Origin of the sequence: Silvimonas amylolytica, assembly GCF_014645555.1 — a bacterium.
GTDB classification, from domain to species: Bacteria; Pseudomonadota; Gammaproteobacteria; order Burkholderiales; family Chitinibacteraceae; genus Silvimonas; species Silvimonas amylolytica.
This window is the reverse complement of the sequence record NZ_BMLY01000005.1, coordinates 172,336-229,177: the sequence shown is the minus strand read 5'-3', so window position 1 is coordinate 229,177 and position 56,842 is coordinate 172,336. Positions and strand designations below refer to the sequence as shown.

Below are 56,842 nucleotides of genomic sequence, written 5' to 3'. Positions count from 1 at the left end.
CTGCGTAACAACCCGGGCGGCTTGTTGACGTCGGCGGTAGGTGTTTCCGCAGCATTCCTGCCCAAGGGTGACCTCGTGGTCTACACCGAAGGCCGCACGGCAGACTCCAAGGTGCGTCTGACGGCAGATCGTGGCAATTACATGCGTGAAGATGCCAAAGCCGATTACTTCCAGAATCTGCCCAAGGAAGTGAAGAACGTGCCGATGGTGATCCTCATCAACGGCGGCACAGCTTCGGCGTCAGAAATCGTTTCCGGCGCACTGCAGGATCACAAGCGCGCGCTGGTCGTCGGTACGCAATCGTTCGGCAAGGGCTCTGTGCAAACCGTGCTGCCGATTGACGCGACCTCGGCCCTGAAGATCACCACCGCTCGTTACTTCACGCCGAATGGCCGCTCCATCCAGGCCAAGGGTATTACGCCGGATATCGAAGTCGCGGAAGCCACTGTGGCGGGTCGTGGCGATTTCAGCGCCCTGGAAGTGCATGAGTCGGATCTGGAACATCATCTGGATAACCCGACCGACAAGGATGCCGGCAAAGCCAAGCCGAAAGACCCGGCAACAACGCCTGCGATCAAGCTGAACGATGCACCGCAAATCAAGCCGCAAAAGATCAATGCCAGCGATGCCGATGCGGATAACAATCCGCGCCAACTGGTCAGCAAATACGACTACCAGTTGCAACAGGGTCTGAATGTCCTCAAGGTGCAGCAATTGCTGCAGAACAAGGCAGCGGCACCTGTAGCACCCGCGGCGTCCGCTCCCGTTGCAGCAAAGTGACACTGGCCAGACCGCAAGACCCACAAAACCCCGCTTCTGGCGGGGTTTTTCTTTGAAAGCGGTCTAAGCATATGCCGTTTACACCGTCACCCATGCAAAGCATTGATCAGACGCCTATGCTTGATGCATGAGGATCGCCATGGAACGTTAGCAATGCCGTCCGCCCACATCCCGTCAGAACGTCACAAAACGCACGAGATCGTCTTCAACGCCCTGCCCGTTGATCAGGCCGTGCAAGCTGCACGCATGCTCGGTCGACTGCCTGGTGTCGTCGTACAACCCCATGCAGCTGAACGCCGCGTGACGGTGCATTACGACGTGATGGAACATACGCTCATTGAGCTGGAAACCTGGTTGCAAAACGGTGGTTTTCACCTGGATGGCAGCATTCTGCAGAAGATCAAACGCGCACTGATCCATTACACCGAGGACGTTCAGCGCGATAATATGGAAATCCCGGAACACCCGATCAAATCACGCGAGGTGTACGTCAAAGCATGGGACCACCATCTGCATGGTGATCATGACGACACACCTGAAGAGTTGCGACGGTATCTCTAGCGCCTGTGCGCCAGACTGACTTCACCACCAACGGGGCTTGTGCCCCGTTTTTTGATTGCCCATGACGACCATCCGCCCCACCACTACCCCTGCCGATCTGAACGACGAACAATTGCTGCGCTACAGTCGGCATATCCTGCTTGATGATATTGGCGTTGAAGGTCAGGCGCGTATTGCCTCGGCCCGCGTGTTGATCATTGGCGCTGGCGGGCTGGGCGCCCCGGCTGCGTTGTATCTCGCTGCGGCCGGCGTCGGCACGCTCACGATTGCAGATGCCGACACGGTCGATCTGACCAATTTACAGCGGCAAATCGTGCACGACCAGAGCCGCATTGGCGTCAATAAAGCGCAATCAGCCGCGCAAACGCTGACCGCGATCAATCCCGAAATCAACATCGAGGCACTTGAGGAGCGGCTGGCCGGAGAACGCTTGCATGCATTGGTCACCGTAGCGGATGTTGTTCTTGATTGCTCCGACAACTTTGCCACGCGCCATGCCATCAATCGGGCCTGTGTGGCTGCACGCGTGCCCCTGGTTTCTGGTGCTGCGGTGAGTTTTGACGGCCAATTAACCACCTTTGACACGCGTGATGACACCGCCCCTTGCTATCACTGCCTGTTCGGTGAAGAAGGCGATGCCAGCGACAGCCCCTGCGCCACCTTTGGCGTATTCGCGCCGCTGACCGGCATGATTGGTACGGCGCAAGCAGCCGAAGCGCTCAAGCTCATCGCGGGGATCGGTACGCCACTGGTCGGACGCTTGTTGTTACTGGATGCACGCAAGCTTGCCTGGCGCGAGATGCGCTACCGCAAGGATCCAGCCTGCCCGGTCTGCAGCCAGCAGCACCCGCTCAGCACGGCGCAGTGAAAAATACTGCTTGGCAAATGTTTTTGATCCAGGGCATAGTGTCCGCATGAATACGCAATCCACGCACCTTTCTGTTGCACGATTTTATTGGTGGTATCGCACTTAACCGGCGGCCACCCGTATTCACTCGACTATACGAAGCCGCCGATTCAGGCGGCTTTGGTCATTCTGAGGGTTCCCCTCACCGTTTCCTGAATCGGCGCTTCAAAACAACGCGGCACCCCAGCCGCCCAGGAGCGCACCAAAATGACGGTTATTCCACCCAACCAGATTCTGCTGACAGGCGACAAGGCAACCGGCCCGCTGGGTTTGGGTCATTACGTGCGCAATCTGCGGCATCGCCTTGCCTGGCAAGACAAGCATCGTCAGTTTGTGATGCTGGCTGATGCCCAGACTGGCGACGCGCACGTGCTGGATGTTGCGCTGGATTACCTTGCCATTGGCATTGATCCGCAACGCAGTACGATCTTTGTGCAGTCACAAGTGCCGGAATTGAAAGAACTGGCTGATTGCTACGCCCGTTTCTGTGCCAAAACACTGCAACTGAATGAACACACTGCGGCTCATGGCGTCGCCGACATTACCGCGCTGAAAACACGTCTGGTCCCCACGGCAGACCCACGGCAAGCTGCGCTGGTTGAGCAAGGCAATGCGTTGGTGCGATCCATCAATCAGCGCGCGGGTGCACAGGTTCTGGTCGAAGCACTACCGGTGCTGGCCGCGCAAGCCCGCAACCGCGTCGCGCTGGACTCCATCGCCCATGCGCTGCCGCTTGCAGCAGGCCCCGATGCCATTCATGGCGCAGTGCAGGCCCTGATCACCGACCCCAAACGTGCCGGTACACGCGCACCAGGCGATGTGGACCACAACGAAGTGTTTTTCTTTCTGGATGCCTTTGAAACAGACATCCATTTTCTGGATGATCTGAAGTCCAAATACCGTCGTGGCGGACTGTCTGATGTGGTGATCCGCCATCATCTGGAAGCCTGCTTGCAAGATGCGCTGGAACCGATCCGTGAACGCCGCAATGCACTGGCCAGCAAGCCGGAAGAGGTGCGCGATCTGCTGCGTCAGGGCAGCGAACGCGCGCGCGCAGTGGTCGCAGAGACATTGAGCGAAGTACGCCGCACGTTGAGCGTGTGAATGCGTGAGATCTGATGCTCAACCGCATCAGCTCATCGCTGCGCAGCCTCAACCAGACGCGGCAGCACAGTCAGTGTATTGGCAACGGTGGCGCGAGCAATGTTGTCGATGCTGTCCTCACGCAAATCGGCCAGCACTTGCTGATAGCTGGACATCTGTACGGGCTCATTACGTCCACCGTCCAGCCACGCAGGCGGGATATCCGGCGCATCTGTTTCCAGAACAATGGCTTCAAGCGGCAACTCTGCCGCCAGCTTGCGGATGCGCAGCGAGCCTGAGTACGTCATTGCGCCGCCAAAACCCAGCTTGAATCCGAGTTTGAGAAACTCATCCGCCTGCTGACGACTCCCATTGAAGGCATGTGCAATGCCCCCACGCACTTTCCATTTGCGCAGATACTTGAGCACCTGATCCTGTGATCGGCGGATATGCACAATCACGGGCAAATCAAAATCCCGTGCCAGTTTCAGTTGTGCTTCAAACACCGCCACCTGTCGTGCGGCGTCCAGACCTTCTACAAAGAAGTCGAGGCCAATTTCGCCCACCGCAACGGGTTGCTCGCGCGCCAGCCAGGTTGCCAGTTCTGCAATGTGCTCGTCACGATGCTGGTCGATATAGATAGGGTGCAGGCCATACGCCACGCTCACGCCGTCGTAACGCAGCATGTCGCGCGTTTTGGCAAAGGTATCGACTGTAATCCCTGGCACCACCCAGCGTGTGGTACCCGCAGCGCGTGAACGGGCCACGACGTCGTCGCGGTCAGCATCAAACTCTGGTGCATCCAGATGAATATGACTATCAATCAGCATGGAACTATTGTGGTTAGCAAGTATCTGTCGATGGCGACAGCGTGACCGCTGTCCAGACTCAAAACAATACAGTACAAACAGCCCAACCGCAGGGGAGTTCTTTGTGAGCGATTTATTCAACTGGGGTGTCTTCGCCGTCGTGGTGGTCGCCCTCCTGGTGTTTGATCTTGGCGTGCTGCACAAGCACGACAAAGAAATCACCATCCGCGACAGTCTGAAACTGTCCGCCTTCTATATCTGCGCCGGGCTCTTGTTCGGTTGTTGGGTGTGGTACTCACGCGGCCCCAAAGACGGCATGGACTTCTTCACCGGGTTTCTGGTCGAGAAATCGCTCTCCATGGACAACGTGTTTGTTATTTCCATGATCTTTACCAGTCTGGCGATTCCGCGCCTCTACCAGCATCGTGTGCTGTTCTGGGGCATTCTGGGAGCGCTGGTCATGCGGGCGATCATGATTGGTCTGGGTGCCGCGCTGGTCCACGAATTTGCCTGGCTACTGCTGTTCTTTGGCCTGTTTCTGGTGTTCACCGGTTTTAAAATGCTGTTTGCCAAAGAGAAGGAAGAAACACTGGAAGACAGCAAACTGTTCCGGTACCTCAAGACCCATCTCAGGCTCACACCGCGGCTGTACGACAATCACTTTGTCATTGAGGGCAGCAAACATGGCCTGACGGCCGGCCGCTGGGCTACGCCGCTGTTGCTGGCCCTGCTGATGGTGGAAGGCGCCGATCTGATCTTCGCGGTGGATAGCATCCCGGCGATCTTCGCCATCACGCAAGACCCGTTCGTGGTGTACACGTCCAATATCTTTGCCATTCTGGGTTTGCGCGCGCTGTACTTTGCGCTGGCAGGCATGGTGCACCGTTTTGTATACCTGAAGTATGCGCTGGCACTGGTGCTGATCTTTATCGGCGTGAAGATCGGGCTGGTGTATGCCGGGGTGAAGGTCCCGTCCGTGTTGTCACTCTGCGTGACGTTTGGCTTGCTGGTGGCGGGAGTGCTGTTCTCCATGTTCAAGACAAGCCGCCCGGTGTCCTGAGCGGCCCAGCGCAGATCAGCGACGGATGATCACACAGGTCGCCGTCGCGTGCGCGAGCAACACGCCTTCGGCATTGCGGATACTGCCTTCCGATACCGCAATCGTGCGCGAGACATGCAGTACACGGCCTTCTGCAACCAGTGTCTCGTTGCGCGGTACCGGTTTGACCATCTTCACGTTCAGATCAACCGTACTGTAGCCAACGCCGGCTTCCAGCGTCGTGTGCACGGCGCAAGCAGTCACGGAATCGAGAACCGTCGCAGCAAAACCTCCGTGGACACCCCCTAGCGGGTTCAGGTGACGTTCATCCGCGTGCGCAGTGAACTTCACGTACCCTTCTGCCGCTTCTGCCATCGACATCGGCATGGTCTGGGTAATGGATGGTGCCGGCAACTTGCCCGCAGCCATGGCTTGCAGGATTTCGAGGCCGGTCAATTCAGCAATGGATTTGCTCATGGTGTACTCGTAAAGGGTAGATAGAACAAAGGCCGGTACAGGACCGGCCTTGATATGAGAAACGCGCTGTTCAGCTATCGTTTTTCTTCAGTTCTTCCACCAGCGCCACGTACTGGGTCATGGCTTCATCGCCGGTCAGGCCCTTAAGCTTGGCCCAGGCGTCGTACTTGGCTTGTGCCACAAAGTTGATGGCGGACGGACGATCGCCACTGACGTCACCATCGGCCGCTTGCTTATACAGCGCATACAGCTTCAGTTTGGTCTGGACATCCGGCGCGTCGTTGAGTTGAACGACTTCTTCCTGTGCGGTTTTGAACTGCTCGGCCAAAGTAGACATGCTGACTCCCTGCAAATCCAGGTTTTAAATGGTTTTAAACGATTGTTTGAATCTCCAGCGCCGAGTATAGCCCCGCCTCGCAGGCCGGGCTATCCATCAAACAGTGGCACCGGGGAAAACCACTACAAACGCGACAGTTCGTCTCGCATCGCCCCGCTTAGTACGCGCCGTGGCCACCTGTGACACTGCGAATCGTCTTGCAGATAATGGCGATGTCGTACCAGAGGTTCCAGTTCTTCACGTACCAGGCATCCAGCGCCACACGCTCATCATAGGTGGTGTCGTTGCGACCGGATACTTGCCACAAGCCAGTCAGACCCGGGCGCGCTTCCAGATAAAAGTCCACCTTGTCACCATACCGCTCCAGCTCTTCATCAATGATGGGACGTGGCCCCACAAGGCTCATCTCGCCCTTGATGACGTTCCACAACTGTGGAATTTCATCCAGGCTGGTGCGGCGCAGGAAGTGGCCAATCCGCGTAATGCGTGGATCATTCTTGAGCTTGAAATCTTTGTCCCACTCCGCCCGCGCTTGCGGGTCAGTCGCCAGCAGGTGTTCCAGCACTTCCTGGCTGTTGTGCACCATGGTCCGGAACTTCCAGCATTTGAACAGCTTGCCGTTCATGCCCACCCGCATGTGGCCAAAAAACACACTACCCGGCCCGCCCTGGCGCTTGACCTGCCACATCAGATACAGCAACACCGGCGAAAGCAGCAGCAAACCAATCAGAGCACCGGTCAGATCAAAAATCCGCTTCATCCACATCAGCGTGCGGACGGTCAGATTATTGCGCACCCGTAGCAGCAGTACTTCGTGGCTGAAAAAGTGATACGGCACCACACCGAACAATGGCAAACCTGCCACTGGCGGGATGATGTGGATATCTTTGTAGCGCAGCGTCAGTTGTTCGATCTGGTTAGAGAGCGCCTTGAGTTCTTCTTCATCCACCGCCACCACGACATGGGGCCGTTCGTTGGCATTCAGCCAGTTCATCAAGCCTTCGCGCTCAATGGTGATGACAGGCAAGGTCTCGCCGTTAAGTCCGATCGTATCCGGGCCGTTCTGGCTCACCGACAAAAAAGCTTCGATCCGGAATCCTAACTGGCGTTCGCTCTTCATGGCGCAATAGGCTGCAGTCGCATTCTCGCCCGTCCCGACGATCACCGTGGGCATTTGCCAGATATTGAGCTTGAGGAGCAAGCCCTTGGCCGCGCCGCGAAACCAGGGCAGTAGCAACATGGCCACGCCCCATGACACCGGCCACAGAAAACGGGACACCGTGAACTTGCCCAGCAGAACCAGCATGCCGTTCAACAGCCCCGCGAGCAGCAAGGCGCGCAAGATATCGAGCAACTGATCCCAGAATGGCAGGCGCAAGCTGTAGTGCCCACGCCACCAGAAGTTAGTCACTGTCAGCAGCGCCAGCAGCAAAAACGCCATGCCCTGTTGCCGGCCTTCCCACGCCCACCACAGGTCAAAACTGGCACTGATGCGCTCATAGCGGAAGATCCACAGCAGCAACATGGCCACACCAAATGCAATCGCCAAAGCCAGGAAGTCAGCTAGCGCCAGCCAGATTTTGGCGCGCTCAGGCCTTTCGTGTTTAAGCGCCATAAGTCGAGGGATTCTCCGTCTCTGCCGCGGGTGCAATGCCATACGCTTTGTAAAGCGCGGTCATCATCACATCCAGCGAATAGTTTTCTTGAACAAATTGCCGCGCACGCCCCCCCAGCGCCACGCGAGCATGCTTATCCTGGGCCAGTAACGCCAGCCTTGCTGTGAAGTCCGTGGCGGAGCTGGCCAGATAACCGTTGTCGCCATCTTTCACCAGATCACGGTTGCCGATCACATTGGTGGCAATCACTGGCAAACCGGCGCCCATGGCCTCCAGCACAGCGACGGGCATCCCTTCCCAGCGCGATGTCTGGATATAAATGTCCAGTTCGGCCATACGGGCCAGCGCGCTCTTGCGATCAACCCAACCCGTCACCGCGACATGCGCATCGCGCAAGGCCATTTCGCCAGATTCATCACCCCCGCCAATCCAGACAAACTCAATCTCACCCGGTTTGCCCAACGCAGCGGCAATCTCTGCGAACAGCTCTGGATTACGCGCAAGCGTAACGCGCCCGACCGTGCCGATGCGGACGACACCGTGATTGCCCGGTGCCGGTGTGATCGCGCCCAGATCCACCGCGTTATGTACTTCCTGCACATTGCTGGAAAGATGCGTGCGAATCTCTTTGGCTTCACCCGGCGAACAAGCAATAAACGTGACCGGAGACCCCGCCAGCAGCTTTTCGATCACCAAAAAAATGGTGTTCTTCAACCGGCCCTCGGCACGCTGCAAAAATGACAAGCCATGGGGCGAGAAGAACCAGCGAGGCCCACGGTATATCCAGCTCAGAATGCGGCCCAATGCACCGGCTTTGCTCGAATGCAGATGAACAACATCCGGCTGGAGTGCCTTGAGCGTGTTATGCAACATGCGGCCAGCCTTGAAATCGGCCAGCGGCGAAATAGCACGGGTCATTGGCAGTTGTATCAGCTCGATCCCGTCTGCAAACAGCTCGCGCCAGTTGGCGGGTGTTTCTTCACGCACGCTGTGAATCACCGTGACCTGGTGGTGATCAGCGATCTGGCGGTTTGCCATGGCGGTCACCATCGACAAGGTGCCAGCGCCAAAAGATTCAACGACGTGGGCAATATGGCTCATGTGGCCTTCCCTCGCCGCAGTTGTGATTTGAGTTTGAAAATCAGCTGGTAAGGCAGCACGAGTAACACCGCAGAACGCGCCATGCCAAGCCATGCGGCCGGGCTGGCGTCTTTGTGCTGCCATTGCAACGCCAACCGGCTTTTGATCTGACGTTGACGTTTCGATAGCGAAATCCCGTCAGGATCCAGCTCATAGTGGATGATCACATCCGGCAAATTGGCAACTTCAAAATGCTGTACGAAGGACCAGAACAAGGCGTAGTCCTCAGCCGCCGGCGCATTCAGCGGGTAATGTCCGGTGCGCGCCAGTGCTGCCGCACGGAACATCACGGCCGGATGGATAAACGCCGAGTTGCGGCGCATGGCGCGGACGATTTCGGCGTGCGCGGCTGGATGCCGCAGCACAAACTGTTCTGCGCCAGACTGATCCACCATGCTCGCCGCGCCCCCCAGCAACATCACTTGCGGGTGCGCATCCAGATAGGCGACCTGGCGGGCAATGCGATCAGGCACATTGGTATCACCACAATCCAGACGGGCGATCAGTTCATAGCCGCGTGATTCAATCCAGGACAAACCACTGTTAAGCGCATGTTCAATGCCACGGTTTTGCGGCAGATGCAAAAAGCGCAATGCACCCTGGGCGACAAACGCGTCGCGGGCGGCACGTTCATCAATGGGTGCGCGCGTGCTGCCGTCGTCGACGACCAGCACATCTACCTGCTCATCACGGCCAAACGAGGCGAGAGAGCGCACCACCCCATCCGGGTTGTTGTAGTGCGGAATCAGGCATACGGCGCGGTTCTGGTTTTGATCCATCTTCAATTACAAGTCTGTTATGAGTGTCCAGGTCGCCGCGTCGGCTATGCCTGGTTTCTTTACGATTGTCGTCAACCGGTTTTGTTCACTGCAACATCACCCTGTCGGCACCAAGTGGTCTCATGACCAGCTTTTTACCCCTAGCCATTGCTTTACCTGGCGTGCCACGCCAAACGGCACCACCAGCCATACGAGGGGTTTAAGCAACATCAGCCAGGAGCGTGGCGAGGCGTCGACGTACCGCAACAGCACCTTGAACCGTGACCACTGCTGGCGTCGCCGACGACTGAGCGAAATCCCCGCCGTGGTGTATTCGGTGCGGACCAGCACATCCGGCAGATTGGCCGTACGGTAACGCGCGACAAATTTCCAGAAATAGGCAAAGTCTTCCGCCGCCTTGCAATCGACCGGATAGTCACCCAACGCATCAATTCCTGTCATGCGGAACATGACCGCCGGATGCGTAAACGCATTGTCGACGTGCATCTGGCGCACGATCTCTTCATGCGTTTGCGGCTGGCGCAGCGTGAAACGGTCACCTGTTTCGTCAAAAAACACGACGGCGCTGCCGAGCAGATAAATCTCCGGATGGGCATCCAGATACGCAGCCTGACGCGTGCAACGATCCGGCACATTCAGATCAGCGCAATCCAGACGTGCCACGTAATCGTAATGACCCGCAGCACGGATCCCTGCCAGACCAGCGTTCAGTGCATATTCAATGCCCTGGTTTTGCGGCAAGTACACAAAGTACACTTCACCTTGTGCTCGCCATGCCGCACGACAAGCGGCTTCGTCCAGCTTCTGCCGCACACTGCCGTCATCGACAATCCAGGCATCAACCTGTTCTTGCTCACCCACAGAGGCCAGCGATTCGCACATGCCTTGTGGATTATTGAAATGCGGAATCAGCAGCGCAGTACGGTTGCGCCGTGTCACGTCTGAGTTCACCGATTCTGCTCCTGGCCCATCGCGTGTCGTGCCGGAATGGTGACCGGGCTGCCCAGCAGCGCAGCCCAACGATCCAGCAGCGTGTTTTTGTCATAATCGTAGGCACGCAGGCGCAACTGGCCTGCCAACGCAGGGTGGCGTGGCATCTGCGTCAGAATGCGATCTGCCAGCGCGGCGCCGGTTGCCTCGGTCGATACATAATCGGCGGCGTACTCGCCAAACAATTCCACCACCCCGCCCGCTGGTGTCGTCACCACCGGCAGGCCGGCTTTCATCGCCTCCAGCACTACCAATGGACATCCCTCAAACCAGGACGTCAGTAACAGAAAATCCGCCCGATGCATGAAATCGGCGACGTCGTGCCGGGTGCCCATGAATTCGATCAAGCCCGCCAGACCGCGTTGCTCTGCCTGAGATTGCAAGTGCGCACGCAAAGGCCCGTCACCCAGCACGGTCAGCTTGGCCAGTTGCCCGCGCGTGACCAACGCCGCGAGTGTATCGAGCCACAGCACGGGTTGTTTTTCGACGTCGATACGCCCTACAAACAACAGACGCACCGGATTGCCCGGATAGCGTGGCGGGCGCGGCTCAATGTTCTCGACAAAATTGGGGATGACCTCCCAGCCCTTGCCAATGGGTTCGTCCAGCCACTTGCTCATGGATTCACGCGCGTGTTTCGATACAAACACGGCCTCGCCGATGCGACGATAAATGCTTTGGCATGCCAGACGATGGATGGGGTTCATGTGTGCGCTGGCATCCACATCAGCCAGCGGACCGTGCACCCAGGCCAGCACGCGTTTGCGCAGCCCGCGTGTAGCTGCCCAGGTCATGTACAACGGCATGAGGAAGGTCGCCGCGACGACGATATCTGCTTCGCGCGCCAGTTGCCGTGTTGCGCGCCAGCCAGCCAGCCAGGTCCACGGTTTGCGGGAGTTCCAGATTTGCGACAGGTCGACCACCTTGACGCGACGTGTACGCTCTTGCCACAAGTTGGTCGCATCGCCCAGGGTCACCAGTGTGACATCAAAACCGCGTTCGGCCAGGCCCTCGCCCACCAGCGCGGCGCAACGCTCGACACCGCCCAGACCCAATCCACGCAAGAAAAAAGTGATTTTCATGTTCTACCCGTCAGCCGTCGCAGCACACCCAGCAATCCGCGCCCAAGACGGTGTTTGAACCATTGTTTTCGATAAAGCGCCGCATACCCTTCCGGTACCGGCAACACGGCCTTGAGCCGAGCGGCAACGGACAGCGTGCGTGCAGACGCTTCTGTACGTTGCCAGCCTTCCAGCCATGCCAGCCCCAGCACACTGACGCCACCGGGATGTGCGGTGTGGATCGCCAGCAGCATGTCGGCATACGTGGCGAACTCTGCGGCGGTTAGTGTACGGCCTGGCTCTGCATACTCGGCAAACAACCCGGCCCGCGTCTGCAAATGCTCAGGCAGTAACGAGGGTGCATAATCCGCACGGATGCGTTGCGCGGTCTGGCGTAGTGCTTCACGCCTTGTTTGTGTGATCTGCCCGGCGTGACAGCGGTAAAGCAGCAACGGTTGCGCGACATTGACAAAACGTGCGCCGCGCGCGGCCAGTGCACACCACAACGCATAGTCTTCTGCATGTGTGGCGGTGGCATCGTATGGCACCTGCCGCAGGATCTCGGTCCGCGCCATCACGCTAGGGTGAGCAAAGGCCACATTAAACAGCAATTGGAGCTTGATGGCGGCGTCGTCCAGCGGCGTTTGCCATACGCCGGACCGCTCGCCGAAAAACTGTACCCAGGTGCCGCAGACATCTGCACCAGTCTGTGTCAGGACATCCAGCTGGATTTGCAGACGTTGTGGTTCCGCAAGGTCATCCGCATCCATACGCGCCAGCCAGGGAGCCCGCGCCATGGCGATCCCTTCATTCAGGGTGGCAATCAGGCCCCGATTTTCCCGGCTGACAAGGTGAAAACGCGGATCACGCACGGCATGCGCCTGCAAGACCGCCAAGGTGTGATCCGTCGACCCATCGTCAATGGCGATGCATTCGAAATCACCCAGGGTTTGCGCAGAGAGCGAATCGAGGGTTTCCCGCAAAAATGTCGCGCTGTTGTAGCAGGGCAAAATAATGCTGATCAGGGGCGAAGTCATGCGCTGGCCTCTTTAAGCACGCGGCGGGCTCGCCACCAGAACGCCACCACAATCCAGGTTTCGACCAGCAGCACCACTTGCGCCGCGCGTACGGCACCGTGACCGGGCAAAAACAACAGCAGACCTGCCACGTTGATCACACCGGCCACGATCAGCACGCGGCTGAAATAGCGCTCCTGACCAAACGGCAGTAACGATTGCATGCCGAAGACGTAACTAAACGCACTCAACAAGACAATGGGCGCCAACCACATCATGACCGGACTGGCCGCAGCCAGATCGTGGCCAGCCAGGAATGGCATCAACCATGGCGCACCCACCAGCAAAACCAGCGTCAGCACAACGCCCGCGCCACCCTGCACCAGCATAGCCTTGCGGATCATGCGTACGGCAGCAGGTTTGTCGTTATGGGCCAGTTGCGCAATACGCGGATAGGTTGCTTGTACCAGCAACGAAATCAGCCCCTGTACGTTCACCAGCAATTTGTTGGCTGCCGCAAAATACCCCACTTGCAACACGCCAGCGTACAAGCCAACCAGGGTGGTGGTCGCTGTGGTGTAAAGACTGGTCGACAGTGCCGACAGGAAAAACGGCCAGCTATTCACCAGTGACACACGGATATCCGCTTTGCCTGGTTTGACCCAGGCCGGACGCGGCAAACCCCATTGGCTAAACCACCAGAACATGCCGGCCAGGATCATCGGTGCGGCTTGCAAAACCACGGCCAGATTCACATCGGCCGGACTTTTCACCAACAACAGCAGGAATCCAAGCAACAACGCGCGCGCCAGCACACTGATGATCGAGGCGATACGCAGCTCTTCCATGCCCTGGAAATACCAGGTTGGAAACGCGACCGAAGCAATCACGTTGGTCAAGGAAAACAGGAAGACCGGGGCAAGCGCCCGCCAGTCGGGCACGAAGGCGGTCGCGGCGGCGAGGAGGCCAATGGAAATCAGCATCAGTACGCTTTTGGCCACCATCGTTCGCCAGAAAATGGCGGCAATTTTTGCAGGATCATCGCGTGAGACGGCGATCTCTCGGGTGGCGGAAAGATCAAAGCCGAAGTCAGTGAACAAAATACCGTACTGGACCACAGACGCGGCGTAGTTCATGGCACCGAATGCCTGTGCCTGCAACACATGGGTCAGAAACGGAAAGGTGACGAAGGAGATCAGATACTGCAGCCCCTTCACCACGTAGAGCGCCAGGATATTGGACGCCAGTTTGCGATCCATCAGGGCTTGATCCCCACCGGCACGGGATGCGCGAAAACGTTGTCGCCGTAACTGCGCAAGATTTCTGCAATCACCACGTGATAGCCCTGATACCAGGTCTGGTAGTTCTGTTTGGCCGTGATGTGATCAGGGTGCTTCATCAATCGTTGCAGACCTTCCATGCTGTGCCAGTAGTACACCACGCAAGTCTGGCCTTTGGCTGTGTTTTCCCAAGTGTCCTGCCCGGCGAAGTCCGGATCAGCGGCAGCCGCCTGCATGATCGCCGCATCAAGACGGTCGAACTCGGCGTCGTACTGCTTTTTGGCAAAGATAAACGTGGCTGAATACATAGGTCGCGCGGTAATGGTATGGCCCATAAGCAACAACCCGCGTTATCCGACGCGGGTTGTTCGTAAAACAGGCCCATTGTATTTGATAAGGCCAACCAGGGCTGTAACGGTTTTACGGTTCAGGCAAACCCGTTCGGGTTATTGCTTTGCCAGCGCCAGCTATCGGCACACATGTCTTCGAGCGACTTCCGGGCTGTCCAGCCCAACTGGGCCTGGGCTGACGCCGGGTCTGCGTAGCAAGCGGCGATATCACCGGGGCGACGATCAACCAACTGGTAAGCAATGGTTTTGCCGCTGGCTTTTTCAAACGCCTTGATCATGTCCAGCACCGAGTAGCCCAAGCCAGTACCCAGGTTCACCGTGACCGTACCCGGGCCCTGCGCGAGCTTTTGCAACGCCTTGACGTGCCCCACCGCCAGATCCACGACGTGAATGTAATCACGCACACCCGTACCATCCGGCGTCGGATAATCATGGCCAAATACGGAGAGCTTCTCGCGCTTGCCCACGGCCACCTGTGCCACAAACGGGATCAGGTTATTGGGGATGCCCTGAGGATCTTCGCCAATCAGGCCGGACTCATGAGCGCCAGCGGGGTTGAAGTAACGCAGCAACGCCAGATGCCATGACTGATCAGCACGATACAGATCACGCAGCATGTCTTCGATCATCAGCTTGGATCGACCATACGGATTGGTGGCCGACAACGGGAAGTCTTCCTTGATCGGCACCGCATGCGGATCGCCATACACTGTGGCCGAGGACGAAAACACGAGTTGCTTCACGCCGGCAGCCTTCATGGCTTCCAGCAAACGGACCGTGCCGACAAAATTATTGTCGTAGTACTCCACGGGTTTCTGTACCGATTCACCCACGGCCTTGAGCCCGGCAAAGTGCACCACGGCGCCGATGGGCCAGCGGGCAAACGCGTCATCCAGCGCTTTGCGATCACGAATATCCCCCTCAACCCAGGCCACCGGCTGACCGGTAATGGATTCAAGGCGCTTGATGACTTCCGGCTTGGCGTTGCAGAAGTTGTCGAAGATAACCGGTGTAAAACCGGCCGCCAACAGTTCGATATAGGTATGCGAGCCGATATAACCGGCGCCACCAGTCAGCAGTACGTGCATGCGGTTTCCGTTATACAAAGTTGAGGTTCATTCACGCCAATGCAAAAACAGCGTGCAGGCTCGGGGACGCACGCTGCTTCACATTAACGCCGCTCCTGCCGCCACAACATGACAAGAGCAATACAGAGGAAAAACAAGGTCGGTATCGATACCACCACCGCCGGCGGCCAGCTTCGCAACTCGCCGAGGTAAACCACGACCTGATTAAGAAAGTGGAACGCCAGCCCCACCAGAATGCCGGCGAATAAACGCACACCCACGTTGCCGCTACGGCGCTGCGTTTGCGCGAAGGGCAACGCAATCACAATCATCGACAAACAGGCCAGCGGGTAGAACAACTTGCCCCACAAGGCAAGTTCATAGCGTGATGTTTTCTGGTTGTTGCGGCGCAAGTGATCAATGTAGCTATAGAGCGAACGGCCAGACATCTGCGACGGTTCAACCAGCAGCACAGCCAGCATTTCCGGGGTGATTGAGGTCTCCCAGACTCCGGTCGCACTGCGCTTCATGGTCACGCCGGCTTCATCCGGCGCAAATTTCGTCTCGGCAGCGCTTTCAAGCTCCCACTCACCATGGCCTTTGTACTTGCCCTGGGTGCCATCCAGAATCCGGTTGAGCACCATCTTGTCGCCGAATTCGTAAATCCGGATACCCAGAATGGTCAGGTCAGGCAGCATTTCTGAGATGTTGACGATCTGGTGACCATCTTTGACCCACACGCCCGAGCGGAACTCGCCGACCAGCATGGCTTTTGTCGCAGCCAGGCGATGCTGGTTGGCGGCCTGCTTGGCGACCGGCGCGACGTATTCGCCCAGAAGCAACGTGGCAGCGCCATACAACACACCAATACTCAGCAGCCAGAACAACAACCGTTTAACCGAAACGCCTGCCGCACGCATGACTGTCAGCTCAGCATTACCAGCCAGCGTAGACAGCGCAAAGATGCCGCCGATCAGCACGGCAATCGGCATGAGGTTATAGGCGTTGGAAGGCGTTTGGAGGAACACATAGATCAGCGCATCAGTCAGCGTGTAGCCGCCTTTGCCCAGATCACCCAGTTCCCCAATCAAATCAAAGAAGTTGTACAAGCCCAACAGACCGATCAACGTAAACAGAATGAATACGGTCAATTGCTTGAAGAGATAGCGCGCCAGAATTTTCATCATGACACGCTCCGGCTGTTGCTACGCCAGACATACAGCCCGAACACACAGACAGCCGCAAAGACGTGCAGTGGCCACATATTGATCCACATCGGCACTTTGCCGTCGGCCACCCAGGCCTGCATGATGTTGACCATGCTGTAGTACACAAAGTACAGAAAGACTGCGACCACCAGGTTCAACGCCCGACCACCGCGCGGGTTGAAGAACGCCAGAGGGATGGCTGCCAAAGTAAGAATCAGTGCCGACAACGGCAAAGACAGGCGCCATGCTATTTCTGCGTTTTTCTCGGCGCTATCGGTGCCGAGCAAATCCAGAGTGGATGTGGCTTGTGTGTTGGGGCTGGTTGCCGGGCGGTCAGCCGTCTCGATACGCAGTTGGGCGTGATCAAACGTCACCGAGTCATATTCGATCTTGCCCGGTTCGCCCTGGTAAGAACGGCCCTTGCCCAGCCACAGCCAGCGCTCGCCGTTTGCATCCAGAAACATCCCGCCTTTTTCAGCCATGATGATCGAGATGTTTTTGTCTTTTTTCATCTGCACAAAGACGTTGTTGCCCGCGTTGGTCTGGTTGGTGAAGTTCTCGACAAAATACACGCGGTCGGCAGAAGGCGACTCACGGAACACGCCCGGCGCCACTTGGGTGACCTCCTGGCGCGACATGGATTTCTCCCGGAATTCATTGCCTTTTTTCAGTGCCCACGGTGAAACCACCAGAGAGAGCACGGCGATGAGCGCGACCACCGGCAAGGAAAACTCCAGCACCGGCGCGATGAAATTGCGGATAGAGCGGCCGCTGGCAAACCAGATCACCATCTCGTTGTCGCGCCATAACCGCGTCATGGACGCCAGCACGGACACGAACAACATCAGCGACATGAGAATAGGCAGGTAGCGCACCGCCGCAAAGCCCATCATGGCCCACACGGCGGATGAGGCCAGCGCGCCGATGGCGGCCTGGCCCAACAAGCGCACGACCTGGGTGGTCATGACAAGGAGCAGCAACACGGCGAAAACCGCCATGGCTACCCACGTCATTTCCTGAATCAGGGTCTTGCGAAAGAGCATGCGTTTTTGACTTATAAGGGGGGACAGGAAATAATCACGCGAGCCTTTAGCAAACAATCCGCGCTCTGGTCATGCATTCTGCATGCAAATGCGGTTGCTCACCAACAAACTCAAGCCCCATAAGGGCTCGCACCAACAATAGATAAGTTGCACATATCAGCGCAACGGAGGCCGGTACCATGGAATATATCATTAATCTCACCCCCCCCGAAAAAGACACAGCCCAAACCCTGATTCTGCCGGTATCCGGCAAGAAGCTGGCAAACGGCCTCGCCAAGCTCGACAACGCCGCTGGCGGCGTGTTGTCTGCCCTGGTGACTGCGGGCGAAGTGGGCGAGAAAGCAGGCAGCGTTGCCAGCACACATGCGAGCATCGACGGCCAACTGCGCCGCGTCATCCTGGTGCAAACCGGTGACAACCCGGACCAAACCGCTTTCCGTACTGCCGCTGCTGCCGCCGCCAAGGCCGCCGTCGCGGGCAAAAGCGCTAGCGCCAGCAATCACTTGCTGCTGGCTGTGGGCAAAGCGCTGGATATCCAGACCGCAGCTGCCGTCATTGCACAGGCTTCGGTTTTTGAAGGCTATCGCTTCGACCAGTTCAAATCCAGGCCAGAAGCTGTGAGTACGCTCACCAGCGTCTCCATCTCCGTCAGCAAGAAAGGCGATGTGGAAGACGCCCAGGCCGGTTTGAATCAAGGTCTGGCCATCGGCCACGGTGTGAACTTCACCCGTGATCTGGGCAACGCACCAGGCAACGTCTGCACGCCGACTTACCTGGCCGAACAAGCCCTCGCATTGGGCAAGGCCACCAAGATCAAAGTAGACGTTCTTGAAGCTGCCGACATGGAAAAGCTCGGCATGGGCTCCTTTCTGGCCGTTGCCAAGGGTTCTATCGAGCCGCCCAAGCTGATCACGCTGGAATACAAAGGTGGCAAGGGCAAGCCGGTGGTCCTGGTGGGCAAGGGCATTACGTTTGATTCCGGCGGTATCTCGCTCAAGCCGGGCGAGGGCATGGATGAAATGAAATACGATATGTGCGGTGCGGCTACCGTACTGGGCGTATTCAAGGCGCTGACTGCGCTCAAGCTACCGATCAACGTGGTGGGTGTGATCGCAACTTGCGAAAACATGCCGGCTGGCAACGCCTACAAACCGGGCGACATCCTGACCACGATGTCCGGTCAGACTGTTGAAGTGCTGAACACCGACGCGGAAGGCCGTCTGATTTTGTGCGACGCGTTGACCTACGCCGCCCGCTTCGAGCCAGAAACCATCATCGACATCGCCACGTTGACCGGCGCTTGCGTGATTGCACTCGGTCATATCGCGACCGGCCTTTATGCCAACGATGAAAAGCTGGCAGAACAACTGCTGGCCGCCGCCGGCACCACCGGTGACAAAGCCTGGCGTATGCCGCTGTGGGATGACTATCAAGAACAGTTGAAGTCCAACTTTGCGGATATGGCCAACATCGGTGGCCGTCCGGGTGGTTCGATCACGGCGGCTGTGTTCCTGTCCCGCTTTGTGAAAGACACCAACTGGGCGCACATGGATATCGCTGGTACAGCATGGAAGTCTGGCGCCGCCAAGGGTGCAACGGGTCGTCCGGTACCGCTGCTGGTTGAATTTTTGAGCCAGCGCGCTGCCAAGGCCGCCAAGAAGAAATAAGTCGTAGTTACGGTACACTAGCCGGTTGATCCAGAACCCAAAGCATTCATGGCCGAAGTCACTTTTTATTTCAATGTGAAAAACCGCGAGCAGGCTTTAGCCCAGCTTGTGGGTAAGGCCGTGGCGCAAAAATGCGCTGTCTCGGTCCTCACTGCCAGTGAGGCCGAGGTGGCGCATCTGGATCGTTTATTGTGGGATACCCCGCAGACCGGCTTTTTGCCACACTGCCGTGCCGGCGATGACATCGCGGCACAAACACCGGTTGTGCTTGATTGCCGCGCAGAACTGCTATCGCCTCGCCAGGTGCTGTTCAACTGGACGGGCGATGTCATCAGCGCGGTTGCCGAGCACGATCGGATTATCGAAATTGTCCCGCAGGACGAAGAACAACGACTGGCCGCCCGCGAACGCTGGCGCGGCTGGCAAGCCTTGGGCCTCAAGCCTGTGGCAATTGATATGCTGGAGCTGGCTCGCCAGCGCTCTGGCGGAGAAGCGGCGTGAGCCAGGAAGAAGAAAAAAGCCTCAGCCCGCTCTTTACCAAAATGGATGCGCTGCTGGCACGCCATCGTGGCCCCGGGCACAAGGACAATGAAGTCCTGCCCGTGCTGACCGATATCGCGGAAGAAGAAGCCCCCATCCCCGTGTTGACCGAGATGGCCAGCACCGCGCCAGCGGGCTCGCTGATGTTCGACCCACACGATTTTCTGGCACCGCCGCCGCCCGCGCCGCCCTCCCCGATACCGGTGGCAGACCCGCAGGCGCGCAAAAAGGATCCGGAGTTCCTGGATTTACCCTTGCTGGATCTTGAATCGCTGCTACGTGAGCGGGCGCCGTTCGGGCCTTCGCACGATCTCACGATTGAACCCTTTACTGACGACGCACCCGCCGCAGTAGATGCTTCAGCGGAACATGCGACCACCGTCGTGCCGGGCATGGATAGTGAAAGCGAAGCACTGGAACTGGCGCACGCGGCGGATGATATCCCTGAACTGCAGGTCACGATTGCAGACGCCGAGCCCACGACGGGCGACGTGGCTACCATGCATTGGGAAGAAACAGCTGATCCTTATGATCTGTACGTAGCCACTGCAGCCGACGCCGCGACACCACCTGATCAGGCCCCGGAGATTGAGGTAGAAGAAATCTCGGCAGCCGGCGTCGACAACGCAGCGGACTGGTCGACGGTTTCACCCTGGTGGTCAGAGCGGACTGAGGCTACCGCGGACGCAGAAACGCTGGCGGCATCCGCCGGGGCGGGTTTTGTCGAGGGTGCCGCAGAGCCGGCTCCGGAACACACGACTGAGCCGGAATACGCTCAGCCAGACATCGTGACGACGCCCGCAGCCCTGTTGCAAGAAGATGAGCACGCGGCGATCTCGCTGGACTGGCATGGCACGCAGGAACCACCGCTGGAATTGAATCTGGATGAATTTCGGGAAGAAGATTCTGCCGATGAAGCCCCGATGCCTGGTCTCCACGAACACATCGGGAATTCGGTCACCGAAATCGCCTTGCCTGCCGGCCCTGGCGACAGTGTGGTGGAGCCGGATCTCCCCGCCGTGCACGAACCCGTTGCCACAGCGGCCCCGCCCGCACCCATGCTGGATGAATCCGCCATCATTGAGATGACGGCCAGCGTTGCAGCGCATCTGGCCGTCGATATTTCGACGGAGGTGGAGCAACTGACCCGTCGTCACTTCGCCCACATGATGCAAACCTTGTACGGCGAAGCACTGACACAGTTGATTGATCAAGTCGGCACTGCCCTGGAAGAACGATTGGCGCCGCGTATCGACAAACTCGTTCGTGAAGAATTGAAGGCCCGAGGGCTCACCCTGCCACGCAGCGAAGACAATCAAACGCCATAAAACCCGACACCGGGCGCACCACACCCCGTCAAACGAAAAAACCGCCTCAGAGGGCGGTTTTTTTTAATCGGCGATCCTCTAGCGGTGGAGCCATTTGCGCAGCACTTTGGCAATACGCCAACCCGTCAATGCCATCGGCAGCACTTTGGCAATCCATGTCAGACGTCCTCTTGCCAACAAGACGGTCGCGATATCCGCAAAACCAGCGGGCCCGGTAAATGCACGCAGGATGCCCCGGGCAGCGCTGCCTTTATTGAATGGCGAACGCAGACGTTCCCAGTCCTCAGCCAGTTGCAGGCGAAACGCATCGGCCTGCAGTTGCAAAGTCACTTTCCTGAGTTCCCGCAATTCACGACGCGTAAGTTGACTCATGGCAGCAACTGCTCCCGATCTTTGCGTAATTGTTCCAGCGTCGCCGCAAACGGCTGCGGTGCCCGCAGAATGGTCCGCCAGGCGCCCCACATACACAACGCCCCACCAAGCAGATAAACCAGCGCCACAATCAATAGCGCCATCCACCGGTATGGCTCGCTAACCCACCAGACCACGGCCACCGACAACACGCCCAACCCCAACCAGAGCACCCCTGCGCCAACCAGCGCCAGGATAATCACCGTCAGCAGTCGCTCGCGCTCTTCTTCCAGCTCCAGCCCGAGCAATGACAAATGATTATGGGCCAGCCCGACCAGGTTGGATGCCAGTCGTTGGGCCAGCCCATGATGTGGCGGGCTTGCGGATGCTTGTTCTTCGCTCATGCCACTCCTGCCGGCTTAACGACGCGAAACCAGCATGCCCAGCAGGAACCCGATACCGGCAGCCACACCAATGGATTGCCACGGGTGATCATGCACGTATTCATCGGTTGCCTTGGCGGCTTCTTTGGCCTTGCCTGCGATCAGACGCTCGGTCTCACCCAGCTTGGCCTTGGCAGCCTGCAGGTTTTCCAGAATCCGGGTGCGCAATTCGCGAGCCTTGTCACCACTCTCGCCCACTGCATCACGCAGAAGGCTCTCGGTATCGGTCAGCACGGTTTGCAGATCATCGATCAATTGTTCTTCATTCGCCTTGACGGACATGGTTGTTTCTCCTGGATGCGTTGCAACAGGTTCCATTGTGGGACATTTCCTGCCAGAACCAAGCTCGAGTTTGCCGAAAAGTGCGTCGGACTTCATCCGACCGGCATAGGCGATCACCTTCTCTTGATCGATAACAGGGAAAACATCTGCCTGATCACGCGGGCTTCGACCCAGACGCTGTGGCCGTATGTGCCGCCAAAAACGTGCGGTTCAAGCCGTATCACCGCCAAAACAAGTATAATTCCCGGTTTTGCATCGCAACCCTGGTTCCTTCCCCCATGAGCACTGCACTCGAACAACTGGCCAAGAGCTTTGAGCCGGCCGCCATTGAGGCCAGCTGGTACCCGCGCTGGGAATCCGCCCAGTATTTCAGCCCCAGCATGGACGTGAACGCGCCATCGTTCTGTATCCAGCTGCCGCCACCGAACGTGACGGGGACGCTGCATATGGGCCACGCTTTCAATCAAACCATCATGGATGGCCTGACCCGCTATCACCGTATGAAAGGTGAAAACACGCTCTGGCTGCCGGGTACCGACCACGCCGGTATTGCGACGCAGATCGTGGTGGAACGCCAACTGGATGCACAAGGCGTATCGCGCCATGATCTGGGCCGCCCAGCCTTCATTGAGAAAGTATGGGAGTGGAAGAAACAGTCCGGCGACATCATCACCGGCCAGATGCGCCGCATGGGTGCGTCGGTGGACTGGAGCCGTGAGTACTTCACCATGGATGACAAGATGTCCTCCGTGGTGACCGAAGTATTCGTGCGCCTGTTTGAAGAAGGGTTGATCTATCGCGGCAAGCGCCTCGTGAACTGGGACCCGGTACTGGGCACCGCCGTGTCGAACCTCGAAGTCATCTCTGAAGAAGAAGACGGCAACCTTTGGCACATCCGCTATCCGCTGGTTGAGGCCGACACCAAGACGGGTCTGACCCACCTGACCGTGGCCACCACCCGCCCGGAAACCATGTTGGGCGACGTTGCCGTGATGGTTCACCCGGAAGACGAGCGCTATCAGCACCTGATCGGCAAGAGGGTCAAACTGCCGCTGTGCGACCGCGAGTTGCCGATCATTGCCGAAGATTACGTCGACAAGGAATTCGGCACTGGCGTGGTCAAGGTCACCCCGGCGCACGACTTCAACGACTACGCCGTCGGCCAGCGCCACAATCTGCCGCAGATTTCCATCCTCACGCTGGATGCGAAAATCAACGATGCCGCGCCCGCCGCCTATCAAGGCATGGAGCGCTTTGCGGCCCGCAAGCAAGTCGTCGCCGATCTGGATGCACAAGGCTTCCTGGTCGAAGTGAAGAAACACAAGCTGATGGTGCCGCGCGGCGATCGTACCGGCACGGTCATTGAGCCCATGCTGACCGACCAGTGGTTTGTCGCCATGAGCAAGCCGGACGCCCCTACCGGCAAGAGCATCACGCAAAAAGCGCTGGATGTGGTCGATAACGGCGAAGTGCAGTTTGTGCCGGGCGACTGGGTTAACACCTATCAAGCGTGGCTGAAGAACATTGAAGACTGGTGTATCAGCCGCCAGTTGTGGTGGGGTCATCAAATCCCCGCCTGGTACGATGCCGACGGCAAGGTGTACGTTGCCCGTACCGAAGCCGAAGCGCTGCAAAAGTCCGGCGGCAAACCGCTGACGCGCGACAACGACGTGCTGGATACCTGGTTCAGTTCTGGTCTCGTGCCGTTCTCGTCCCTGGGCTGGCCGAATGAAACCGCCGAGCTGAAGGCGTTTATGCCTTCGTCCGTGCTGGTGACCGGCTACGACATCATCTTCTTCTGGGTTGCCCGGATGATCATGTTCAGCACCCACCTGACCGGCAAAGTGCCGTTCAAACAGGTGTACGTGCATGGTCTGGTGCGTGACGGCGAAGGCAAGAAGATGTCCAAGTCCGAAGGTAACGTACTCGACCCGGTCGACTTGATTGATGGCATTGCACTGGAGCCGTTGCTGGAAAAGCGCACCTCTGGCCTGCGCCGTCCGGAAAAAGCCCCGCAAGTGGCCGCCAAGACCGAGAAAGAATTCCCGAACGGTATTCCGGCCTATGGCGTTGATGCCCTTCGCTTTACCTTTGCCAGCCTGGCCAGCCTGGGCCGCTCCATCAACTTTGACCAGAAGCGCTGCGAGGGTTATCGCAACTTCTGCAACAAGCTGTGGAACGCCACCCGCTTTGTGCTGATGAATGTCGAAGGCAAAGATTGCGGCCTGGAAGACAACGCAGAGCTGGATTTTGGCTTTGCCGACCGCTGGATCATCAGCAAGCTGCAAGAAGCCGAGAAGAACGTCACCCTGGCACTGGACACCCTGCGTTTCGACCTGGGTGCGCAAGCCATTTATGAGTTCGTCTGGAACGAGTACTGCGATTGGTACATCGAACTGGCCAAGGTTTCCGTACAGAACGGTACCGAGGCACAGCAACGCGCCACGCGCCGGACGCTGATCCGCGTGCTGGAAGTGATCCTGCGTCTGGCTCACCCGATCATGCCGTTCATTACGGAAGAGTTGTGGCAGACCGTGGCCCCGCTGGCTGGCCGCAAGACCACCGATTCGATCATGGTTGCCGCATGGCCGGTTGCCGACGAGAGCAAGATCGACGCAGCTGCCATTGCCGAAGTCGAAGAACTCAAGGCACTGGCTTTTGCCGCCCGTAACCTGCGCGGCGAAATGGGCTTGTCACCAGCCCAGAAGGCGCCGCTGTTCCTGGAAGGCGATACCAGCCTGGCCAAGTTCGGTCCGTATCTGGTGCCCCTGTGCAAGCTGACTGAAGTCAACGTCGTCGCCAAACTGCCGGAAGATGATGCTCCGGTCGCTGTGGCCGGTACCACCCGTCTGATGCTCAAGGTCGAGATCGATAAGGCAGCAGAAACGGCGCGCCTGACCAAAGAGATCGCCAAAACGGCAGAAGGCGTCGAGCGTGTGAAATCCAAGCTGGAAAAACCGGGCTATGTCGACAAGGCCCCGGCGCATCTGGTGGAGAAAGACCGCGCCCAGATCGCCGAACTGGAAGGCAAACTGGCGCAACTGACGGCGCAACTGGCCAAACTGGCCTGATTGCCGATAGACAAGCCATGAAAAAGCCCGCCGGATCACTCCGGCGGGCTTTTTGTTATCTGTAGCGACGCGTTGCTTAGTTCAGCGGAATGCTGGCCGAGATATCCAGCCAGGCACCCGGCTGGGCGACCGGCACAGCGACGTTGGCAGCGACGACTGGCACGCGGGCCTGATAGGTGTGGCCTTGATACCAGACCCACTGGCCCGGCTGGTAAACGTAGCCTGGACGCCAGTCAACGAAGTGGTGATGACGGGTCTCGGCCCAGCGATCCCAACGACCGCGATCATGCCAGCGCGGGTCATCGTGGTAGCGCGGGTCATCGTGGTAGCGCGGGGGCGGGCCACGGTGGTCATCTTTGTACCAGCCTTCGTGGCGGCCGTGATCATGGTGATCGTCGTGCCAGTGGTCATCATCGTGGTCGTGGGCCAGGGCGGCACTGACACTGCCAACCATGACAAGAGCCAGCAGTGTATTCATCAAAGTACGGGTGCGGGGCTTCATGATGTATCTCCTTTGTCGATCTTGTACTGAAGCGATGGCGCCATCGTGCCCGGCTTTGTACATCTATTCTGTAAGCAAGTTAACAATTTGTACCGATCGTTACGAGACACGACAGCAGTGTCACGGACGACTCAAGGTCATTTCTATCACTGACAGGCAAATAAAAACGGCAGCCAGAGAATGGCTGCCGTTTTTCCAGGATCACGCAGGCTTAACGCAACGGGAAGCTGGCTGTGATATCAACCCACAGGCCAGAGGCCGGTGTTGGCGCGGCGCGTACTTCTTCCGGGCTCAACGGACGGGCGGGTTCCCATGCGCGGCCGTTGTACCAGACGTACTGGCCAGGTTGATAACGGTAACCTGAGCGCCAGTCATCAAAATACTTGCCCTTGAGATGGCTGGCATGGGCGCGGCGCCAATCATCGCGCGAGGCCCAATGGTGCTCTTGCGGTGGAGGCGGCGGGCGATGCCCGTGATCATCATGATGGTTGTCCTGATGTTGCGGTGGATTGTCATGACCATGATCGTGATGGTCATCATCGGCCATGGCTGCCGAACCCATCAAAAGGCCGGCAGCGGCAATCAACGGAACGAGCACTTTTCGATTCATGTTGTTTCTCCTTTGTTGTCCGGTGCTTGTATCTTGCGTGTGCACCAACTTGTTTTTACCGCGAATTGATTACGCGACGATGTGAGCAAGTCAACATTGCCCTGGTTGTTTTTTACTTTTTCTTACCGGCAAAGCGACTCAGTTCAGCGGGATGCGCGCGGTGATGTCTACCCACAAACCCGGCGCTTGCAAGGGCGAGAGGCCGATTTCCACACTGCTGAGCGGGCGTACTGGCTCCCACACGCGGCCCTGATACCACACCCATTGACCGGGTCGGTAGTAATAGCTGCGATGCCAATCATCAAAGTAACGCCCCTGCACATGGCGGCTGTGCGCCCGACGCCACTGGTCACGGTTATGCCATTGCGGCGGCGGTCGGTGTGCGTGCGGCGGTGGGGGTCGATGGGCGTGCTGCGGAGGCCTGTGCGCCTGCTGTGGTGGATGAGCCTGAGGCGGTTTGCCGTGCGCAGGGGGTTTCGACTGTGAAGGCGGTTTGCCGGGTCCACCGTGACGATCATCGGCAAATACCGTAGCGGCCATACTGGCAAGGACCAACGCCAACACAGTGTATTTAGAAACAGAGCGGATCACTGAGAGGGGCTCCTGATGTTGGTGAGTCACCTCTGATAGGTTGTCCGGATATTGAGAAGTTCTTGTATCAATGCCAAGAATGACAAATTACCGCATTGGCGGCCCCCAGGCAGGCCGGATCGGCTGGAAAGATGAGTGCGAGGGGCTGGCGCACGCACCAGCCCAATCAGGCTCAACAGGCACACGCGATATCCAGGGCAGGCACAGCAGCCAGACCTTCAGTCGCGTAGCCATCCCGCTTGAACCAGTCCAGCCCGCCAATCAGTTCACGTACCGCAAAGCCCAGCTTTGCCATTTGAAGCGCCCCTTTGGTGGAGGCATTGCAGCCGATCCCATCACAATATGTCACGTACAACGCGTCGCGCGGCAAGCCGGACGTGGATACCTCACTCATCAGCCGATGCGGCAAGTTGATCGCGCCGGGGATATGTTCGTGCAGAAAAGCCTCCGCTGTGCGGGCATCGACCACCACAACTTGATGGCCAGTCGTACGCAGGTGCATCAGGTCTGCCGCGTCGATTTCGTATTGCAGTTTCTGGGCGTAATGCGCGATGTGTTCGTCCATGTTTGGTCTCTCCTCAAGAAACAATCAGCAGGTGTTGATCCGACGTGCCGGCAGCCGGTTCGAACACCAGGTCGGTCGCGCCAATGGCCTCAATCACCGCAAGGCCGCGTACGCGATAGCAGTCACCAGAACTCAGAATCAGGTCTTTACCCTTTGCATCTGTCAGCCACGCTTTGCCACCGGTGACGCGCACACTACGATCACGAATAGAGAGTAACTGTGCGTTATACAAACGCATCGGCAAACCGTTAGCTGAGCTCATGACGCTTATCCTTCTTCATGTCTACCGCAAAGCACATTAGTATCTCTGCAGGAAGGATTTTTCCGGTTTCACTTGTCTCGAACAATCGATTGTTTTTGCGTGGATAGTTGAATTGGATTCACCATTAAAACCCCCAGGCCGCCTGCCCTCGCTCTCTGCGTTGCGGGCTTTTGAAGCCGCCGCCCGGCTGGGCAATCTGGCCCGCGCGGCTGATGAGTTATTCGTCACGCACGGCGCGGTCAGCCATCAGATCAAAACACTGGAATCGCAATTAGGATTCCGGTTGTTTTCCCGTAACGGGCGCGGTGTCGTACTGACTGCGCCCGGTCAACGTCTGGCGAATATTCTCAACGGTGCATTCAACGATATTGCGGGCGAAATAGCCGCAATCGCACAGGAACAGCAGCGCCCCAGACTGGTGATCACGTGCCTGCCCTCTTTTGCGGCCAAATGGCTCACCCCCCGCCTGGGCGAATTCATCAGCAAATATCCCGATGTCGAACTATGGATACGTTCGACCAAAACGCCGGAAAACCTGGTGGCAGAAGAGATTGATCTGGGCATCCGGGTGGGCGAAGGCAAATGGCCTGGCGTGCATCTGGAACACTTGATGGATGATGAGTTCGTCGTGGTGGCCAGCCCCAATTTGCCCGGCGGGCTGCCCGCAACGCCAGCAGATTTGCTCAATCGCGTATTACTACGCTCTGACACCGAACCCTGGGAGCGATGGTTTGCGGCAGCAGGCGTGGCTGGCGCGCCGGCGCTGGGCAGTATGGTGTTCAATGATTCAGCGTTGCTGGTTCAAGCTGCAGCACAAGGACAAGGCGTAGGACTGGCGCGGGCGTCGTTGATCCAGCCAGAGCTGGCCGAAGGCACGCTGATACCGCTGTTTGATCTGCGAGTGCGCATGCCTGGGGCATACTGGATTGTGACGCCGGACGCGCCCCCCTGGCGCCCGGCCGTCCAGACCTTTGTGAGTTGGCTTAAAACCAAAGTGCAGGAGCGATAATCAGATCAGGACTGCTGGTGTTCTTCCGGCAGTTTGACTTCCGGCGGAGCATCTTCAATGGCCGCATTGGCCGCCTTATCCGCCGGAGGCTCCTGCGGTTTGCCCGCCGGTGAGCCAGTCGCGTCTGCCGCATCAAACCGCGCCCAGTTGTGCAGCAAGGTGTAGCTGACCGCCAGCAAGGTCGGGCCAAGAAACACGCCCATCACCCCCCACGCCATGGCCCCGCCGATCACGCCGATCAGAATCAGCACAAAGGGCAAATTGCTTTCTTTGCCAATCAACAATGGCTTGACCACGTTATCGGCCATGCTGACCACGCCCACCATCCAGATGGCGAGGAAAATCGCCCAACCAGTGCTGCCTTCGTGGTACAGCCAGAACGCGACGGGTAACCCAAGCAAACTGGGACCGCCCGGCATCAAGGACAAAAAGCACGAGACGAGACCAAAGGCCGCCGCATTGGGCACCCCGGCGATCAGATAACCAAACCATGCCAGTGCACCCTGTACCAGCGCGGTACCGATAAATCCGTACACCACGCCACGTACCGTACCACCGGCAATCATCATCAGCTCCTGACCACGCTGCCCGCCAATACGGCGCAGAATGATCATCAGCCAGTGAATCAGATCGTGGCCGCTGATATAGAAAAAGAACGAGAACGCCAGGCTAAGAAACAACAGCAACACGCCACTACCTACTGCGGCACCCATCTTCAACAAGAAGCCACCAAGTGGTTTGCTCCACTCTTTGACGCGTGCCATGACCTCCGGGTCACCCGTTGCGATGCCATGCCAGAAGGTATCAATCCGCGAACCTGCCCACGGAATATGAACGATCCAGTCTGGCAAGGTTGGCAGTCCTGCCTGAACGTGCTCATGCAACCAGACGGAGATTTCATCTACGTTTGCGGAAAGCTCAACGCCCGCCATCAACATCGGGGTAATGATGACGAAGGTAAACACGACCAACATCACCAGCGCCGGCAGCAGGCGGTTACCGCGGCACAGACGCACCATCAGCATGTACGGTTGCCAGGTGGCATAGACCAGAATACCTGCCCAGATCAGCGCAGCCACAAAGGGCGCCAGAATCTGGTACGACATCAACATCAGGCCCACCACCGAGCAGGTGGCAACGGCAGATTCAATCCAGGTGTGACGGTTTTCTTTGTTTGGGTTCGTATCGGTCATGAGACTGGGTGCGCCGCAGAAATTTGTAGAAGACAAATGAGATGCAACAGGCTGCATTGTAGGCGCTGACAGCGTCGTTAGCGCGGGATTCGCCGGCGCGGATAGCTGGCCCCTTCTACGAATCCATATTTTTCATCTAGTCTGGTGACTTGGGCCACAGTGCTACCGCCCATCGAACTGCCAGGCGGCACTTTGGACCGTTAGCCCGGTCTTAGCCAAATACCGCTTTGCCAACAAAGAGATACCTGTAACAAGACCAGGTAATAGTGGCGAGCCTGTTGTGGAGATCCTCACTATGTATGCCGGTGAGGTGACGCTAGAATTCGGCCACCTAAAACGAAGGCTTGAAAGCCCCAGGGACATCTCAAGGAGAAACGCAATGTCCGATCAGAAACTTCACCCAATGATCATGGCTGCCGCTGGTGCAGTCATCCTGGCGTGCGGCGTAGCCGTCGCCCATATGGCCGGCTGGATTGGCGGCAACAAGACCGAGGCATCTGAAATTGCAGCCAGCGTACCGGCCGTAGTCGCTATCGCCTCAGAACCTGCATCCGTACCTGCGCAGGTCGCCGTCGCTACGCCGGCGCCAACGCCTACGGCCGCCCCAGTGGCAGAAGCCAAACCCAAACATAGCAATAACCAGCGTGCAACCTCCCACAACAAGGGCGAAGAATACGCATCCAACCAGCCTGCGCCACAACCCGCCAAACAGGTTTGCGCGACGTGTGGTCAGGTCACCAGCGTCCAGGCCATCAAGCATGAAGGTGATTCGTCTGGCGGCGGTGCTGTGGCTGGCGGTGTAGTAGGTGGTTTGCTCGGCAATCAGGTCGGTAATGGCCGCGGCCGTACCCTGGCTACTGTCGTCGGCGCGGTGGGCGGTGCATTGGCTGGCAACACGGTTGAAAAACACGTGCGCAGCGAAACCGACTACGAAGTACACGTCCAGTTTGACGACGGCAATACCCGGACCTTTACTTACAAGGCACAACCCGCCTTCTCGGCCGGTCAACGGGTTCATGTCTCTGGCGATACGCTGGTGGCTGAATAACCCTTCATCGGTCATCAAGCAAAAACGGCACCTGCGGGTGCCGTTTTTGTTTTTCCAGGCCGCCAATTGTCGCAGATGTGCGTGGTGAGGCACGTCAGGTATTCATCCGGTAAACCAGCTGTTGTAAGCTTCGTTATCTATTTATTTTTTACCAGAAACCGATTTACCTCGGAGTACCGGATTCATGCTCAGAAGATTAAAAGCAGCGGGCCTGCATCTACTTATCAGCCTTACCATTTTTGGCCTGATTCTTGGGCTGCTCATTCATTACTGTTATCCGTGGCCGTATTACGAGATTAACGGTTTGTTCCAGGGGTTACGCATCACCGCATCGGTCGATATCGTGCTGGGCCCGCTGATGACCGGTCTTGTTTATGTACAAGGGAAAAGCAAGCGCGCCTTGTACTTTGATTTTGTTGTGATCGCCGTGGTGCAAATTGGCGCGCTGGTCTACGGTGTAGCGACGCTTTACTCCCAACGCCCGGTGGTGACCGCCTTTCTTGATCGCGGTTTCCAGACACTACGCATGAGCGATTTACCGCAGAACAAGAACGAATGGGGTGATCTGGCCCGGTTGCGTGAGCAATCCCCCATCCAGCCGCCGTTACTTGCAGTCAAGCCACCCCAAAGTGGCGAAGAAAGCGTCCACATGTTTGGAACTGAAATGGCCAATAGCGGGTTCCCGCCGGAATTTACTACGCGCCTGGAACCAGTGACTGCGCACTGGGCACAGATTGTTCCCAATACATTGGCGTTGCCCAGCCATTTACCGCCGAAAGATCAGGCGGTGATTGATCGCTTTATCCAGGAACACAAAATCGCCCTCCAGGATATCGCCCTTTTTCCAGTGAAAGGTGCGTTCCAGAGCTGCACTGTCGCTTTCACCCGTAAGGATGGGCAGTTTATCGGCTACATGGCGCTGCAACCCGATCGTTATACCGTCTCGCCCTTTGCCAAAAAACATGGGTGAGTCAGAGGTATTGAGCCAGCAGGCCGTCGTTCGAGACGATGGCCTGGTCTGGCTCCCGTATGACCTCCCCTTTCTGGGCGAACCGGTCAAGCGCTTTTCCCCACTCTCCGTTCACCACCGTATCTGCAATGCCGCGTTAGGCCACTTCGCACTTGACTACGCCACGCTACGCCAACTGCACATCGTGAATGGCTGCGGCGTCGCGTTAGGCGACGCGGTTGTCGGGCTGGCCGTGCTGGAACAATTGCGTCGCCAAAACCCGCATCTGGACATCACGGTTTATCTCTCGCCGCACACGCCCGCGCATGTGCAGGAGATTTACACGCTGGCCACTCACATCGTGACCATCCGGCTGTTACCGCTAGCCCTGACGGACATCCGTGACACGCCAGACTCGGTCTGGATTGATCTCTCTGACTTCATGTTCCGGCCCGCTTTCAATCAGTTGCCAATGCATGATTTTTTCGCCCTCAGCCTTGGCCTGGCCCCTGAACAGCTTGACCTGGCCGCACGGCAAAACACCTGGCTGCGTGCCATCCCTCGACCCGCTTTGCCCGCCACGCTACCTGGCCGATATTCACTGCTCTGCCACCGTGCAAGTACGCCGCTGCGCAGCATGCCGGACTACATCCGCCGACCATGGGTTCAGCACTGGCTGGCCACCCATAGCCATGCGTTGGCAGGCTTTGCGCAGGATGCGACGTCCGGGTGGCACGATCTGACGAGCTGGTCGACCACTCTGCCCCACTTCATGGCCGTCATCGCCGGTGCAGAGCAGGTTATCAGCGTTGATAGTGCGGCAGTACATTTGGCCGCCGGCCTGGGCATACCCTGCAAGGCTTTATTCATGGGGATCGATCCGGGCCTGCGTGTGGCAAGTTACCCGCTGTGCGAGGCGGAGCAGCTGGATGAGACGGGGAATTTGCGCGGGTTACATCACGCGCGTCATGAGGAAGACAAAACGCAGGCACAAGCCTGCTGGCGGCGCTGGCTGGCCGCCATGCAACCACTGAGTCAATGATGTCGCGCTAATTCACGCGCGCGCTGGATCAATACATCCATTAATAGCGCGATACTTTGGCGGGTTTCCAGATCGTCTACCCGCGCATAAATATCGTCGAGCGATTCATGCACCTCACACGCCAAATGAAACAGCAGCACTTTTTCACGTTCATTGGCGCGCAACAGATACATATTGATTTCATCAACAATGTGATCAGCCAGCTCGCCCGGGTAGATGGCGGCCGAAGTCAGAATCCGGTCATACAGCCGAATTCCAATCAGCCCCAACGATAACAACTGGGTCGCCATGCGTGCCTCCTGTGTCCCGGTTTGTATCACTTTAGACCTTGGGACGCCCCCTGTCGCACCGCCCGTCTGAATCAGAATGGGAATATTCGTGTCAGGATTAAGACAACAAATCAGCCGGAAAAATACCTCGCCGTACGTCCGGAAAATAAAAAAAGGCATCGACTTTCGATGCCCTTTTTTACGGTCTGTCCAACAGGTTTACCGGGGTGCAGAGACCGCGTATTGAACCCGTTCAAAGTCCACACCACGTTCTACCACGGATTCCAGACGGATCTTGCGGGTTGCCTGACCATCCCACCATTCGACCAGACGACCAGGACGGAACCAGCCGACCGGTAGCAACAGTGCCGGATGCGCTTTCAGGCTCGGCGCGGCCGGCAGCCATAGGCACTCCGTCCAGCTACGGCGACCCGCGTTAACCATATCCACAGGGCGAACAGCCGCCGCCTGGGGTGCACCAGGCATCAGCCGTACCCCCACGACCACGTGCGACTCTTCTTGCTGCAACCAGCGGATCACGCCAACAAAGTAACGACCACCCAGATTTACGGCCAGCAGCTGCTGCAACGAGATTCGTGCACCTTCTTGCAACGGCCGCGACAATTGCATGCCGTTGGCAGATTCGTTGCGCACTTGCCAGCGTTCGGTCACCACTTCTTGCTGTGCAGCAGCCCCTCCGAGGGCAGAGGAAGAGCCAAACAGCTGCATGCGGACCAGATCTTGCTGATCCAGCGAAAGTTGTTCTTCCGGCAAGGAAAAGTTGCCTGTCCCACCGGCGGCATGGTGCTGCTTTTGCAGACCAAACACGACTTCGATCTCACGCGTGGACGCATGGCGCGGCAAAGAACGGTCTGACAGCTGCTCACACCAGGTCCGGTACAACTCGACCAGCAACGTTTCAACCACGCTACCGGCAAACTGCTCACCCAGACCCAACTTGTCGGGGCTCTCGCCATTGCGCAGCAATTTGATGCGGCGGGACAACGCTTGCGCCAGCTGGTAGGTATCAATCTCCAGCACATTCGGGCCATCCGATCGCGGCTCAGTGCGACGAGGCGGGCCCGGCTCATCAAAGTCGATCTGCAGACTGCCACGTCCCGGCAGCGCACGCGCTTCGCGTTCCAGCGGGGCACGCGGCGCCAATGCGGGCAGGCGCTCATCCAGCCACTGGATCTGACGTGCGGTGAAGTGGTACGGACTCGCACCCGCCAGCAGCAAGGCATGAATGAACACACTTTGCGGCGTGGCCACACCAGCCGCCTTCAGCAGACTGTCTTTGGCTGGCTTTTCAGAAATACCGCGCGATTCAGCCAGGCGGTAATAGGCAAAAATGGTTTTCCACAACTCGGAGGGCACGACCTGATAGGCCAGCAGATGCTCACGCACCATCAGGCACTGATAGCGCAAGCTGCGCTCAGCCAGGAGTGCAAGATGCTCCTGCACATCAGCCAGGCCTTCCAGCGCGGCATGCCAGCAACGGGCATAGGCTTGCGCCATGTGCGACCACAGTTGCATGGCGGCCTGCCATGCAGCCATTTCGTCCTTGCCAAACGGCACGGCACGGCCAAGATAACGGTCAGCCAGCGTGTGGTGCACCAGGTGCACGCCCTCGCGGAACAGTTCCAGAATCTTTAATGACTCATACGGCGGAATATTGCTGCTGTTGAGCGCAGTCAGCGCTTCAACCAGTTCAGCCTGGGCGACGGGGGCGTTAATCAGCGGTAACAGCTGCAGCCAGGCCTTGGCCGACCGGGCATCGGTAAACGGCGGCACGGCCGTACCTTGATAAGCGGGTAGCAAATCAGTCTGGTTCATGGCGCTAGCTGTTGAAGACGTTGTTTCAGACGTTCGATCATGTCGGCAGTGACGGGCAATTGTGGGTTGTCGTTTTGCGGCGCAGACCAGATGGACCCCGGAAAATGCCGATCGTTGCGCCAGCGCGGAATAACGTGCCAATGGACGTGCGGCACCATATTGCCAAGGCTGGCAAGGTTGATCTTGTCAGGGTTGAGCGTATCACGTACCTCATGTTCCACTGCAAAGACCACTTCCATTAGCCAGTCTCGCTCCTGTGCGGGCAAATCGGTCATCTCTGCGACATGACGATTCAGGATCACCCGGCAGAACCCGGGATAGTCCGGATCATTGACCCAGATCACCCGACATAACTCATCCCGCCACAGCACCTGTTGATCATGATCATTGCACAGAACACACCCGCCATCCATCACGATTTCCTTATGTTTGCGCCGGATTATAAACAACCCCCCGCCATAAACAATCGGGGCATGAATACTGTCATGCCCCGAAAGCGATTGTAGCTGACCGGTGGTCGAAAAGGTAGCAGGAACGGCACTGCCAAACCGCATTGACCATCATTTCAGACGCAATCAAAAAAAGCTGCAAACTTACAACAGAACGCGCTCAATCCCCCCTGTTCGGGCTTTCTCTACGTATTCCGGCATCCAGTTTTCGCCCAGCACGTACTTGGCCATTTCGACCACGATGTAATCGGCGTCCATATTGGCATCGTCATCATAGCGATGCAGGCCTTGCAGGCACGATGGGCAAGAAGTCAGAACCTTGACCGGCGCCTGTGCGCCCGACTCAGCACGCAGTTTGGCTGCACCCTTTTCCAGTTCTTCCTGTTTGCGGAAGCGCACCTGGGTCGCGATATGAGGCAAAGAGGTACCGAAGGTTCCCGACTCACCGCAGCAACGATCGTTCAGATCAACTTTGCTGCCCATCAGTTGATTGGCGACGTCGATCCCCTTGTACTGCTTCATCGGGGTGTGGCAGGGCTCGTGGTACATGTAACGCGTACCGCTCACCCCTTCTAGCTTCACGCCTTTCTCCAGCAGGTATTCATGGATGTCCAGCAGGCGACAACCCGGGAAAATCTGCTCGAACTGATACTTGAGCAACTGATCCATACATGTCCCGCAGGACACGATCACCGTCTTGATATCAAGGTAGTTCAGCGTGTTGGCCACACGATGGAACAGCACACGGTTCTCAGTGGTGATCTTGTTGCCCTTATCCTCAAAACCAGCAGAGGTTTGCGGGTAACCGCAGCATAGATAGCCTGGTGGCAGCACCGTGGTGGTGCCCACGTGCCAGAGCATGGCCTGGGTCGCCAGACCCACCTGACTGAACAGGCGCTCCGAACCACACCCCGGGAAATAGAACACAGCTTCGCGGTCTTGCTCTGCCACTTGCAATTGCGGGTTGCGGATCACCGGTACGATGTTGGCGTCTTCCACATCCAGCAACGCCCGTGCAGTTTTCTTGGGCAAATTGCCCGGCATCGGTTTGTTGATGAAATGGATGACCTGTGCCTTGATCGGCGGCTTGCCACCTGTGCTGGAAGGCGGTTGTTTGAGCGTGTTCTGGATCAGGCCAAGCGACTTGCCCAGCTTGTGGCCCAGACGCTGCGCCTTGCCGCCCCATTCGATCGTCGTTTTGCGGACCAGCTTGATGGTTGCCGGGTCTTTGATCGTCAAAAAGCCCATCGCCAGCGAGGTCATCGGATTAAATTTCTTCTGGCCTTCGTTGCGCAGGAAGTTGCGCATGGCGATCGAAACATCACCGAAGTCGATTTTCACCGGACACGGGTTTACACAACGGTGACAGACCGTGCAGTGGTCGGCCACATCGCCCAGTTCTTCAAAGTGCTTGAGCGACACGCCGCGGCGCGTTTGTTCTTCATACAGGAAAGCTTCAGTCAGCAGACCGGTGGCCAGAATCTTGTTGCGCGGGCTGTACAAGAGATTGGCGCGCGGGACATGCGTGGAACACACCGGCTTGCACTTTCCGCAACGCAAGCAGTCCTTGACCATGTTGGAGATACCACCGATTCCGGATTGCTCCAGGATCAGCGACTCCGAACCCAGCAAGCTGAACGACGGCGTATACGCGTTGGTCAGATCCGCGCCGGGCAGCAGCTTGCCCTTGTTGAAGTGACCATTCGGGTCAATACGCTGCTTGTAGGCTTCAAACGGCGCCAGTTCCTCGCGGGAGAGGAACTCATACTTGGTGATCCCGATGCCATGCTCGCCGGAGATCACGCCGTTGAGATCGCGCGCCACCTGCATGATGCGGGCCACGGCATGGTGTGCACGCTGCAGCATCTCGTAATTGTCGGAGTTCACCGGCAGGTTGGTGTGCACGTTACCGTCACCGGCATGCATGTGCAGCGCCACCCAGGTACGGCCTTTGAGCACCTGACCATGCAGCGCGTTGACGGCATCCAGAATCGGCTTGTCGGTGCGGCCGCTAAACAGCGCTTCCAGCGCGCTTTGCAATTCACGGCGCCAGGACACACGCAGCGCGTAATCACGCATACCGTGATACACGCTTTGCGGCGCATCGGCTGCGGTTACCGCGCGTTCCAGCGGCGCTTCTGGCCAGGCGTCGGTGTAAGACTCGAACGGCAAATCCAGGTGATCCAGCAGCCATTGCCACCGTGCGCGGACAGACGCGATCTGGTTCAGTGCGGCTTCGCGACGATCTCCGATCAATTCTTCATGGCTGACGGCGGCATCACTCATGTCCATGGGCAAGCGACCACGGGTGAAGAACACCGTCAGTGCATCCAGAAGCTCCAGCTTGTTATGGACCGACAACTCAATGTTGATCCGCTCAATCGCATCCGAGTACTCACCCAGGCGCGGCAGCGGGATCACTACGTCTTCATTGATCTTGAAGGCGTTGGTGTGTTTGGCAATCGCAGCCGTGCGGGCACGATCCAGCCAGAATTTCTTGCGTTGCTCGCCAGTGACAGCAATGAAACCCTCACCCGAGCGTTGATTGGCCAGCGTCACCACGTGCGAGGCAGCCAGGCCCAGCTTGTTTTCATCGTCAGAGACGATATCGGCAATGAGCACCATTTTCGGCCGGCCACGGCTCTTGGCTTTCGTGGCATAGCCAACGGCGCGCACATAGCGCCAGTCCAGATGCTCCAGACCCGCCAGTTGCACGCCATCCAGACCGTCGATGTAGTCCTTGATTTCAACAATTGCCGGTACGGCACGGCTGACTTCGCCAAAGAACTCCAGACACACCGTGCGGGTATGCGCTGGCAGACGGTGCAACACAAAACGTGCGGAGGTAATGATGCCGTCCGTACCCTCTTTCTGAATGCCAGGCAAACCGGCCAGGAATTTGTCGGTCACATCCTTGCCAAGGCCAACCTTGCGAAAGTCCTTGCCAGGAATGGTCAGGACTTCTTCCCTGATGAGCGTTTTGCCATCTGGCTTGTAACGCGCAACCTTGAAACTGGCGGAGGGCGCGTCGTGAATCTTGGACAGGTTATGGTCCAGGCGTTCGATGAACATCCAGTTGCCATCCGGATCAACCATCTTCCAGCTGACAAGGTTATCGAGCGCGGTGCCCCACAACACGGCTTTCTTGCCGCCCGCGTTCATGGCGACGTTGCCGCCAATACAGGAGGCATCGGCTGAAGTCGGATCAACCGCGAACACCAGACCCTTTTCTTCGGCGGCCTCCATCACACGACGGGTAACCACACCCGCGCCACACTGAATCGTGGCCACTTCGTGATCCACACCCGGAATGCGGCGCAGTTCCACGCCGTTGTGGCGATCCAGTTTTTCGGTGTTGATCACAGCGGACATGGGCGTCAGCGGCACTGCACCGCCGGTGTAACCGGTACCACCGCCGCGCGGAATGATGGTCAGGCCGACTTCGATACAGGCGGCGACCAGCGGCGCCATTTCTTCTTCGGTATCCGGGCTCAGCACCACAAACGGGTATTCAACCCGCCAGTCCGTCGCATCGGTCACATGAGATACGCGGGCCAGACCATCGAAACAGATGTTGTCGCGCCGGGTGATCCCGGACATACGCTTCAAGACCTGTTTGCGCAGCGCGGCGGTATCACGAAAACCATTGGCGAAAGCGTCCACGGCCTGACGCGCGCGCGCGACCAGAATCCCGACCTTGTCGTTACCGTCACGGCGTTTTTCAATTTCGGACAGACGATGCTTCATGGCGTCGACCAGCATGGCCAGGCGCTTGGGGTTATCCAGCAGGTCGTCTTCCAGATACGGGTTACGCTTGACGGCCCAGATGTCGCCCAGCACCTCAAACAGCATGCGGGCCGATCGGCCCGTAACCCGCTCGCGGCGCAGTTCTTCCAGCGTGTGCCAACCGTCTTCGCCCAACAGGCGGATCACGATCTCACGGTCAGAGAAAGACGTGTAGTTATAGGGAATCTCTCGCAGACGATCATGCTGTTGAGGGAGGTTGGCGGCGGTCAAATCGGCCATGGATGGGGGCGCTCGCGGGTTCTGATCAACGTTTGAGGGTTGATTTTATCGAAAAAACGCGAGGCTAAAGTCCCATTTTTACTAGGGTTTTTCTAAACCGCTCCAAAATGGGACTGTTTGATGTGCACATGCAACAAATCCGGTGCATGACAACGGTGTTACGAGGGCTCCGGTGTAAGCCGTAATTCCATGGTTGCCAGCCGGGGTGAGCGCGCATGTTCCAGCAATTGCTGGCGGAGGCTGCGGTACTGTTTTTCATGCTCGGCGGCAGCGTCCATTTCGCCGTTACAACGGCACAGATCCGCCAGCGCCGAGTGCGTATTGGCCATCAGATGTTGCGATCCCATGCCCTGTGCAAGCACCAGCGCGCGGGAAAGTTCGTCGCTCGCAGAATCGAACGCACCTTCCGCCAGGCTGCACTGGCCCAGCCACAGCATGTTGGATGCTTCGCCCCAGGTATTGATGTGGAGCCGGTTGATCTTGAGCGACACCATCAGGCTCATGCGGGCACGCCCCATATCCCCCCGAGCCATGTCGATCTGGCCCAGCACGCTATAAATTTCCGCCTCGTACTCGTAGTTTTTGTCTGCACGTACCAACGGCAAAGCTTGTTTGAGCGTGGCAACAGACTCCGTCTGCAACCCCAATCGCATCAGGTCCACGGCGATATTGATCAAGCAGCAACTGGTCAGTTGCGCATCGTCACGCTCTTCAGCCAGTACGGCCGCACGGCGGTGATGGGCCAGGGCAGAGTCAAACTGCTCATGCGCGAACAACAACTGTCCAAGGCCAATATGGGCTCGAATGCGCACTTCCGGCGCGATATCGTCATCAGGGAGTTCGACACAAGCGCACCAGCAATCGCTGGCACGTTCATATTCACCGCGGGTGTAGTACAGACGCGCAAGCATCTGCAGTGCTTCACCGCGCTCCTGGCCCATGCCAAAACGCTCACCGCGCTCCATGGCGGTCAACAGGGCATCGTGGGCTTCGTTGTGGCGGCCAAACATGTGCAGCGCATTGGCTTCAACCACCAGCGAAGCAATTTCGCCCCGATGGTAATCTGCACTTTTAGCCAGCTCGCGGGCGCGGCCAGCCAGAGAGAGTGATTCAGCACTTTGCGAGGAAACGAGTTTCCTGGCCCGCTCAATCAGCGAGTCAACTTCTTGTTCCACCATGGTCGTTTTCCATCCCGTGGGCTCGTCTGCGGAGCATCATCTCCGCTGGTCTCATTGCCAGCTATGCAGCGACATTAGCACGTCAGCATGACAACACCAGTTGCACCGCAGCATGAAAATGGCCCGATGCAACAGGTGTTCACGTGTAAAGGTTTAACCCGATGCGGCGACAATCGCCGCGCAATCTGCCGGAGTAAGGCGTCCATGCTCACCCAAAGCGGTACGACCATGACGGATGAGTTGCTCCTCGACCTTCTTTGCCGCTTCCTGCGGATTGATGCCGTGAGCTGACAAACGGACGGGCACGCCCATCCGCTCAAAGAAGCTGGCCGTGGCCTCAACAGCAGCAACCGCCAACTCGCGGCCTTCGCCAGAAAGGCCCCAGACACGACGCGCGTACTGCGCCAGTTTCTCTTCCTTCTCATCAAGGCAATGGCGCAACAAAGAGGGCAATGTCACCGCCAGCGTCTGGGCATGATCCAGTCCGTACAGGGCAGTCAGTTCATGGCCGATCGCGTGGGTTGCCCAATCCTGCGGCTGGCCCACCCCCACCAGCCCGAACAAGGCCTGATTGGCACCCCACATCACATTGGCGCGTGCTTCTTCATGCACGCCATCCAGAAGTGCCGGACCAAGCTCTGCCAATGTGGCCAGGATTCCTTCCGCCAACCGGTCCTGAATGCGTGCCTCTGCCGGGTAAGTGAGATATTGCTCAGTGGTATGTACGAAGGCATCCACGACGCCGTTGCCCAACTGCCGCGGCGGCAAGCTGGCCATAACGGTTGGATCAAGCACCGCAAAACGCGGGAACACCAGCGGGTTCTTGAACGAAAGCTTGTCTTGTGTGGCAGAACGCGTCACCACTGAGGCCAGATTGCTCTCTGATCCGGTCGCGGGCAGGGTCAATACCACGCCCAGCGGCACCGCGCTTTCCAGCTTGATGCGGTTACCCACGATCAACCAGGGATCAATCGCTGGATCAAGCGCAATGGCAGCCGCAATGAATTTGGCGCCGTCAGAGACCGAACCACCACCGGCAGCAATGATCCAGTCCGGTTTGAATTCACGCCCGATCTCTACGGCCTTCATCAACGTATCGAATTCCGGATTGGGCTCAATACCGGCGAACTCGGTGATGTCGGCGTTCTCCAGCGCAGCACGGATCTGGTCATACACGCCGTTTTTCTTGATGCTGCCCCCGCCGTAGACCAGCAAAACACGGCTACCTGGGGCGATTTCATCGGCAAGGCGCGCAATCTGTCCGGCACCAAAATGCAGCCGGGTAGGATTGTGAAAAGTAAAAGGGGTCATGGATGAGGCTCCGCAATGGCACTGAATGCATGGCCGCACAGGCGCATGTCTGGAATAAGCAGTGCATTACAGATGGGCGCCAATGGCCCCTACATCAAGCCCTTGCGAGGTCAGGCGTCGCCAATGCGGGTTTCGAGTTGCTGCAAACGGCTATAGGTGCCAGGACGGACGATACGGTTGAAGATTTCCAGGTACCGTTTATGGTGATGCTCGGCTTCCGCCACCTGCCCTTGATGGGTATAAGTCTGCGCCAGCAAGTGATGCGCCTGATAGGCCTTGTGTGAGATACCCATCTCACCGGCCAGATCCAGCGCTTTGTGCAGCACTTTGTGTGCAGACTCGAACTCGCCATTGATCACATGCAAACGCCCGCGTGCCAACAACCGCAAGTTCTGGCCCCACAGGCAAACGTGTTCAATCGATTCCGCACGTTTGAGCCATTCGGCCGCGGAAGCAAGATCGCCGCGATCCATCGCCACCGTGGCGCGATAGACACAGATTTCTTCCTGATATTCTTTTTGACCGGACGACTGCGCCAGCACCAGCCCCTCTTCCAGCGCTTCTTCTGCGTCCTCCAGTTTCTCCAGACGCAGGCAATCAGTAGCCACGTTGATCAGCACGCGACAACGCAACACTTCGGGCAAAGTCGTGCCCGCCATGCGCTGCGCGCGACGATGATGGGACAGCGCCATCTCGTAGTTCTCGTGGGCAAAGTAAATCTGGCCCAGACCAATATGAGAGTGAACACGCGTTTCGGTTGTGAATGCGGTATTGGCAGGATCAAGACAATCTGACCAGTAATCAATGGCGTCGTCGTACTCGCCAATGGTGTAGTACACAGCGGCCATGTCTTGCATGATTTCGCCGCGAATCGCGTCAAAATCCTCTTTTTCGGCGATGGTCAGCGCCTTGAGCAAAGACGCCTGGCCCTCGTGCATCTGGCCAAAAATCAGCTGCATGGTCGCGCACCGTTGCAGTGCACGTACCGCCAGCAACGCATCCGTCCCTGGCACAATCTGGCGGACGGCCTCATGGGCAAGGCGCAGCGACTCGTCGGCATCTGCGTAAGTCAGCCGCTCGCTCTCACCGATCAGTGCCGCTATATCGGCGAGCTTGCTCGATTGCATTTGCAGGAAACCAGTCAAAAGAATTAAACACGGCAGAGCCTATTCCGAATCCTGCCACCATACAAGAATTACATGACTGGAGGCTGACAACCGTATTCTGACTTGTCCAAGCAAATCGTTTTTGTTATGGCTAGCCGCTACTCACGCTTTAGCAGCAGCAAGGCTTGTAACGGTAAACGGTCCCCCTTTTTCCAGCGCGCGCTGGTAAGCGGGGCGTGTGTGGATGGCCTCCAGAAAGTGCTGGATATGGGGTCTGCCTTGCGTAGCACCCCGGGCTGCGCCGGCCTCCAGCACAAAGCTCATCTGGATATCTGCGGCAGAAAACTCGTCTCCGGCAAACCAGCCCGTGGCCGCCAGTTGCGACTCAACAAAATCCATATGCGTTTTCAATTGCGGTGCCAGAAATACCCGGCGCACTTTGTCGGCAATGCCTCGCACAATGGGCCGGATAAAAAACGGCATGGGCTGCTCAGGCATCTTGCCAAACACAAGACTCATCAGCAGCAAAGGCATGGCGGAACCTTCCGCATAATGCAGCCAGTAAGTGAACTGGCGACGCGCTGGCGTACCCGGTTCAGGCCGCAGATAGCCTTCACCATATTGGTCCAGCAGGTATTCAACAATGGCGCCAGACTCCGCCACGGTGATATCGCCATCTGTGATCACGGGCGACTTGCCCAACGGGTGAATGGCACGTAGTGCGGGCGGTGCCAGCAATGTGGCCGGGTCACGCTGATAGAATTTGATCTCGTACTCAATCCCCAGTTCTTCCAGCAACCACAACACGCGCTGCGAGCGGGAATTGTTCAGGTGATGCACCGTGATCATGCGTATACCTTTGTCGATGTTTATGCTTCTGGCAAATGTAGCTGAAACCGGCATCACCGTGGTGAATGGATCACGCGTACCAGGTGCCATACCTTATGGCCACCCAAACCGGTTTGAAAATATGCTTTTCATCTATTTTGCGATCAATCCAGGACACCCATGAACTCTTCCCGTTCCTTGCTCAGCGTTGCCGGTCTGACCGCTCTGTTGCTGGGCCAGCCCCTGCCCGCAGCCGAACCACCACCCGGCGTAGATCTCAGCCCGGTCAAACCACAGATCCACAACAGTGGTTTGCCAGAACACTGGGCCCAGCAAGGGGTGTTCATGGAAATCCTGGTGCGTGCCTATCAAGACAGCAATGGCGATGGCATTGGCGATCTCAATGGCCTGACCCGGCGACTGGATTACCTGCAGTCGCTGGGTATTACCGGTATCTGGCTGCTGCCCATTTACCGCAGCGCTGATCACGATCACGGCTATGCGGTGGCGGACTATCGCAATATCGAACCCGATTACGGCACTCTGGCTGATTTCGACCGCCTGGTCGCAGAAGCGCACAAGCGCGGCATCGGCGTGATCCTGGACTACGTGATCAATCACAGTGCGGATACCCACCCGCTGTTTGTGGCGGCCAACAATGATGCCGCCTCACCGTGGCGTAACTGGTATGTCTGGAAAAACACCAAGCCCACCGGCTGGCAAACCTATGGTGGCGACCCGTGGTACGCCGGCAAGGCTGGGGGTTATTACTACGGGGCGTTTGCGCAATCCATGCCGGATTTCAATTTCCGCAACCCGGATGTCCTGGCATTTCACCTGGATAATCTGCGGTTCTGGCTAAACCGGGGCGTGGATGGATTCCGTTTCGATGCGGTCGGCGCGCTGGTCGAAAACGGCCCCAATGCCTGGGAAGGCCAGCCAGAGAATCACAACATCATGCGCCAGGTGCATGACCTGCTGAATCAATACGGCAAGCGCTACATGGTGGCCGAGGCCCCAGCTTACCCGGTGGAGTTTTCCGCCAGTGACTCCGCCGGCAGCGCGTTTGCATTCGGTTTACAGAACGCCATTCTCAAAAGCGTGCAGATGGGGCGTGTGATGGACACGCTGCCGGCGTATCTGAAACAAAAACCCGTGGCCAGCATGGGTACGTTCCTCTCTAACCACGATAGTTTTGCCGGTCCGCGTGTAGCCCAGCAATTGAGTGAAGACGTTCCTTCGCAACAACTGGCTGCCGCCACCTTGCTCACGTTGCCGGGCATTCCATTCCTGTATTACGGCGAAGAAATTGGCCAGACCTTCAGCGAGCCCGTGAAATGGGACGATCAACGTCTGCGTGGCCCAATGAGTTGGGACGACAGCGCGCATGCCGGCTTCAGTACCACTCAACCATTTCGCAGCCTGGCGCAGAATCACGTGACGGCCAATGTTGCCACTGAAAACGGCAAACCTGGCTCGTTGCTGGAAACCTACCGGGCTTTGATCGCGCTCAGAAAGGCACAGCCCGCGCTACAAACGGGCAGCCTGCGCATCCTTTCGGATGATGATGACCCGGTGTTTGTCTTTGTTCGCGAACAAGACAAAACCCAACTCCTGGTGGCGCTCAACTATAGCCGCCGAACCGCCAGCGCAGCCTTACCGACCGCATGGCAAGGCCAATGGCAGCTTCTTTACACGAACGCCAGGCCAGGAAATGTTCAGCTTAAATCTGACAGCGTTAATCTGGCCGAACAACAGTTAGCCATATTCACCAGAAACGTGCCTTGAACCGGGCCGACATGGGTCTGCCGAAACAAGGAAACACCAGAAAACCTGTTCGTTATTGAATTAAATTCATATCGCACCGCAACAGCAGACACCAACCCCACAACCCGCACCAGGACTGGTGCGGGTTTTTCATTTCGCCGCACAGCCCGATTCAAACACAGAAAAAACTGGCGCCACGCGTAAGTTAAACACAATATTAGTGCAGACGACTTACTACAAATGAGACGCCGTGCTGCGCATCATCATCTTGCTGATCGGGGCAGATCCATTCCGTCGCGAATGGCACAAACTCCCCCTGATCGGTACCGTTTTGATCCTGATCGGGATTGCCAGCGTACTTGGCCTGGCCTGGTGGCTGCTGATCATCATCAGCACCATTTTTGGTCTGATCTGCGTCATTGAAGGGCTCGTCAGCCTGGCCGATCTGAGCGTGGTTCGCCGTAAACACAGACTGGTTTTGTTGGTCAGTGCAGGCGCGCTGATTGCACTGGGTGGCCTGGCCATGCGCGCGCCGGTTGATAACAGTTGGGCCAGCACCGTATTTTTTGGCATCGGCTTCTTGATTGACGGCATGTTGCGGACGGCCTCGGCACACGTCATCCGGTTCAACGGTTACAAACGCAGCATGATGATCGGCATTGGCGAAATTCTGGTCTCTATCCAGGTTTTCACCAGTTGGCCAATTGAACACCTGCACACCTTTCCGGTGTGTTTTGGCATCTTGATGATTGCCTATGGCTTCATGATGTTCCGCCTGGGGCTGGAGTTTCGTGAGCTACCGGAAGGCGTATCCGTGCTTTCCATGCCGTATTTCCGCCGCCATAACTGGTACTGGTACGAAAAACTGCCCATCCACGCCGCACCGGCCAAACGGCCGTTCTATCCGTTGATGGTGCACGTATGGACGCCGGTTGGCTCAACCCCCAATCCGCAGCGGCGCGCAATTGTGGACCGGTATATCGCCGCCGTGGATCGCAATGGCAAAGTCTCAACAGGCCACTCTTCGCTGGAACTACCACCGGATCTCTACATCAGCTTGTATCCAGGGGTGGAAAGCTTCTCTGAGCAGCAATTCAAGGGCATGTTGCTGGCCCATAAAGAGAACGATATTCCCGGCCGGTTTCTGGAGTCCTACGAGTCTGAAGTGGCTGAATGGTGCGAACCCAACCGGCAAATCTGGTTTCGCAATTACAACGAAGAAGCCCTGCGCACTTTCTGGGAAATCTATCGGCGGGATGTGGTTTACAACCTCTCCAGCCGCAATTGCTCTACCACCGTCGCTCTGGCGCTGGATGTCGCGCTGGAAGGGATCGTCGGACGCACGCGGCCGTGGTACCGCTTCTTCATTCTCGCGACTGATCCCAATGTCTGGCTGCTGTCTTTGTTGCGTACGCGCGGCAATACCATGACCTGGACGCCCGGCCTGATTCTGGACTACGCCCGCGTACTTCGCCGTGTCAGCGAATTCCAGCGTGAACGCTGGCTGGTACGGATGCTGCATCGCGTGTTTGGTTGATGCATCGCCGCTTTCTGCAAGACCTCACCCCGTAGTACGCTAAGCCGTCCAGAACCCGAATCAATCCCCATGACCTCCGGCTCCGTTGCCCGACCTGAAGATCCCCTGGATCTGACTTACCTGCTGGCCGACTATGATTCTGTGCGCCAATGGGCCATCCAGAGCATGTTCGACACCATGGAAGACTTCTGCGAAGGCACGGTGATTGTCGATCACGAAGCGCGCATTGTCTGGATCAACGCCCGCTATGCCGCGCGCTTTGGTTTTGCCGAACCCGCCGGGGCCATTGGTCGACCGGTGGAAGAAGTCATCCAGCACAGCCAGATGCGTGAAGTCGTCAAAAGTGGCAAGCCGCAGTTACTGGATATCATGCCTGCGGCAGGGCATGAGTCCCTTGTGGTCACGCGCCTGCCGCTCAAGAACAAAGGCGGGCAGGTGGTCGGCGCCATTGGCTTTGCCTTGTTTGATCAATTGCAGTCGCTCTCGCCCATTGTCGCCAAGTTCAGTCAGTTGAAGAAAGAACTGGCCAACGCACAAGCGTCCCTGGCACAGGCGCGCAAACCCAAGTATTCGTTCAGCAGTTTCATTGGCACAGGTGAAGCCGCGACCGAAGTCAAACGTCGGGCCCAACGTGCAGCGCAGATGGATTCCCCCGTCCTGCTGCTGGGTGAAACCGGCACCGGCAAGGAAGTACTGGCCCATGCCATTCACGCGGCTTCACCACGGGCAGACAAACCATTGGTCAGCATCAACATGGCAGCGATCCCGGAAACGCTGCTGGAAGCCGAACTCTTTGGGGCAGCGCCGGGCGCGTATTCCGGGCTGGATCGCAAAGGGCGCATCGGCAAATTTGAACTGGCGGATGGCGGAACGTTGTTTCTGGATGAAATGGGCGAGTTGCCCCTGGCGCTACAAAGCAAACTGTTACGCGTGTTGCAGGACAAAGAGTTCGAGGCCCTCGGCGCCAACCAGGTTATCCGCGCCGATGTACGCATCATTGCCGCGACGTCCGCACGCTTGCTGCAACGCGTGGAAGCCGGGGCGTTTCGTGCGGATCTGTTTTATCGCCTCAATGTGCTGACCATTGAAACCCCGCCACTGCGTGATCGCGCGGAAGACCTGCCGGCGTTGTGCCAGTCTGTGCTGGACGATCTGGCACTCACTTGTGGTGTACGACATATCTCTTCCGCTGCGGTTGAATACCTGCGCCATTACCACTGGCCTGGCAATGTGCGTGAACTCAGAAACGTACTGGAACGCGCGATCATGCTGTCTGACCGCGCTGAACTGCAGGTGGATGACCTTGCTGCACTGATCGATGTGGGTAGCCTGCGCAGCGCCCTGACCGCACCCGATCAGGACTATCACAGCGCCATGCATGCCTTTGAAAAACGGTTGATCGAAGAAGCACTGCAAGCCGCTGGCGGCCGCGCCACACTGGCGGCCCAGCGCCTTGGCATCGGGCGCGCCACCTTGTACAAAAAGATGACAGCCTTGGGCATCAGCCGCTGACCGGCAGCCGCAACGCATCCAGATCCAGCCTGTTCAAGTGATCAATCTGCGCCAGAAAATGTTCATCGTGTGAGATCAACACCATTGCGCCCGGGTAGACGCGCAACACGTCGATCACATGTTGGCGCACAGTCAGGTCCAGATTGTTGGTCAGCTCATCCAGGATCAGCAACGAGGGCGGGCTGGCCGCAATACACGCAAGCGCCAGCCGCGCGCGCTCTCCACCGGACAATTGCGCTGCCGGCGTAGTCACCGACTGCGTATCAAAGAACAAAAAATCAGCCAGATGCTGTCGTAGCCGCGCTTCCGTCCACGCCGGCACCACTGCGCGCAATGCGTCAATGGCCGACAGCGCCGGATTCAGCGTCGCGTAGTGCTGATCCAGATACCCCACTTGCGCCGGCGCGGGCAACAACCAGTCTCCGCCTCGACGCACTGCCGGATCACCCAGCATGGCGCGCGCCAATGTCGACTTCCCGCAGCCATTGCGTCCAGTGAACGCCATCCGCTCTCCCTGATTTAATTGCATATGCAGCCCGCCCAATAACGAAAAGTCATAGCCCACGCTGCCCCCGCTGACCTGCACGACGACGTCGCGCCCGCGCCCTGCCGGCAAATGAAAATGCGGGACAATCGTGACAGGTTGCCGCAATTGATCCAGCCGGCTGGCGATCTCCTGTCGTTGGGCACGCAGATCAGCCTGTTTGCGCCCGGCAGTCGTATTGCTGCGTTCCAGTTTGGTCAGCGACTTCACCGTGGCCCACTTGCCGTTCTCGATACTTTTGGCGCCATGCTGACGGGCATGGGCGGCGCGCTCTTGCTCCTTCATCAAGGCTTCATGAGCTGATTTCGCGGCGCGACGCGTGTGGGGCCACGCTTGTTCCAGGGCATGCCTTTGTAACGCGCGTTCGGCCATATAGTCCCGGTAGCGCCCTTCAAACACCGTGACCTGGCCTTGTTCAAGGTGCCAGATGGTGTCGCAGGTTTCATCCAGCAGCGCCATGTCGTGGGTAACCAGCACGATGGCGCCGCCAAATTGCCGCAGCGTGCGGTAAAGCGCCCGGCGGTTGGCAATATCCAGGTGATTGGTCGGCTCATCCAGCAGCAAAAGGTCGGGCTGCGATGTCAGCGCAGACCCCAGCGCCAGGCTGACGCGCTCACCACCGCTGAGCGTCGCGACGTCGTCCTGAACCTGTGCCACATGGGCACGGCGGATGTCGGCAACGGCATGAATGACGCCTTCAGACGGCACAGCATGGCCAGCCAGCACATTGAGCAATGAGGATTTGCCGCTGCCGTTGTCACCCAGAATGGCAATCCGCTGACCCCACGCAACAGTTGCGTTGAACCCGGAAAAACAGATTTTGCGGCCATGGGACACACCCAGGCCTTCGATTTGAATCATTGACATGAACACACACTCGCGTTGTTGGGCAGAGAGACGTTTGCCCGTTCAGGGCGCTCAGGCGTGTGTGTTCATTTGGGAATACCTCAGAAAAGAGCGGCTATTTTGCCGCAACGTCCGGATAAGCAACAGCGTAAAAAGCACGCGACTGACGGGCGGGTCGCCACTTTTGACAGGTTATACAGTCAGACCATTTTGCTTGCCCGATCGCCAAGGGCTTCTAGAATGAAATCCTGATAATTCACCACCGCACGAGGACACGCATGGATAGCAAACTGGTTCGGCTGGCCGAATCCGCTTCTTCTGCCCGCAGTCTGGAAGAACTTGCGCAACCTTTGCTGGAGCTGCTGCAGAACCTCACCGAATTCGAGTCCACCTATATCACCCGCATTGACAGCGGCATGACCACGCAATTGATCGAATTTGCCCGCAATGTAGGCAAGCTGGAGATCCCCGAACAACTGGCCGTGCCCTGGTCGGACACACTGTGCAAGCGCTCCATGGAATCAGGCTGTACTTACACAGACGACGTGCCAGGCCGCTGGCCGGATTCGGAAGCCGCCAAAGCACTGGGCATCCAGAGCTATATCAGTGCGCCGATCCGCACCCATTCAGGATCGTTGATTGGCACCCTGTGCGCGGCCAGCACCCGGCAAATGCCACTGCCGGAACGGGCGCGGACGTCATTGCATCTGTTCTCCCGCTTGATCGCCCAGCATATCGAGCGTGAAAAATTGCTGGAGCAACTGCAGGAGACCAACAACCGGCTGACCCGCTCCGCGCTGACAGACCCGTTGACCGCCCTGCCTAATCGTCGCGCCATTCTGGAAGAACTGGCCCGCCTGCTAGCGCTGGCCCGGCGCGAGGACAGCACCGTGCTGGTCGGCCTGGTGGATCTGGATCACTTTCGCGAGATCAACGAAACCCAGGGCCACACACGCGGCGACCACTTGCTATGCGATCTCGCCACGCATCTGACCCGCGTTGCGCGCGATGATGATGTCGTTGGCCGCATTGACGGCGACGAATTCGCCATCATCGGCCCCGGCCCGGCCGATCCGGAGGAGGCAAAGCGCATCGCCGCGGAAACCACCACACTCTATGCCGATGCCACCCGCAGTATTCTGGGCGCCAGCGTGGTCTTTGTGGTGGCAGACGGAGCGATGAGTGCAGATGAAGCGATACGCCATGCAGACAAAGAGATGGCGACGGTCAAGCGTGCCAAAACCAACTAGCGTTTAATGGGGTAGACCAGACACCAGCGCTGGCCAGTCTGCCAGCACACTCTCCCGGGTGCGCAGGCCCGGGCTGACTTTGTTCTCAGCGTCGTCCCGGGTCAGCCGGGCAAAAACCAGCGTGCGCCCATTCTGTGTGGCCCAGCCGACAAACCAGCCCCAGCCATGGGCGTAGTCAAAATCGGTCGGGCTGATCCGTGGGAACGCCGCGCCGGTTTTGCCATGCATGTCCCAGCCGGCCGGGCTGGGGTCAAGGCGAGTGATATTGCGGGTCATCTCAAGCGCATGGGCAGATACCGGCAGCTTGCCGTTCACCAGGCGTGTCAGGAAGGCTACCTGCTCCAGCGGTGAAATCTTCAACGATGAGGCAATCCATGCGCGATCCAGCCCGTTGTTCTGGCCTGGATCACCAGACATGTCTGCGTTGCCAAACCCAAAGTCTTTGGCGTATTGCGTCACCTTGTCTGTGCCCAGGTGATGAGTGACGCGCTGCGAGTACCAGACGACGGAGTAGGTGATCCACGCTGCCGGGTCCGTGGGCTTGAGCCAGTTGGCCCCGCCCCAATCCGGATCACCTTTGCGGTACTCAAGCACCGGCGCGTGTTCGTTCTGCAAAAAGCCGCTGTCAAAGCCCATCAGGCTCATGGCGATTTTGTAGGTGGAGGCCGGTGTAACGCGCTCACTACAGGCTTCGCCTTGCTGGAGCACTACCTTGCCGGTCGCGGCATCGGCAATCACGGTACACAGCAAATGGGCCTGCGCCTGAGCAGCGATCAGGGCCAGCACGGCCCCGATCAGCGTTGTTTTTACTGCGGCAGAAAAAAGCATCAGACCTTGGCGTCGCGGGCAGTTTCAAAGAAAAACAACTGTGCCAGACGCCCGTCTTGCATGGTGCTGCCAAACACGCTGGACAAACCGTGGTAGAAGTTGCCGCGGTAGATCACGATGCGGTTGCTGCGCATGGGAATCTCGGCTTGTACTTGCCAGATGTCGCGTTCATTGGCCAGATCGCCAAAATCACGTTTGCCGTCGGCACTCACCACGCTCCAGCTGTCCTGAAACGCAGCAAAGTCTTTGAAACCCGCAGCACGGACTACATCCTCCGGCTGGCGGCGATCCCAACCCGTCGCACGATGCTGCCAGAAGGTGGTGCCCCCCTGACATTGTTCAGGCGGGTTCAGGTAGAGCACAGCGGCGTAGGTCGTGGCTTGTCCCTGGTCTTCGTTATCGATATGAATATCGGTACGTGCTTTGGCGTTGGCCACACTGACACGGAACGCGCCGTTATCCGGCGAGGACCATTTCACCGGACACCCCAGGGCCGTCGCAATGCGCTCCATGATCTCTTGCGCGGGCTGGCCATCAGTCTGGACACCCGGGAAATTCTGGCCTTCATACAAGTTGGCGTGGAACGCCTGTTGCAGCGCGTGTTCGCGGTAAGCAACCGGGTCTGCAATAAATTGATCGATCACATGCAGATCACGCTCGGCGATAAAGTGTTCAAGTGCTGCGCCTGCCAGCGCGCATTGTCCCCACTGATCGGCCCCCATCGCGGTTTCTGACTCGGGTTGATCCTTGCGCGGCAAGGCGTAACCGATGCGGAAACGGGCTTCAAACTGCGGGTGCTGGCGCGCCACGTCAGCGGCGGTGGCACGGGCCAGTTCCAGGCGCTCCAGTTGCCAGGCCAGGTCTACGATCCGTTCGCCCAGCGCACCGCTTTCGGGGTGATGCGGGCGCACTGCCACCAGCGCATCGAGCGCTTCATCCCGCTTGCCCAATGCAACCAGCGCCTGGGCGTAATCCAGGGTGTATTGCAGATCGGCCGGTTGTAGCGCAACAGCGCGCTGCAAGTGTGCAAACGCAGCGGCCGGATCATGGCGGCGCAGATGCTGGCTCAGATTGAAATGAAAGCTGGCGTTCTCTGGCTCCAGCGCCAGCGAACGCTGCAACAGGCTCATGCCCACCGCGCCCTGGCCAATCCCGATCAGCGCCAGTCCCTGGTAATGCAACGCGTCAGCCTGTTGCGGGTTGCGTTCCAGCGCGCGCTGGTAGGCCGCCAACGCTTCTGGCAGGCGACCCTCATGATGCAGGCGCTTGCCGGTTTCTACCCACTGGCTGCCGTCATTGATTGCCGGTCGTGCTTCAGCGACTGCGGCACCACCAGCCGCCAGCCTGCGTTTCTTCTCACCCATGCGCCTGTCCCTGCCCTTTGTAACAATTGCGCCCGCAATGACGGGCAGCGCACATCATAGCCCTGATGTCCGGACGCCCGGCTCAGGTATTCCCCCGATGCAAACGGCGGCACCACTGAACAAAAAAAGCACCCGAAGGTGCTTTTTTTAGTCCGCCAATCAAGCTTTGGCCAGTTCTGTGGCAATGGCGCTAGCCAGACGCGGATCGTCCGCCGTGACATCCGGCGAGAAACGGCCAACCACTTCACCCTTGCGATTCACGAGGAATTTCTCAAAATTCCACAGCACATTCGGTTGCGGGGCGATCTCAATACCCTTGCTGGAGAGGCGCTCGCGGAACGGGCCCTCGCCAGTGGCATCCGGTTGCGCATGGGTCAGCGCGTTGTACAGCGGGTGTTGATCGGCACCGACCACAGAAATCTTGGAGAACAGCGGGAACGTCACGTCGTACGTGGTCGAGCAAAAGCTCTGGATTTCTTCATCGGTGCCCGGTTCCTGCCCTTTGAAGTTATTGGCGGGGAAACCCAGCACTTCCAGACCGTTTGCGGTTTGCTCGCGGTACAGTTTTTCCAGTGCTTCGTATTGCGGGGTCAGGCCGCACTTGGAGGCCACATTCACCACCAACAGTACCTTGCCGGCATAGTCGCCCAATGTGGCGGCCGAGCCGTCGATTTTTTGCAGCGGGATGTCCTTGATGGCTTGTGTCATGTTGAATCCTGTTGGCGTCGTGTGAGTGGAAATACGTAGCGACCAGATGGTCGCATCGAGCGACATTTCACCGTATCTGCCCGCTCGGCGCCAGTCATTTCTTATGATGCCGGCATCACCTGCCATGAAGCGAACGGGTCAGCCAGTGATTGCGGATGACGCCGCAATGCGATCAATTCCGCATCTGTGGCAAGGCAGGCATTGAGCATGCCGGTCAGGCGAGGTTGATCCATATCCATGCCAATCAACACCAGTTCCTGCGTGCGATCCCCATACACCGGATCCCAGTTCTCCATGATCTGAGCCAGGTCATGTACATCTTCTGGCCAGTGCTCGCGCGGCGTGGCGGCATACCACAGGCCTGCGGCGCCATGCCGGGAAGCGCCGCCCGCTTGCGACCAGCTACCGACAAAGTCCGGCCGGGTGGCCAGCCAGAACCAGCCTTTGGAACGAATGACGCCAGGCCATTCAAGATGTATGCACTGCCAGAACCGCTGCGGGTGAAACGGACGAGGGTTGCGATAGACAAAGCTGCTGATGCCGAACTGTTCGGTCTCTGGCATGCGTTCACCGCGCAGTTCCTGTAACCAGCCTGGCGCATTGGCGGCGGCAGTGAAATCGAACAGCCCGGTATTGAGAATGGCCGGGAGAGGTACGCGACCCATTTCACTTTCCACAATCCGCGCACGCGGGTTCAACGCAGTCAGCATGCCGCGCAGTTGTTCCTGGGCAGCAGGTGTTATCAGGTCTGTCTTGCTGAGCACCAGTACGTCACAAAACTCGATCTGTTCGATCAAAAGATCAACGACGGTACGATCATCCTCGACACCCAGCGTTTCGCCGCGCACCGCCAGCAAGTCTTCAGATGCGTAATCAGCCAGGAAATTGAACGCGTCTACCACCGTAACCATGGTGTCGAGCCGTGCGACATCCATCAGACTTCGGCCGCCTTCATCCCGAAAGGTAAAGGTTTCAGCCACTGGCAAGGGCTCAGCAATGCCGGTTGATTCAATCAACAGATAGTCAAAACGCCCTTCACGCGCCAGGCGATTGATCTCCACCAGCAAGTCTTCACGCAGGGTGCAACAAATACAGCCATTACTCATCTCGACCAGTTTTTCGTCCTGGCGCGACAACGCTGCCCCGCCCTCACGGATCTGGCGGGCATCGATATTCACTTCAGACATATCGTTGACGATGACCGCGACCCGCAAACCCGCACGGTTATTGAGTACATGGTTCAGCAGCGTGGTCTTGCCGGCCCCCAGAAAGCCGGAAAGCACGGTGACGGGCAAACGGGTATCAAGCGGGCGATAAGGCGTGGATGACATGGTTGGGTCCAGGAGCAAGGATGATTTGCAACAATGTTGCATTGAGCATATGCTGCCACCCATATCCCTAATTTGCAACAATGTTGCATTTTGAAATCAACCTTCGTTATCCATGGAACTCATCAATGCGCCCGCTTCTGCCACTGACCGCCCTCACCCTGGCCTTGTTTGCTCCGCCGCTGTGGGCCAAAGACATCCATGCCGTCGCCAGCTTTACGGTATTGGCCGACATCGTGCGCAATGTGGGCGGCACGCACGTCATCGTGACCAGTCTGGTCGGCCCCAATGGCGATCCGCATGTGTACGAGCCCACGCCACAAGATGCCAAAGCGCTTAAGGATGCCGACGCGGTCTTGATCAGCGGGCTGGGTCTTGAAGGCTGGATGACGCGGCTGATCAAGACATCCGGCTACAGCGGCAAGGTGACGGTTGCCAGTACCGGCATCCACACGCGCAAGATGACCGACGACGGCAAAGTGGTGACAGACCCGCACGCCTGGAATGACATCAGCAACGGGGTGATTTACACGCGCAATGTGGTGACGGCGCTGAGCGCCGCAGATCCGGCCGACGCAGCAGACTTCAAGCGCAACGGCGAGGCTTATATCCACAAGCTGCAAGCGCTGGATAACTACGCCAAAGCCAGGTTTGCCACCTTGCCCGGCGCAGCGCGCAAAGTGCTGACCAGCCACGATGCGTTTGGCTACTTTGGCGCGGCTTACGGCGTGACTTTTCTCTCGCCCGTGGGGATTTCAACCGATGCCGAACCTGCCGCGGCCGACGTCGCCCGGCTGATTGAACAGATCAAAAAGGAACATGTCGCGGCGTATTTCTTTGAGAACTCGAACGATCCGCGCATGGTGAGACAAATTGCTGACGCGACCGGCGCAGCGCCAGGCGGCGAGTTGTATGTTGAAGCGCTATCACCACCGAACGGCCCCGCGGCCAGCTACGAGGCGATGTTCCGCTACAACGTGGATACGCTCTATGCCGGCATGGCGCGCACGGCGCATTAACACCCTGCGCGCTCACCGGATCAGACAGCCGGGCTGGCCGATGCGGCCTTGACCAGGTCGTGGCAAGTGGTTTTTTGGGGATCATCGGATGGCAGCTTGTCGCAGATGGTCACCATGCGCGTCATCATGGGTTTGAACGC

General features: G+C 58.0%; 55 protein-coding genes (2 of these 55 running past the window's edge). 18 read left to right on the top strand and 37 right to left on the bottom strand.

The window, feature by feature from the left end:
• From IEX44_RS15365 to IEX44_RS15350, 4 genes are all read left to right on the top strand, one after another.
• Window positions 1-780, top strand: the 3' portion of a protein-coding gene (locus IEX44_RS15365; RefSeq protein WP_229679210.1) for a S41 family peptidase. The gene continues 744 nt to the left of window position 1, outside the view; 780 of the gene's 1,524 nt are visible here — the last part of the coding sequence; its start codon lies off the left edge, out of view; it ends in the stop codon at window positions 778-780.
• Window positions 781-933: 153 nt separating this feature from the next.
• Window positions 934-1,341 carry a hypothetical protein gene (locus IEX44_RS15360; RefSeq protein WP_188695782.1) on the top strand — a complete coding sequence of 136 codons (408 nt, stop codon included), beginning with the start codon at window positions 934-936 and terminating at the stop codon, window positions 1,339-1,341.
• A gap of 61 nt (window positions 1,342-1,402) precedes the next feature.
• The gene (locus tag IEX44_RS15355) at window positions 1,403-2,209 is read left to right on the top strand and encodes a HesA/MoeB/ThiF family protein (protein ID WP_229679208.1); all 807 of its coding nucleotides are present in this window, start codon (window positions 1,403-1,405) and stop codon (window positions 2,207-2,209) included.
• Between the two features lie 246 nt (window positions 2,210-2,455).
• The gene (locus IEX44_RS15350; protein WP_188695779.1) at window positions 2,456-3,352 is read left to right on the top strand and encodes a tryptophan--tRNA ligase; all 897 of its coding nucleotides are present in this window, start codon (window positions 2,456-2,458) and stop codon (window positions 3,350-3,352) included.
• Window positions 3,353-3,384: 32 nt separating this feature from the next.
• Here IEX44_RS15350 and IEX44_RS15345 read toward each other — a convergent pair whose 3' ends face one another.
• Entirely contained in the window at window positions 3,385-4,161 is a 777-nt protein-coding gene (locus tag IEX44_RS15345; RefSeq protein WP_188695775.1) for a TatD family hydrolase, read from the bottom strand.
• A 103-nt stretch (window positions 4,162-4,264) separates the two neighbouring features.
• On the opposite strand from IEX44_RS15345, the gene IEX44_RS15340 reads away from it, so the two are divergent.
• Entirely contained in the window at window positions 4,265-5,200 is a 936-nt protein-coding gene (locus IEX44_RS15340; RefSeq protein ID WP_229679206.1) for a TerC/Alx family metal homeostasis membrane protein, read from the top strand.
• Between the two features lie 15 nt (window positions 5,201-5,215).
• Here the strand turns inward: IEX44_RS15340 and IEX44_RS15335 are convergent, their stop codons facing one another.
• The 13 genes from IEX44_RS15335 to lptF form a co-directional block, all read right to left on the bottom strand.
• Window positions 5,216-5,656, bottom strand: coding sequence for a PaaI family thioesterase (locus IEX44_RS15335; RefSeq protein ID WP_188695771.1), 441 nt, complete (start codon window positions 5,654-5,656; stop codon window positions 5,216-5,218).
• A 70-nt stretch (window positions 5,657-5,726) separates the two neighbouring features.
• On the bottom strand, window positions 5,727-5,993 hold the full coding sequence (locus IEX44_RS15330) for an acyl-CoA-binding protein (protein ID WP_184100644.1): 267 nt from the start codon (window positions 5,991-5,993) through the stop codon (window positions 5,727-5,729).
• A 157-nt stretch (window positions 5,994-6,150) separates the two neighbouring features.
• Entirely contained in the window at window positions 6,151-7,608 is a 1,458-nt protein-coding gene (wbaP, locus tag IEX44_RS15325; protein WP_188695768.1) for an undecaprenyl-phosphate galactose phosphotransferase WbaP, read from the bottom strand.
• Entirely contained in the window at window positions 7,598-8,710 is a 1,113-nt protein-coding gene (locus tag IEX44_RS15320; protein ID WP_188695765.1) for a glycosyltransferase, read from the bottom strand. Before IEX44_RS15320 ends, wbaP begins: the two co-directional genes overlap by 11 nt.
• Window positions 8,707-9,528 (bottom strand): glycosyltransferase, encoded by an 822-nt coding sequence (locus IEX44_RS15315; RefSeq protein WP_188695762.1) that lies wholly within the window; start codon window positions 9,526-9,528, stop codon window positions 8,707-8,709. Before IEX44_RS15315 ends, IEX44_RS15320 begins: the two co-directional genes overlap by 4 nt.
• Window positions 9,529-9,648: 120 nt before the next feature.
• A complete protein-coding gene (locus tag IEX44_RS15310) occupies window positions 9,649-10,479 on the bottom strand; it encodes a glycosyltransferase (protein ID WP_188695758.1) in 831 nt (276 codons plus the stop codon).
• Window positions 10,476-11,600: a glycosyltransferase gene (locus IEX44_RS15305; RefSeq protein ID WP_188695754.1), complete on the bottom strand. Its 1,125-nt coding sequence runs from the start codon at window positions 11,598-11,600 to the stop codon at window positions 10,476-10,478. Before IEX44_RS15305 ends, IEX44_RS15310 begins: the two co-directional genes overlap by 4 nt.
• Entirely contained in the window at window positions 11,597-12,616 is a 1,020-nt protein-coding gene (locus tag IEX44_RS15300; RefSeq protein WP_188695752.1) for a glycosyltransferase family 2 protein, read from the bottom strand. The genes IEX44_RS15305 and IEX44_RS15300 overlap by 4 nt, the downstream gene beginning before the upstream one ends.
• On the bottom strand, window positions 12,613-13,854 hold the full coding sequence (locus IEX44_RS15295) for an oligosaccharide flippase family protein (protein ID WP_188695749.1): 1,242 nt from the start codon (window positions 13,852-13,854) through the stop codon (window positions 12,613-12,615). Before IEX44_RS15295 ends, IEX44_RS15300 begins: the two co-directional genes overlap by 4 nt.
• Window positions 13,854-14,210 (bottom strand): antibiotic biosynthesis monooxygenase, encoded by a 357-nt coding sequence (locus IEX44_RS15290; RefSeq protein ID WP_229679202.1) that lies wholly within the window; start codon window positions 14,208-14,210, stop codon window positions 13,854-13,856. Before IEX44_RS15290 ends, IEX44_RS15295 begins: the two co-directional genes overlap by 1 nt.
• 92 nt (window positions 14,211-14,302) lie before the next feature.
• Window positions 14,303-15,313 carry a UDP-glucose 4-epimerase GalE gene (gene galE, locus IEX44_RS15285; RefSeq protein WP_188695747.1) on the bottom strand — a complete coding sequence of 337 codons (1,011 nt, stop codon included), beginning with the start codon at window positions 15,311-15,313 and terminating at the stop codon, window positions 14,303-14,305.
• Window positions 15,314-15,396: 83 nt separating this feature from the next.
• Window positions 15,397-16,479 (bottom strand): LPS export ABC transporter permease LptG, encoded by a 1,083-nt coding sequence (gene lptG, locus IEX44_RS15280; RefSeq protein WP_188695744.1) that lies wholly within the window; start codon window positions 16,477-16,479, stop codon window positions 15,397-15,399.
• The gene (gene lptF / locus IEX44_RS15275; protein WP_188695741.1) at window positions 16,476-17,543 is read right to left on the bottom strand and encodes an LPS export ABC transporter permease LptF; all 1,068 of its coding nucleotides are present in this window, start codon (window positions 17,541-17,543) and stop codon (window positions 16,476-16,478) included. Before lptF ends, lptG begins: the two co-directional genes overlap by 4 nt.
• A gap of 179 nt (window positions 17,544-17,722) precedes the next feature.
• Here lptF and IEX44_RS15270 point away from each other — a divergent pair, with 179 nt between their 5' ends.
• From IEX44_RS15270 to IEX44_RS15260, 3 genes are read left to right on the top strand one after another with little or no spacing between them, the layout of a single operon-like run.
• Entirely contained in the window at window positions 17,723-19,210 is a 1,488-nt protein-coding gene (locus tag IEX44_RS15270) for a leucyl aminopeptidase (RefSeq protein ID WP_188695738.1), read from the top strand.
• Window positions 19,211-19,258: 48 nt separating this feature from the next.
• A complete protein-coding gene (locus tag IEX44_RS15265; protein WP_188695735.1) occupies window positions 19,259-19,711 on the top strand; it encodes a DNA polymerase III subunit chi in 453 nt (150 codons plus the stop codon).
• Window positions 19,708-21,078, top strand: coding sequence for a hypothetical protein (locus IEX44_RS15260; RefSeq protein WP_188695733.1), 1,371 nt, complete (start codon window positions 19,708-19,710; stop codon window positions 21,076-21,078). Before IEX44_RS15265 ends, IEX44_RS15260 begins: the two co-directional genes overlap by 4 nt.
• 78 nt (window positions 21,079-21,156) lie before the next feature.
• Here the strand turns inward: IEX44_RS15260 and IEX44_RS15255 are convergent, their stop codons facing one another.
• Genes IEX44_RS15255 through IEX44_RS15245 form a run of 3 tightly spaced genes read right to left on the bottom strand, consistent with a single transcriptional unit; the run spans window position 21,157 to window position 22,154 of the window.
• The gene (locus IEX44_RS15255; RefSeq protein ID WP_188695729.1) at window positions 21,157-21,450 is read right to left on the bottom strand and encodes a hypothetical protein; all 294 of its coding nucleotides are present in this window, start codon (window positions 21,448-21,450) and stop codon (window positions 21,157-21,159) included.
• Window positions 21,447-21,833: a phage holin family protein gene (locus IEX44_RS15250; RefSeq protein ID WP_188695727.1), complete on the bottom strand. Its 387-nt coding sequence runs from the start codon at window positions 21,831-21,833 to the stop codon at window positions 21,447-21,449. The genes IEX44_RS15255 and IEX44_RS15250 overlap by 4 nt, the downstream gene beginning before the upstream one ends.
• Window positions 21,834-21,848: 15 nt before the next feature.
• Complete coding sequence (locus IEX44_RS15245; protein ID WP_188695724.1) at window positions 21,849-22,154, bottom strand: ElaB/YgaM/YqjD family protein; 306 nt, start codon at window positions 22,152-22,154, stop codon at window positions 21,849-21,851.
• Between the two features lie 278 nt (window positions 22,155-22,432).
• On the opposite strand from IEX44_RS15245, the gene IEX44_RS15240 reads away from it, so the two are divergent.
• Window positions 22,433-25,225: a valine--tRNA ligase gene (locus IEX44_RS15240; RefSeq protein ID WP_188695721.1), complete on the top strand. Its 2,793-nt coding sequence runs from the start codon at window positions 22,433-22,435 to the stop codon at window positions 25,223-25,225.
• 76 nt (window positions 25,226-25,301) lie between these two features.
• Here IEX44_RS15240 and IEX44_RS15235 read toward each other — a convergent pair whose 3' ends face one another.
• From IEX44_RS15235 to IEX44_RS15215, 5 genes are all read right to left on the bottom strand, one after another.
• Window positions 25,302-25,727, bottom strand: a complete 426-nt coding sequence (locus IEX44_RS15235) for a hypothetical protein (RefSeq protein WP_188695718.1) — start codon at window positions 25,725-25,727, stop codon at window positions 25,302-25,304.
• A gap of 211 nt (window positions 25,728-25,938) precedes the next feature.
• Complete coding sequence (locus IEX44_RS15230; protein ID WP_188695715.1) at window positions 25,939-26,337, bottom strand: hypothetical protein; 399 nt, start codon at window positions 26,335-26,337, stop codon at window positions 25,939-25,941.
• 138 nt (window positions 26,338-26,475) lie between these two features.
• Window positions 26,476-26,658 carry a hypothetical protein gene (locus tag IEX44_RS15225; RefSeq protein WP_188695712.1) on the bottom strand — a complete coding sequence of 61 codons (183 nt, stop codon included), beginning with the start codon at window positions 26,656-26,658 and terminating at the stop codon, window positions 26,476-26,478.
• Window positions 26,659-27,100: 442 nt separating this feature from the next.
• Window positions 27,101-27,493, bottom strand: a complete 393-nt coding sequence (locus IEX44_RS15220; protein ID WP_188695710.1) for a rhodanese-like domain-containing protein — start codon at window positions 27,491-27,493, stop codon at window positions 27,101-27,103.
• 13 nt (window positions 27,494-27,506) lie between these two features.
• Window positions 27,507-27,755 (bottom strand): hypothetical protein, encoded by a 249-nt coding sequence (locus IEX44_RS15215; protein ID WP_188695708.1) that lies wholly within the window; start codon window positions 27,753-27,755, stop codon window positions 27,507-27,509.
• Between the two features lie 112 nt (window positions 27,756-27,867).
• Between IEX44_RS15215 and gcvA the strand changes: the two genes are divergently transcribed.
• Window positions 27,868-28,764: a transcriptional regulator GcvA gene (gene gcvA, locus IEX44_RS15210; RefSeq protein WP_188695705.1), complete on the top strand. Its 897-nt coding sequence runs from the start codon at window positions 27,868-27,870 to the stop codon at window positions 28,762-28,764.
• A gap of 5 nt (window positions 28,765-28,769) precedes the next feature.
• On the opposite strand, the gene IEX44_RS15205 is transcribed toward gcvA, so the two are convergent.
• Window positions 28,770-29,957, bottom strand: coding sequence for an AI-2E family transporter (locus IEX44_RS15205; protein ID WP_188695702.1), 1,188 nt, complete (start codon window positions 29,955-29,957; stop codon window positions 28,770-28,772).
• Between the two features lie 379 nt (window positions 29,958-30,336).
• Here IEX44_RS15205 and IEX44_RS15200 point away from each other — a divergent pair, with 379 nt between their 5' ends.
• From IEX44_RS15200 to IEX44_RS15190, 3 genes are all read left to right on the top strand, one after another.
• Window positions 30,337-31,005, top strand: a complete 669-nt coding sequence (locus IEX44_RS15200) for an outer membrane lipoprotein (RefSeq protein WP_188695700.1) — start codon at window positions 30,337-30,339, stop codon at window positions 31,003-31,005.
• Window positions 31,006-31,189: 184 nt separating this feature from the next.
• Window positions 31,190-31,975 carry a hypothetical protein gene (locus IEX44_RS15195; protein ID WP_188695697.1) on the top strand — a complete coding sequence of 262 codons (786 nt, stop codon included), beginning with the start codon at window positions 31,190-31,192 and terminating at the stop codon, window positions 31,973-31,975.
• Window positions 31,968-32,996 carry a glycosyltransferase family 9 protein gene (locus tag IEX44_RS15190; protein WP_188695694.1) on the top strand — a complete coding sequence of 343 codons (1,029 nt, stop codon included), beginning with the start codon at window positions 31,968-31,970 and terminating at the stop codon, window positions 32,994-32,996. Before IEX44_RS15195 ends, IEX44_RS15190 begins: the two co-directional genes overlap by 8 nt.
• Here IEX44_RS15190 and IEX44_RS15185 read toward each other — a convergent pair.
• From IEX44_RS15185 to IEX44_RS15150, 8 genes are all read right to left on the bottom strand, one after another.
• Window positions 32,990-33,286, bottom strand: a complete 297-nt coding sequence (locus IEX44_RS15185) for a hypothetical protein (protein ID WP_184100710.1) — start codon at window positions 33,284-33,286, stop codon at window positions 32,990-32,992. The genes IEX44_RS15190 and IEX44_RS15185 overlap by 7 nt on opposite strands.
• Window positions 33,287-33,484: 198 nt before the next feature.
• The gene (locus tag IEX44_RS15180; RefSeq protein ID WP_188695691.1) at window positions 33,485-35,101 is read right to left on the bottom strand and encodes a cyclic-di-GMP receptor FimW-related protein; all 1,617 of its coding nucleotides are present in this window, start codon (window positions 35,099-35,101) and stop codon (window positions 33,485-33,487) included.
• Complete coding sequence (locus tag IEX44_RS15175) at window positions 35,098-35,514, bottom strand: HIT family protein (protein WP_188695689.1); 417 nt, start codon at window positions 35,512-35,514, stop codon at window positions 35,098-35,100. Before IEX44_RS15175 ends, IEX44_RS15180 begins: the two co-directional genes overlap by 4 nt.
• A 180-nt stretch (window positions 35,515-35,694) precedes the next feature.
• Window positions 35,695-39,576: a DUF3683 domain-containing protein gene (locus tag IEX44_RS15170; protein ID WP_188695686.1), complete on the bottom strand. Its 3,882-nt coding sequence runs from the start codon at window positions 39,574-39,576 to the stop codon at window positions 35,695-35,697.
• Between the two features lie 158 nt (window positions 39,577-39,734).
• On the bottom strand, window positions 39,735-40,754 hold the full coding sequence (locus tag IEX44_RS15165) for a tetratricopeptide repeat protein (protein ID WP_188695685.1): 1,020 nt from the start codon (window positions 40,752-40,754) through the stop codon (window positions 39,735-39,737).
• A 153-nt stretch (window positions 40,755-40,907) separates the two neighbouring features.
• Entirely contained in the window at window positions 40,908-42,065 is a 1,158-nt protein-coding gene (locus IEX44_RS15160; protein WP_188695682.1) for an iron-containing alcohol dehydrogenase, read from the bottom strand.
• Window positions 42,066-42,175: 110 nt separating this feature from the next.
• The gene (locus tag IEX44_RS15155) at window positions 42,176-43,192 is read right to left on the bottom strand and encodes a tetratricopeptide repeat protein (protein ID WP_188695679.1); all 1,017 of its coding nucleotides are present in this window, start codon (window positions 43,190-43,192) and stop codon (window positions 42,176-42,178) included.
• A 141-nt stretch (window positions 43,193-43,333) separates the two neighbouring features.
• A complete protein-coding gene (locus IEX44_RS15150) occupies window positions 43,334-44,020 on the bottom strand; it encodes a glutathione S-transferase family protein (RefSeq protein WP_188695675.1) in 687 nt (228 codons plus the stop codon).
• Window positions 44,021-44,179: 159 nt separating this feature from the next.
• Here IEX44_RS15150 and IEX44_RS15145 point away from each other — a divergent pair, with 159 nt between their 5' ends.
• From IEX44_RS15145 to IEX44_RS15135, 3 genes are all read left to right on the top strand, one after another.
• Window positions 44,180-45,787 (top strand): alpha-amylase family glycosyl hydrolase, encoded by a 1,608-nt coding sequence (locus tag IEX44_RS15145; protein WP_188695671.1) that lies wholly within the window; start codon window positions 44,180-44,182, stop codon window positions 45,785-45,787.
• A 229-nt stretch (window positions 45,788-46,016) separates the two neighbouring features.
• On the top strand, window positions 46,017-47,303 hold the full coding sequence (locus IEX44_RS15140) for an HdeD family acid-resistance protein (RefSeq protein WP_188695668.1): 1,287 nt from the start codon (window positions 46,017-46,019) through the stop codon (window positions 47,301-47,303).
• A gap of 69 nt (window positions 47,304-47,372) precedes the next feature.
• Entirely contained in the window at window positions 47,373-48,815 is a 1,443-nt protein-coding gene (locus IEX44_RS15135) for a sigma-54 interaction domain-containing protein (protein WP_188695665.1), read from the top strand.
• Here the strand turns inward: IEX44_RS15135 and IEX44_RS15130 are convergent.
• Window positions 48,805-50,226 carry an ATP-binding cassette domain-containing protein gene (locus IEX44_RS15130; RefSeq protein ID WP_188695661.1) on the bottom strand — a complete coding sequence of 474 codons (1,422 nt, stop codon included), beginning with the start codon at window positions 50,224-50,226 and terminating at the stop codon, window positions 48,805-48,807. The genes IEX44_RS15135 and IEX44_RS15130 overlap by 11 nt on opposite strands.
• Window positions 50,227-50,483: 257 nt before the next feature.
• Here IEX44_RS15130 and IEX44_RS15125 point away from each other — a divergent pair, with 257 nt between their 5' ends.
• Window positions 50,484-51,455 carry a sensor domain-containing diguanylate cyclase gene (locus IEX44_RS15125; RefSeq protein ID WP_188695658.1) on the top strand — a complete coding sequence of 324 codons (972 nt, stop codon included), beginning with the start codon at window positions 50,484-50,486 and terminating at the stop codon, window positions 51,453-51,455.
• Window positions 51,456-51,458: 3 nt separating this feature from the next.
• On the opposite strand, the gene blaOXA is transcribed toward IEX44_RS15125, so the two are convergent.
• From blaOXA to zigA, 4 genes are all read right to left on the bottom strand, one after another.
• Window positions 51,459-52,283: a class D beta-lactamase gene (gene blaOXA, locus IEX44_RS15120; protein WP_188695656.1), complete on the bottom strand. Its 825-nt coding sequence runs from the start codon at window positions 52,281-52,283 to the stop codon at window positions 51,459-51,461.
• Window positions 52,283-53,647 (bottom strand): DUF6445 family protein, encoded by a 1,365-nt coding sequence (locus IEX44_RS15115; protein ID WP_188695654.1) that lies wholly within the window; start codon window positions 53,645-53,647, stop codon window positions 52,283-52,285. Before IEX44_RS15115 ends, blaOXA begins: the two co-directional genes overlap by 1 nt.
• 159 nt (window positions 53,648-53,806) lie before the next feature.
• Complete coding sequence (locus tag IEX44_RS15110) at window positions 53,807-54,355, bottom strand: glutathione peroxidase (RefSeq protein WP_188695651.1); 549 nt, start codon at window positions 54,353-54,355, stop codon at window positions 53,807-53,809.
• Window positions 54,356-54,456: 101 nt separating this feature from the next.
• A complete protein-coding gene (gene zigA / locus IEX44_RS15105) occupies window positions 54,457-55,686 on the bottom strand; it encodes a zinc metallochaperone GTPase ZigA (RefSeq protein WP_188695648.1) in 1,230 nt (409 codons plus the stop codon).
• 125 nt (window positions 55,687-55,811) lie between these two features.
• On the opposite strand from zigA, the gene IEX44_RS15100 reads away from it, so the two are divergent.
• On the top strand, window positions 55,812-56,702 hold the full coding sequence (locus tag IEX44_RS15100) for a metal ABC transporter solute-binding protein, Zn/Mn family (RefSeq protein ID WP_188695645.1): 891 nt from the start codon (window positions 55,812-55,814) through the stop codon (window positions 56,700-56,702).
• Window positions 56,703-56,722: 20 nt separating this feature from the next.
• On the opposite strand, the gene IEX44_RS15095 is transcribed toward IEX44_RS15100, so the two are convergent.
• On the bottom strand, window positions 56,723-56,842 hold the final stretch of the coding sequence (locus IEX44_RS15095) for a thioredoxin family protein (RefSeq protein WP_188695642.1). The gene runs 1,461 nt beyond the window's last position; only the last 120 of its 1,581 coding nucleotides appear in the window; its start codon lies beyond the right edge, outside the window — the gene reads right to left on this strand; its stop codon occupies window positions 56,723-56,725.

Excerpts from the sequence above, each read along its gene's own strand:
- IEX44_RS15360 (WP_188695782.1), top strand. The coding sequence starts at position 934 with ATGCCGTCCGCCCACATCCCGTCAGAACGTCACAAAACGCACGAGATC.
- IEX44_RS15355 (WP_229679208.1), top strand. The coding sequence starts at position 1,403 with ATGACGACCATCCGCCCCACCACTACCCCTGCCGATCTGAACGACGAA.
- IEX44_RS15350 (WP_188695779.1), top strand. The coding sequence starts at position 2,456 with ATGACGGTTATTCCACCCAACCAGATTCTGCTGACAGGCGACAAGGCA.
- IEX44_RS15345 (WP_188695775.1), bottom strand. The coding sequence starts at position 4,161 with ATGCTGATTGATAGTCATATTCATCTGGATGCACCAGAGTTTGATGCT.
- IEX44_RS15335 (WP_188695771.1), bottom strand. The coding sequence starts at position 5,656 with ATGAGCAAATCCATTGCTGAATTGACCGGCCTCGAAATCCTGCAAGCC.
- IEX44_RS15330 (WP_184100644.1), bottom strand. The coding sequence starts at position 5,993 with ATGTCTACTTTGGCCGAGCAGTTCAAAACCGCACAGGAAGAAGTCGTT.
- wbaP (WP_188695768.1), bottom strand. The coding sequence starts at position 7,608 with ATGGCGCTTAAACACGAAAGGCCTGAGCGCGCCAAAATCTGGCTGGCG.
- IEX44_RS15320 (WP_188695765.1), bottom strand. The coding sequence starts at position 8,710 with ATGAGCCATATTGCCCACGTCGTTGAATCTTTTGGCGCTGGCACCTTG.
- IEX44_RS15315 (WP_188695762.1), bottom strand. The coding sequence starts at position 9,528 with ATGGATCAAAACCAGAACCGCGCCGTATGCCTGATTCCGCACTACAAC.
- IEX44_RS15305 (WP_188695754.1), bottom strand. The coding sequence starts at position 11,600 with ATGAAAATCACTTTTTTCTTGCGTGGATTGGGTCTGGGCGGTGTCGAG.
- IEX44_RS15300 (WP_188695752.1), bottom strand. The coding sequence starts at position 12,616 with ATGACTTCGCCCCTGATCAGCATTATTTTGCCCTGCTACAACAGCGCG.
- IEX44_RS15295 (WP_188695749.1), bottom strand. The coding sequence starts at position 13,854 with ATGGATCGCAAACTGGCGTCCAATATCCTGGCGCTCTACGTGGTGAAG.
- IEX44_RS15290 (WP_229679202.1), bottom strand. The coding sequence starts at position 14,210 with ATGGGCCATACCATTACCGCGCGACCTATGTATTCAGCCACGTTTATC.
- galE (WP_188695747.1), bottom strand. The coding sequence starts at position 15,313 with ATGCACGTACTGCTGACTGGTGGCGCCGGTTATATCGGCTCGCATACC.
- lptG (WP_188695744.1), bottom strand. The coding sequence starts at position 16,479 with ATGATGAAAATTCTGGCGCGCTATCTCTTCAAGCAATTGACCGTATTC.
- lptF (WP_188695741.1), bottom strand. The coding sequence starts at position 17,543 with ATGCTCTTTCGCAAGACCCTGATTCAGGAAATGACGTGGGTAGCCATG.
- IEX44_RS15270 (WP_188695738.1), top strand. The coding sequence starts at position 17,723 with ATGGAATATATCATTAATCTCACCCCCCCCGAAAAAGACACAGCCCAA.
- IEX44_RS15265 (WP_188695735.1), top strand. The coding sequence starts at position 19,259 with ATGGCCGAAGTCACTTTTTATTTCAATGTGAAAAACCGCGAGCAGGCT.
- IEX44_RS15255 (WP_188695729.1), bottom strand. The coding sequence starts at position 21,450 with ATGAGTCAACTTACGCGTCGTGAATTGCGGGAACTCAGGAAAGTGACT.
- IEX44_RS15250 (WP_188695727.1), bottom strand. The coding sequence starts at position 21,833 with ATGAGCGAAGAACAAGCATCCGCAAGCCCGCCACATCATGGGCTGGCC.
- IEX44_RS15245 (WP_188695724.1), bottom strand. The coding sequence starts at position 22,154 with ATGTCCGTCAAGGCGAATGAAGAACAATTGATCGATGATCTGCAAACC.
- IEX44_RS15240 (WP_188695721.1), top strand. The coding sequence starts at position 22,433 with ATGAGCACTGCACTCGAACAACTGGCCAAGAGCTTTGAGCCGGCCGCC.
- IEX44_RS15235 (WP_188695718.1), bottom strand. The coding sequence starts at position 25,727 with ATGAAGCCCCGCACCCGTACTTTGATGAATACACTGCTGGCTCTTGTC.
- IEX44_RS15230 (WP_188695715.1), bottom strand. The coding sequence starts at position 26,337 with ATGAATCGAAAAGTGCTCGTTCCGTTGATTGCCGCTGCCGGCCTTTTG.
- IEX44_RS15220 (WP_188695710.1), bottom strand. The coding sequence starts at position 27,493 with ATGGACGAACACATCGCGCATTACGCCCAGAAACTGCAATACGAAATC.
- IEX44_RS15215 (WP_188695708.1), bottom strand. The coding sequence starts at position 27,755 with ATGAGCTCAGCTAACGGTTTGCCGATGCGTTTGTATAACGCACAGTTA.
- IEX44_RS15205 (WP_188695702.1), bottom strand. The coding sequence starts at position 29,957 with ATGACCGATACGAACCCAAACAAAGAAAACCGTCACACCTGGATTGAA.
- IEX44_RS15200 (WP_188695700.1), top strand. The coding sequence starts at position 30,337 with ATGTCCGATCAGAAACTTCACCCAATGATCATGGCTGCCGCTGGTGCA.
- IEX44_RS15195 (WP_188695697.1), top strand. The coding sequence starts at position 31,190 with ATGCTCAGAAGATTAAAAGCAGCGGGCCTGCATCTACTTATCAGCCTT.
- IEX44_RS15190 (WP_188695694.1), top strand. The coding sequence starts at position 31,968 with ATGGGTGAGTCAGAGGTATTGAGCCAGCAGGCCGTCGTTCGAGACGAT.
- IEX44_RS15185 (WP_184100710.1), bottom strand. The coding sequence starts at position 33,286 with ATGGCGACCCAGTTGTTATCGTTGGGGCTGATTGGAATTCGGCTGTAT.
- IEX44_RS15180 (WP_188695691.1), bottom strand. The coding sequence starts at position 35,101 with ATGAACCAGACTGATTTGCTACCCGCTTATCAAGGTACGGCCGTGCCG.
- IEX44_RS15175 (WP_188695689.1), bottom strand. The coding sequence starts at position 35,514 with ATGGATGGCGGGTGTGTTCTGTGCAATGATCATGATCAACAGGTGCTG.
- IEX44_RS15170 (WP_188695686.1), bottom strand. The coding sequence starts at position 39,576 with ATGGCCGATTTGACCGCCGCCAACCTCCCTCAACAGCATGATCGTCTG.
- IEX44_RS15165 (WP_188695685.1), bottom strand. The coding sequence starts at position 40,754 with ATGGTGGAACAAGAAGTTGACTCGCTGATTGAGCGGGCCAGGAAACTC.
- IEX44_RS15160 (WP_188695682.1), bottom strand. The coding sequence starts at position 42,065 with ATGACCCCTTTTACTTTTCACAATCCTACCCGGCTGCATTTTGGTGCC.
- IEX44_RS15155 (WP_188695679.1), bottom strand. The coding sequence starts at position 43,192 with ATGCAATCGAGCAAGCTCGCCGATATAGCGGCACTGATCGGTGAGAGC.
- IEX44_RS15150 (WP_188695675.1), bottom strand. The coding sequence starts at position 44,020 with ATGATCACGGTGCATCACCTGAACAATTCCCGCTCGCAGCGCGTGTTG.
- IEX44_RS15145 (WP_188695671.1), top strand. The coding sequence starts at position 44,180 with ATGAACTCTTCCCGTTCCTTGCTCAGCGTTGCCGGTCTGACCGCTCTG.
- IEX44_RS15135 (WP_188695665.1), top strand. The coding sequence starts at position 47,373 with ATGACCTCCGGCTCCGTTGCCCGACCTGAAGATCCCCTGGATCTGACT.
- IEX44_RS15130 (WP_188695661.1), bottom strand. The coding sequence starts at position 50,226 with ATGTCAATGATTCAAATCGAAGGCCTGGGTGTGTCCCATGGCCGCAAA.
- IEX44_RS15125 (WP_188695658.1), top strand. The coding sequence starts at position 50,484 with ATGGATAGCAAACTGGTTCGGCTGGCCGAATCCGCTTCTTCTGCCCGC.
- blaOXA (WP_188695656.1), bottom strand. The coding sequence starts at position 52,283 with ATGCTTTTTTCTGCCGCAGTAAAAACAACGCTGATCGGGGCCGTGCTG.
- IEX44_RS15115 (WP_188695654.1), bottom strand. The coding sequence starts at position 53,647 with ATGGGTGAGAAGAAACGCAGGCTGGCGGCTGGTGGTGCCGCAGTCGCT.
- IEX44_RS15110 (WP_188695651.1), bottom strand. The coding sequence starts at position 54,355 with ATGACACAAGCCATCAAGGACATCCCGCTGCAAAAAATCGACGGCTCG.
- zigA (WP_188695648.1), bottom strand. The coding sequence starts at position 55,686 with ATGTCATCCACGCCTTATCGCCCGCTTGATACCCGTTTGCCCGTCACC.
- IEX44_RS15100 (WP_188695645.1), top strand. The coding sequence starts at position 55,812 with ATGCGCCCGCTTCTGCCACTGACCGCCCTCACCCTGGCCTTGTTTGCT.